The organism is Actinomycetospora sp. C-140, assembly GCF_054796175.1.
Window position 1 is genome coordinate 169198 of record NZ_JBTWNF010000010.1, and the last position, 56027, is coordinate 225224.

The following is a 56027-nucleotide window of genomic DNA, read 5'->3' on the forward strand; positions in this document are numbered from 1 at the left end:
GCCGTCTACCTCCGCAGCCTCGCCGAGTCCGCGAAGGACAACGCGGTCCGCAGCCTGGCCGACCGGCTCGAGCAGGCGCACAGCGCGACCATCGCGTGGCTGACCACCGTGCTCGCCGAGCACGCCCTCGGCGGCCCGCCCGCGATCCAGCCGACCCCGGTGCAGATGGTCATCGGCGGCGCCACGCGCGCCGTGCGGCTGCCGGTCAACTTCGCCCGGGAGCAGGTCAGCCGGTGGGCCGCCCGCCTGCAGCAGCGCGGTGACCAGGTCCGCGCGGTCGTGACCGACACGGCCGGTCGCGCCGCACGCCTCGGTGAGGACGCCCGCGACGTCGTCGTCACCGGGCGCGACGCCGCGCTCGACCGCGCCGAGCAGGTCAGCCGCCGCGAGGGCAACACCGCCGCGGCCGACGCCCTGCACGAGGCGCGGACCCGCCTCGGCGCGCTGCACTCCTCGGAGCTGCCGATCCGCGACTACGACGCCCTCGGCGTCAACGACGCGGTGTCGAAGATCAAGCAGCTGGACGAGGTCGAGGACCTGAACAAGGTCATCGTCTACGAGGAGGCGAACAAGAACCGCTCCGGTGTCGTCTCCGCCGCGCAGACGCGGCACGCCGCGCTGGCCCAGGAGGTCGCCGGCGTCCGCTGAGCGGACCCATCACACGTCCGGCCGGGCCCCCGCCGCGGGGCCCGGCCGTCCGTGTCTCCAGTCCCGGAGGTGACGGTGCTCCAGAACATCGCGAGCGTCGCGCAGACGCTCTCGCCGCTGCTCTACGCCGCGTTCATCGTGGTGATCTGGTTCCAGCTGCGCGCCGCCCGGGAGTCGGTCCGCGAGGTGCGCCAGGAGTTCCTGGCCGCCGGGCGTCCCGTCGTCGCGGTGCACGACGAGTTCGACCACGGCACGCGCGCGCTGAGCCTCGCTGTGGAGAACGTGGGCCAGGGTCCCGCGAAGAACATCAGCTTTGCGTTCTCCCGGCCCATCGAGAGCTCCGACGGCGTGGAGATCTCGGGCCTGCCGCTGTTCACGATCGGCCTCACCTCGCTCTCGCCCGGGGCCCGGATCACGTGCTTCTGGGACGACCTCGACGACCAGATGACGTTCCTGCGCAAGAACGGCCTCGACGGCGAGGACTTCGACGTCACCGTCGAGTACACCGACCTGCCGGGCGCCCGGTACTGGAACAGCTGGGACATCCAGCCCGCCGTCTACGAGGGCCTGCGCCCGCCGTCGCGTCCGGCGGACCACGCCATGGACCAGGCCGGCGAGATCACCGAGAGCGGCAGTGGCGGCGCGCAGGGCGGCCCGCCGGAGCCGACCGGCGAGCCGGCCCAGTCGGTCGCCGCGACCGCCGCCACCGAGGGCACCTGATCAGCCCGTCACCGCGCCCACGATCGCCGCGACGAGCAGCACCAGGGCGAGCACCAGCAGCGCCACCGGCGACAGCACCGCGACGAGGATCAGCAGCAGCGCCACGAGCACCTTGGTCGTCGTGCTCATGGCCCCGACCGCACCCTTGATGGCGGCCCACACCGGGTTCTGGCCCTGCAGCTTCGCGAGCCCGCCCGCCAGCAGGGCGTTCAGGCCGACGCCGCCGTTGGCCTTCAGCTCCTCCAGCCGGCCGGCGAAGTCCTCGACCTTGTCCGCGGCGACGGCGGCCAGCCGGTCGATCAGGACGACCGCGAGGCGCTGGAGACGTTCGCCCGCGGACGCTGTCGGGGTGGTGTCGGCGGGGTCGGGGGACGGCGCCGGCACGTCCGCCTGCTGATCGAACGCAGCCGCAGCCGTCATGGGCGTGCTCCTCGGTGAGGGTCGGGCACGGTTCAGCCGTGCTGGGTGACGTCGTGGGCGCGTCGGGCCAGGGCGAGCCCGTCGCGCATCCCCTCGGCGTAGGACCGGGTCTCGCGCTCCTCGACGGTCGGGTCCTCGACGGGCTCGCTCTCGATCAGCGTCGTGAGCACCGCCTCGACGTCGTCCACCCGACCGGCCTCGACCAGCTGGTGCAGACCCTGCACCACCTCGGCCGTCCGGTCCCGCTTGCTGCCCTTCGTGCTCGCCACGGCGGACTCCCTTCGTCGAGACCCCGCGTCGAGCGGGCCTCGGTTGCGCACACCTCATCAGCCGGGTGCCCGGGCGAGAAGGTCCCCCACCACCTTGGCGCCCGATGGCGGGGCGTGTTCGGCCGTTCGCGTTCGGTGATGACCCTGAGCGGGCCATCGCCCGGCGGGACCGTCAGAGGTTCTGCACGTGCTGGAACCCGAAGCGTCCCTTGATGCAGAGGTGCCCGTGGGTCACCGAGTGGTCGGACGGGCTCGTCACGTTGACGATGCGGTTCTGCTGGACGTGCAGCTCGAGGTTGCAGCCGACGCCGCAGAACGAGCAGATCGTCGTCGTGACGGTCTCCTCCTCGGGGTGCCAGTCGCCGGCCTCGCGCAGCTCGTACTCCTCGCGCGAGATCAGCGCACCCGTGGGACAGACCCCGATGCAGTTGCCGCAGTAGACGCAGGCCGAGTCGGGCAGCGGGGTGTCGAACTCGGTGGCGATCCGGGCGTCGAACCCGCGACCGGCCGCGGCGATCGCGAAGGTGAACTGGGCGTCGGTGCCGCAGGCGTTGACGCACTTGTAGCACATGATGCAGCGCGAGTAGTCGCGGACGTAGAGCTCGTTGTCGACCTTCACGGGCTGCGCGACGGTGGCGGCGGTGGCCCCGTCGGGCAGGTGGTGGTGGCCCGGGTGGCGGCGGTCGCGCTCGCCCGCGGCGGCCGGCGCGGCGGGCGGGCCGTAGCGGCTCGTGTCGACGCCGTACTCGCCGATCCAGCGCTGGACGTCGCCGCTCGCGCGGTCCATGTCCACCGACGAGGTCAGCAGCTCGAGCACCATGCGCCGGCTGTGCCGCACCTTCTCGGTGTCGGTGCGGACCTTCATGCCGTCCTCGCACGTCCGCGCGCACGACGGCACCAGGGTCCGCGAGCCCTCGACCTCGACGACGCACACCCGGCAGGCGTTGATGGGGTCCATGTTCGGCGCCCAGCACAACGTCGGGGTGTCGGCCTGCTCCGGGGTGCCCTCGTCGTGCAGCGCGCCGAGGATCGTCGTCCCCTCCGGCACCCGGACCTCGCGGCCGTCCAGTTCGACGCTGACCCGACGCTGGATCTGGCCGAGCATCACGGTGCCGGTGCGCAGGCGCTCCTCGGGCTTGTGGCCCGGCGCGGCCGGGTCGACGACCGTCGGGCCGACCGCCGTGTGGGGGTGGGTGTCGCCGTCGGTGCGCTCGCCCGGGGGCGGGCCGCTGCCGTCGCCGGCGACGGCAGCGCCCTCGACGGCCTCGTCCGCGCCGTCGATCGTCTCGCCCACGGGCGCGGAGGAGCCACTGCCGGCCGGGGCCGGTCCCTTGCCGCTGGTGGTGGTCATCAGTGGGGCACCTTGCCGTTGGGGGATCCGGTGACGGAACGAGGCTCGGGGCGATCGAGCAGCCCGAGCTGCAGAGCCGAGGTGATCGCGGCGGGCGCGGTCTGGCCGAGCCCGCAGATGGAGGCATCGCGCATGACGCGGGCCAGGTCGTCGAGCAGGGCCATCTCGGTCTCGCGCGAGCCGATCGGCGCATCCCGCTCGAGGCGGGCCAGCGCCTCCTCCTGGCGCACCGTGCCGACCCGGCACGGCACGCACTGGCCGCAGGACTCGTCGCGGAAGAACGCCGCGATCCGCCGCAGCGTGCCGGTGAGGTCGGCCTGCTGGTCGAACACGAGCACGACGCCGGAGCCGACGGTCGCCCCGATGTCGCGGGTGCCCTCGAGGGTCAGCGGGACGTCGAGGTTCTCCTCCATGACGAAGCCGCCCGCGGCGCCGCCGAGCAGCACGGTGCGCATCTCCCCGCGCACGCCCCCGGCGAGCTCGAGGAGCCCGCCGAGCGTCGTGCCGAAGTCGACCTCGTAGACCCCGGGCGTGCCGACCGCGCCCGAGACGCAGAACAGCTTGGTGCCCGTGGAGCGCCCGCCGCCGATCTCGGCGAACGCCTGGCCGCCGATGTCGAGGATGCCCAGCACGTTGTAGAGGGTCTCGACGTTGTTGATCGCGGTCGGCTTGCCGAACAGCCCGGAGACGCTCGGGAACGGCGGCTTGTTGCGCGGCTCGCCGCGGAAGCCCTCGATCGACTCGAGCAGCGCGGTCTCCTCGCCGCAGATGTAGGCGCCGGCGCCGCGGCGCAGCTCGATGTCGAAGGCGAAGCCCTCACCCATGACGTCGTCGCCGAGGAAGCCGCGGGCCCGCGCGGCCTCGATCGCCCCGAGCAGCCGTCGGGTGGCCAGGGGGTACTCGCCGCGGATGTAGAGGTAGCCCGTGCGCGCGCCGGTGACGTAGCCGGCGATCGTCATGGCCTCGACCAGCCCGAACGGGTCGCTCTCCATGAGCACCCGGTCCTTGAACGTGCCGGGCTCGGACTCGTCGGCGTTGCACACGAGGTAGTGCGGGCGTTCCGGGGCGCCGGCCACGCCCTTCCACTTCACGCCCGTCGGGAACGCGGCACCGCCGCGGCCGGTCAGCGACGAGTCCTCCAGCTCGGTGATCACCCGCGTCGGCCCGAGGTCGACCGCGCGGCGCAGCGCGGCGTAGCCCCCGTGGGCGCGGTAGTCGTCGAGGCTGGTCGGGTCGACGACGCCGACCCGGCGCAGCAGGCGCAGCGGCCCGCCCTCGGGCAGCGTGCCCCCGGGTCCGGCCTGCGGGGCGCTGACCCGGGTGTCGTCGAAGACCGCGTCCGCCTCATCCGCCGTTCCGGGGTCGTCGGTCCGCGCGGCCGCGAGCACGTCGTCCGGGGTCGCCGGCGCCTGGCTGAGGTCGGGCTCGCCCGCCCGCTGGTGCATCACCGCGGGCGCCCGCTCGCACAGGCCGAGGCACGGGCTGCGGACCCAGCAGGCGTCCGTGCCACTACCTTCGGCGCCCTCGGGACCCAGCGCGTCGGTGAGCACCGTGGCGATCTCCTCGCCGCCGTACGGCCCGCACGCGACGTCGTCGCAGACGTGCACGACCCGCGGCGCGCGGGGCTCGACGGCGAACATCGCGTAGAACGTCGCCACCCCGTAGATCTCCGCCGGCGGCACCGACAGCGTGCGGGCGACGTGGTTCAGCGCGCCCTCGGAGATCCAGCCGGCGGCGTCGTGCACCGCGTGCAGCACCGGCAGCAGCAGGTGACGGCGCGCGCGGGCGTCGTGGCCGGCGTGGGCGGTGCGGCGGGGCCGGTCCTCCGCGGTGCTCGCCGGGTCGGCGAGCACGCCGAACGCGACGTCGATCGCCTCGCGCTCGACGTCGGTGGGCTCGGCGGTGGAGAGGTGGAGATCCAAGGAATCAGCTTCCTGCCGCGGGCAGCGCCGCGGCTCGTTCGGCCCGGTCGGACAGCTTCTCGACACGGACGGCGGTGGCCTTGAACTCGGACGTGCCCGACTTCGGGTCCCAGGCGTCGTTGGTCAGGATGTTGACGTCGACCTCCTCGGTGAAGTGCGGCGTGAACGAGGCGAGACCGGGGCGCAGCGACGGGTCGACCGCCACGGGCGCCTCGACCGCCCCGCGCCGCGAGACGACCCGCACCCGCTCGCCGTCGGCGATCCCGAGGCGGGCGGCGTCCTCGGCGTCGATGCGCAGCGACTCCCGGCGGCGCAGCGGCGAGGCGTACCCGCCGGTCTGCACCCCGGAGTTGTAGGCGTCGAGCACCCGGACCGTCGTGAGGCGGATCGGGAACTCGGCGTCGAGGGCGTCGACCGGCGCCACGTGCTCGACCGGGGTGAACGGGGCCGGCTTCCCCCGCTCCTCTGGGGTGTCGGCCCACAGGCGAGCGTGCATCAGAGGCGTGCCGGGGTGGTCCTCCGACGGGCACGGCCACTGCAGTCCGCCGAGCTCGTCGAGGCGGGCGTAGCTCATGCCCGCGTGCCAGTTCAGCGACACCGAGCGCAGCTCGTCCCACACCTCCTCGGCGGTGGGCTGTCCCCAGTCGTGGCCCAGCGCCGTGGCCAGCCCGCAGATGATGTGGGTGTCGGGGCGGGCCTGGCCCGGCGGGTCGATCGCCTTGCGCACGCGCTGCACGCGGCGTTCGGAGTTGGTGACCGTGCCCTCGTACTCGCACCAGTCCGCCGTCGCCGGGAACACCACGTCGGCGAGCTCGGCGGTCGCCGTGCGGAAGATGTCCTGCACGATGAGGCAGTCGAGGCTCTCGAGCATGTGCCGCGCGTGGGCGGCGTTGGCCTCGGACTCCGCCGGGTTCTCCCCGATGCAGTAGAGCGCCTTGAGCTCGCCGCGCTCCATCGCCTCGAACATCTGCGAGAGGTGCATGCCGGGCTCGCGCGGGTAGTCGTCGCTGCCCCACACCGCGGCGAAGCGGGCGCGCGCGTCCTCGTCGAACACGTCGTAGCCGCCGGGCAGCTTGGCCGGGATCGAGCCCATGTCACCGCCGCCCTGCACGTTGTTCTGCCCGCGCAGCGGCACCAGGCCCGACCCGTAGCGCCCGACGTGCCCCGTGAGCAGCGCGAGGTTGATCAGGGCGAAGACGTAGTCCGCGGCGTTGTGGTGCTCGGTGATGCCCAGCGTCCAGCAGATCTGGGCGCGGTCGGCCCGGGCGTAGGCGTGCGCGAGCTCGCGGATCGTCGCCGCCGGCACGCCGGTGATCTCCTCGGTGCGCTCGAGCGTGTACGGCTCGACCGTGGCCGCGTAGTCGTCGAAGCCGGTGGTCGAGCGCTCCACGAAGGCGCGGTTCACCAGGCCCGCGTGGATGATCTCGCGCCCGATCGCGTTCGCCAGCGCGATGTCGGTGCCGACGTCCAGGCCCAGCCAGGCATCCGCCCAGTGCGCCGTGGACGTGTGGCGCGGGTCGACCGAGTACAGCCGCGCCCCGTTGCGCAGACCCTGCAGCACGTGGTGGAAGAAGATCGGGTGCGTCTCGCGCGCGTTCGATCCCCACAGCACGAGCAGGTCGGCGTGTTCCGCCTCGACATACGCGGAGGTGCCGCCGCCGGCACCGAACACCGTCGTCAGACCGACGACACTGGGAGCGTGTCAAGTGCGGTTGCAGCTGTCGACGTTGTTGCTGCCCATCACCACCCGCGCGAACTTCTCCGCGGCGTAGTTCATCTCGTTGGTGGCCTTCGAGCAGCTGAACATCCCGAACGCGTCGCCCGGCACCCCGCGCAGACCCGCCGCGGCGCGCTCGAGCGCCTCGTCCCAGCTCGCCGGTCGCAGGGCACCGTTCTCCCGCACGAGCGGTTCGGTGATCCGGACGTGGCGTGGCTTGCGCATGGCTGGACTTCCTCCCGAGGAACCTGGTGTCGCCGCGGTCACCACTGTAGGTGGCGTTGGGAGGTGCGTCACACGGATCATCCCGGCGTCCGGAACACCCGCTCGTCCGCGTCCGGAACATGTCGCCGGTGACCCGTTTGGGGCAGTGTGCGCTGGGGAAACGAGTCGCCACCGGTGTGCGGAGCCGCACGGACGAGGAGGAACGATGGCGGGCAACCCGAAGGTCGAGCAGGTGGTCGAGCAGGTCCGCGGTCTCAACGAGCAGATCGTGAGCCGCGCTCGTCAGGGCGGCGAGGAGTCGCTGCGCGCCTACAAGGACCTGCTCGAGAACCTGGCCGAGGCCGAGGAGGCGGCGGGTGACCGCACCGCCGAGTGGATCCAGGCGTTCGCCCGCGCCCAGGCCTCCTTCACCCGCGAGCTGGCGGAGGCCTTCCCGTCGCTGTTGCAGCGGATCTCCGGCGGTGTCGCCGGTGCCGCGGGCAGCGCCGCCGAGCAGGCCCGGAAGGTCCCGGGCGTCCAGGCCGCCGAGGGTGAGGCGAAGGGCGCGGTCTCGCGGGAGGAGGAGCTGCCGATCAAGAACTACGACGACCTCAACGCGGCCGACGCGGTCAAGAAGCTCGACGGGCTCTCCGCGACCGACCTCGGCAAGATCGACGCCTACGAGCGGCGCACGAAGAACCGCAAGACGGTGCTCGACAGGATCCAGAGCCTGCGCTGAGGTGGCTCCGCCTCGTGAGCACTTCCGCGTGCCGGAGCACGCGGAAGTGCTCACGTGCGCGGAGCGCACACGACGTTTCGGGCCCGGGCCGCGTCGTCAAGGCCTGCGGGCATGACGTCCGAGCAGCCCCCTCCGCAGGAGCAGACCTACCCCGGCAGCACCGGGGCGATGGATCCCGAGCCGAACGACGAGATGACCGGCTACGTCGGCCGTGACCTGCTCGCCGGGCGCCGGGCGCTGATCACCGGCGGCGACTCCGGCATCGGGCGCGCCGTCGCGGTGGCGTTCGCCGAGGAGGGCGCCGACGTCGCGATCAGCTACCTCTCCGAGGGCGACGACGCGAAGCACACCCAGTCGCTCGTCGAGGCCCGCGGCCGCCGCTGCGTGCGCCTGCCCGGCGACATCGCCGACCGGGACCACTGCTCGCGGATGGTGGCCCGTGCCGCCGACGAGCTCGGCGGGCTCGACCTGCTCGTCAACAACGCCGCCACCCAGACCCCGGTGACCGGACCGGAGGAGCTCTCCGACGAGCAGTGGGACCGCACGTTCGCGACGAACGTCTCCAGCTTCTTCTGGATCACGAAGGACGCCCTGCCCCACCTCGGCGAGGGGTCGGCGATCATCAACACCGGCTCGGTCAACGGGCTGCGCGGCAACAAGGCGCTGCTCGACTACTCCGCGGCCAAGGGCGCGGTGCACGCGCTGACCATGTCGCTGTCCCAGCAGCTGCTCCCGCGCGGCATCCGCGTCAACTGCGTGGCGCCCGGACCGGTCTGGACGCCCCTGATCCCGGCGACGATGCCCGAGGAGAAGGTCGACTCCTTCGGCGCGCAGGCGCCGATCGGACGCCCGGCGACGCCCGACGAGATCGCGCCGTCCTACGTGTTCTTCGCGGCCGACCGCCTGTCCTCGTACTACAGCGGCGAGGTGCTCGCCCCGACCGGCGGCGAGACCCACCCCGGGTGACGCGTCCGGTCGTGCACGACCGTGTCGGCGGCGCCGCGACCCGGGTAGCCGCGCCCATGAAGGTCGTCTACGTGTCCTATCCGCCGTCCGACGGCGCCTCCGTCCCGGCCGACGCGGACAACGCGCTCGGGCTCCGGTCGTTCCTCACCTCGCGGGGCCACGAGCTGGTCACCACCGCCGACACCGGCGACGGCCTGGACGCCGAGCTCGCCGACGCCGAGGTGCTGATCACGACCCCGTTCTGGCCGGTCTACCTCGACGAGGACCGGATCGCGAAGGCGGCGAACCTGAAGCTGGTCGTCACCGCGGGGATCGGGTCCGACCACACCGACCCGGAGGTCGCGCAGCAGCACGGCGTCACCGTCGCCGAGGTCACCGGCTCCAACGTCGTCAGCGTCGCCGAGCACAACGTGCTGCAGATCCTCGCGCTCGTCCGCAACTTCGTGCCCGCCCACACCGAGGCCCGCGACGGGGGCTGGGACGTCGCGAAGGTCGTGGCGCCGTCGCACGACCTCGAGGGCAAGACCGTCGGGATCGTCGGGCTCGGCGCCATCGGGGCCCGCACCGCGCTGCGGCTCAAGGGCTTCGACGTCGAGATGCTCTACTACGCCAACCACCGCCGGTCCGCGGGCGAGGAGGCCTCGCTGGGCGTGCGCTACGCCCGCCTCGACACCCTCGTCGCGACGTCGGACGTGATCTGCCTGGCGCTGCCGCTCATGGAGGGCAGCCAGGCACTGTTCGGTCCGGAGCGGCTGAAGGCCATGAAGCCGGGGGCGTGGCTCGTCAACACCGCGCGGGGCGCGATCGTCGACCGGGACGCCCTGGTGGAGGCCGTCGAGTCCGGGCACCTCGCGGGCTACGCCGGCGATACCTGGTACCCCCAGCCGGCGCCGGCCGACCACCCGTGGCGTGCGCTGCCCGAGGGCTCCGAGGCCATGACCATCCACTGCTCGGGCATGACGCTCGAGGCGCAGGACCGCATCGCCGAGGGTGTGCACGAGATGCTCGCCGCGCACCTCGACGGCCGCCCGCTCCCCGAGGACTTCCTCGTCGTGGACGCCGCGGCCTAGGTACGTGAGCAGTTGGCGCCCCCGTGGGGGAGCCAACTGCTCACGTACGGGTCAGGCGGCCACGGGCTCCTCGACGCGGGGCTCGTCGGCAGATGCCTCCGCGCGCGGGGCGGGGACGTCGACGGGCTCGGTCGGCTTCTCGCGGCCGACCAGACGGTCCACGAAACGCTTGAGCTCGCCGGCCACCGGCAGCGAGAGCTTCCAGATCGAGCGGGTCGACTGCCAGAACTGCCGCGGGAACGGCCCGGTCGTGTAGGGCAGGTCCCAGCGCGCGCAGATGTCGCGCACCTTCTCCGCGATCTCCGGGTAGCGGTTCGACGGCAGGTCGGGGAACAGGTGGTGCTCGATCTGGTAGCCGAGGTTGCCGCTCATGAGGTGCATGAGCTTCCCGCCGGTGAAGTTGGCCGAGCCGAGCAGCTGGCGCAGGTACCACTCGCCCCACGTCTCGCCCTCGAGCTCCTCCTCCGTGAACACCTCGGCGCCGTCCGGGAAGTGCCCGCAGAAGATGATCGCGTAGGACCACACGTTGCGGATGAGGTTCGCGGTGGCGTTCGCGGCGATCGTCGCCGGGAAGAACGGGCCCGAGAGCGCCGGGTAGGCCACGTAGTCCTTGAGCGCCTGCTTGCCGGCCTTGCGGCCGATCTGGCGCAGCTTGGCCTTCATCTCCTCGGGGTCGGCGTCGATCTTGGCCGCGCCCTCGATGTCGAGGTCGTGCAGCGCGACGCCCCACTGGAACAGGAACATCAGCAGCGCGTTGTAGAGCGGCTGGCCCAGGTAGTAGGGATGCCACGGCTGGTCGGACCGGACGCGCAGGATCTCGTACCCGACGTCCTTGTCCTTGCCGATCACGTTCGTATACGTGTGGTGCAGGTAGTTGTGGGAGTGCTTCCACTGCTCGGCCGGGCAGACGTTGTCCCACTCCCACTGCGCCGAGTGGATCTCCGGATCGTTCATCCAGTCCCACTGGCCGTGCATGACGTTGTGGCCGATCTCCATGTTCTCGATGATCTTGGAGGCGGCCAGGGCGGCGGTCCCGGCGATCCACAGCGGCGGCAGGATGCTGCCCACGAGCGCGACCCGCCCGCCGATCTCCAGCCGGCGCTGGAGCCTGATGACGCCACGGATGTAGGCGGCGTCGTCCTCGCCCCGGGACGCCTCGACGTCGCGGCGGATCTGGTCGAACTCACGCCCGATCGCCGCGACGTCGGCCTCGCTCAGGTGCGTGAACTCCTTGATGTCCGAGATGGCCATGACGGCGGTTCCTCCGCGTCGTTCGGGGGCATCGGATGGAAGTACGTGAAGTACTCGGTACTGACGGTACCTAGCAGCTGGTGCGGATGTCTCTGTGTCCCCGCGCACCACACGGCGCATGGCCCCGGTCACACACCGCGCGGGGCGGGTCGGTGCGACGCCGCCGGGGGAGTGGGCGAGGATGCGTGGGCGCCACTCGATCGGGGGGTAGGTTCCGAACCGGTCCGAATTCGGTAACGGATCGGTCACGGCCCGCGATAGGCGGTCACGGAGCAGAAGGGAGGGGCATGTCGACGCCGACCTCGGTGCCGAGCGCCTCGGCCACCATCGAGCCCGGCCGCCTGGTCGCGGGCCGGTACCTCCTGCTCGCCCCCGTGGGGCGCGGCGGGTCGGGCTCGGTCTGGCGCGCCCACGACGAGCTGCTGGACCGGGACGTCGCGATCAAGCGGCTGCACGGGGGCCGCGCGCTGGACGCGGACCGCGCGCGGCAGGTCCGCGAGCGCGCGCACCGCGAGGGCCGCGTCGCCGCCCGCCTGCACCACCCGCGTCTCGCGGCGATCTTCGACATGACCGAGCTCGACGGCGAGGTCTGCCTCGTCATGGAGTACGTCGCGGCGCCCTCGCTCGGCGACCTCCTGGAGCGCGAGGGCTCGCTGCCGCCGGCGCGGGTCGCGGCCATCGGGGCCCAGATCGCCGAGGGCCTCGCCGCGATGCACGAGCGCGGCATCGTCCACCGCGACGTCAAGCCCGCCAACATCATGATCGGCGCCGGCGACACGGTGACCGTCGCGGACTTCGGCATCGCCGTCGTCGACGCGGACCCGGGCACCGCCGACCAGCTCGTCGCCGGGACGCCCCACTACATGGCCCCGGAGCTCGCCCGCGGCGGGCCGGCCACCGCGGCCGCCGACGTCTTCTCCCTCGGCGCCACGCTCTACGCCGCCATGGAGGGCACCCCGCCGGCGGGCGACGGCGGCAACGCCCTCGAGGTGCTCTCCCGCGTGGCCACCGGCGTCGTGCAGCCGTCGCGCCACGCGGGCGAGCTGACGCCGGTCCTGCGCGCCCTCCTCGCCCACGACCCGGCCAGCCGCCCGGACGCCGCGCGCGCCGCCCGTCTGCTGCGCGGCGACGCGCCGGCCTCCATCTCCAGCGCGACGGGCACCGGTGCCACGGCGATCGTGTCCGGTGACCCGGCGACCGACGTGGGGGTCCCGCCCTCGACGGCTCCGGCCGACGGCTCGGACGGCCCCGACGGCGACGCCCTGACCGGGCCGATCGCCGTCCCCGCGGGTGCCGCCGCGCTCGCCGTGACGCGGGCGGAGACCCCCGTCGGCACGCGGTCGGCCCGTCGCAAGCGCTCGGAGCGGCTCCGCCCCGCCCGGCGCGCGGTCGCCGCGGGCGCGGGTCTCGTCGGCGTCCTGGGCGCCGCCGGCGGCCTCGTGGCCGCGAACACCTCCGACCCGGTGCCGGTCGCGGCGGCGCCGGACGCCGCCGGCTCCGCCCTGCCCGCGCCGCTGCCGGTGCCCGTCGCCGCGCCGCCGGTGATCCCGGCGGGGCCCACGACCACCACGACCACGGCGCGTCGCACCGCCGTCGAGGACGTCGACGAGGTCGCGTCCACCTCGGAGCCGACCACCCGTCGCTCCCGCGACCGGGACGCCGAGCGTGTGGCGGCGGCCTGGGAGCGCTGGTTCGAGCAGTACCGCGACGCCCAGGCCCGCTCCGACCGGGGCCACGGCGACGCCGGCAACGGGCACGGACACGGCCGCGGTCAGGGCCGGGGGCACGGCGGTCGCTGAGCCGGCCCTGGGCGCGTCATCACGTGAGCGGGGCGCTCACTCCTCCGGGCTCTCGTCCGCGACTCCACCGCGTGGCGCGGGGACGCGGGCCGGCTCGTCGCCCGTCGACGGTGCGGGAGCGGTCGGGCTCCGGCGCAGGATCCGGCGGATGCGCGGCTCCTGGATGAGGTGGTCGTCCCTGCGGTCGCCCATCGTCGCCTCCCGTGCGCCCGCGGTCGCGGAGCGTCGATCCCGAGGCTAGAGCGGCGGCGGTCCGTGGCGCTGTACGTCAATGTGCGTACATCGGGTCCACGGCGCTGCGCGCGTCGGGTGACGTCCTTGGTCGCGAGGGGACCGCCCGGTACGTTCCGGCTCGGGATCGCCGGTGCGGATCGAGGGGCCCGCACCGGCGCCGACCCTCCGGGCACCGCCCCCTCAGACCGGGGCGCGCAGGGCCTCGCAGAGGTCGAGAGGGTCGGCATCGACGTCCAGTGGCAGCGCCGACCAGCGCTGTCGTCCGCGACGCGGCGAATCGCCCGTCACGGCCCATCCCTGCTCGGCCGACCAGCGCAGCGCCCGGACGGCGCGCGGGGGGTCGGCGTCCACCCACAGCGTGAAGCCGGCGCCGGTCGCGTCCTCGACGGTCTCGACGTCGTCGTCGTCGAGGAGGTCGAGCGCGCTGGTCACGGCCTCGGCGCACGCGCCTGCGTGGGTGAGCAGCCAGGGGGCGGCGGGCGAGAGTGCGGTCGGGGCGGACATCGGACACCTCCACGCGGTCCTCGGGGCGGACCGCTCGGGTTACCGACGAGTATCCCGCCGGACGGCGGTGTCGTCACTCCGGGTCGTTGTGGGCGTCCCCACCCACGCGGTACGGCGTCGTCACGCCCTCGTACATGAGGTGCGCCATGAGGCCCTCGGCCGGGTGGGCGAGGTTGTGGCAGTGGTCCATCCAGAGCCCGGGGTTGTCCGCGACGAACGCGATGTCGTAGGTGTGGCCGGTCTCGGCGTCGAGGCTGTCCACCCACCACGGGCTGCCGGTGGCCGGGACACCGTCGCGGGCCAGGACCACGGCGTGGTGCCCGTGCAGGTGCATGGGGTGCAGTTCGCCGCTCTGGTTGTCGATGTGCATCCGCACGACGTCGCCCTCGCGCACCACGTACATCGGCACGTCGGGCCACAGGTGGCCGTTGACCGTCCACCACAGCCCGGGCGTGCCGTCGAGGAACCCGATGCGCCGCCCGATGTCGTAGTCGAAGCGGCGGTCCGCGGCGTCCGGGTCGAACGGCAGCGCGGCCGGCGTGCCGTAGCGCAGCGGGTCGAGCTCGCCGGCCGGCCGGGGCGTCGGGGGCAGCGGCCGCCCGAAGGTGACCGCCGACGCGCCGCCCAGCTCGACGCGCACCCCGGCGCCGTCGGCGGGCAGGTCGACCTCGAGGTCGGCACGCGCCCCGGCCGTGATCGACAGGGAGTCGGTCGTCGGGGCGGGACCGTTCACGTCGTGGCCGTCGATCGCGACGAGGCGGTACGGCGCGCCCCCGACCCACGCCTGCACGGGGCCGTTGTCGGTGTTGACCACGCGGACGCGCACGCGCGTCCCCGGGGCACCCGGGGCGGGCACGTCGCCCTCGCGCCCGTCGATCGTCCGCCGGCCCTGGTAGACGTGCGTCACGGCGAGGACGTCACCGGTCCCCCCGAGCCCGCCCGGCTGTGTGACGACCAGCGCGCCGAACAGACCGCCCTGCACCTGGGGGTCGGCGACCTGGTGCGAGTGGTACCAGAACGTCCCGGCCTGCCCGGCGCGGAAGCGGTAGACGAACGAGCCGCCGACCGGCACCGCGTCCTGCGTGACCCCGGCGACGCCGTCGTCGCCCGAGGGCACGTCGTAGCCGTGCCAGTGCAGGGTGACGCCCGCGGGGACGTTCTCGTTGACGAGCCGGACCTGGACCATCTGGCCCTGCACGGCCCGGATCTCCGGCCCGGGGGTGACGCCGTTGAGCGTGAACCCGTCGATCACGCGCCCGGACGGCAGCGTCACCCGCCCGGCGCGCGCCACCAGCGTGACGTCGACGTCGGCGGGTCCCGGCGGCTCGCGCAGCTGGTCGACCGACGTCCCGCCCATGCCGGCCATACCCCCGTGACCGGGCATCGCGGCGGGGCCGCCCCCGTAGTCCGGGGTCCCCATGTCCTCGACCGAGTAGCGGGCGGGCACGAGGCTGTCGGCCCACATCCAGACGACGGGGACGATCACCACGAGCGCGGCGACGACGGCCACCAGGGTCCGTCGGTGGACCCTGGTGCCCCAGCTCCGTCGCCGCGCCCGCAGCATCGTCGTGCTCCGCCCTAGACCATCGCCGCGGGGGCCTGCGGCGCCGCGCTCGGTGCGGCCGCGAGGCGGGCGGACATGACGGCGACCACGAGGATCGCCAGCGCCACCGCGCCGTGGAGCATCCCGAGGGCCGGCACGGCGTGGGCGACCATGCCGAGCAGCACCTGGACGACGACCAGGCCGAAGAGGGTGGCGGCGTAGGCCACCCCACGGGGCAGCTTGGCGAAGAACGAGACCACCAGCAGGATCAGCGCCACCGCGGGCACGATGATCTGCCCGTTCATGCCGTGGACCATGAAGCCCACGACGCCGTCGAACTGCACGTCGCTCTGGATCGCGGCGGCGTCGAGCACCCCGCCGCCCTCGATCCAGGTCGTGAGCCCGAACACCGCCCACGCGATGGCCGCCGCCTGGACGACCACCTCCAGGGCGAGGATCCAGGCCAGCACCCGATAGGTCGTCCGCACTTCTCGGCCCCTTCCCGCGGGTGGGCCGCACGCATCCCCGGCGCTCGCCCCCCGCACCTGACGGTGGTGGTCCGCCGACCTCGGCCGACGGTGTCGCTCACTGTAAGTCAGATCACAGCGAAAGAGCTAGGCTGAAGGAGTGAACAGGCGACCATCTAGCGTGAAATGACTACGCGGTGTCAGTAGTCGATGCGCCCTTCAGGGCGATCTCCTCGCATGTCCCCCTACCGACCCCGAGGAGCTCCCGGCGCGGAATCCGGGTCCGGCCGGGGTCGGACCCGGAGGGCGGGTGGCGTCCGGGGCGGCAGGCTCGACGCCATGACCACACCGCAGAACACCCCGGCCGCCCCGACCCCGTCCACGTTCGGGTTCCGCCGCAGCGTGCGTGACCGCTGGATCGCGGGCGTGTGCGGCGGCATCGCCGAGCGCACCGGCCTGGACCCGACCCTCGTCCGCGTCCTCGCGGTACTCCTCGCCGTTTTCGGGCACCTCATCGGTCTGATCGCCTACCTGGCCGCCTGGGCGCTGGTGCCGGAGGAGACCCCGGCGGCCCCGGCACCCCCGACCGCGCCGCCGGAGACCGCCGACACCGCGGTGTGACCGCCCCACGGCGACCGGGTGGCGATCTACGCTCGCCCGGTCGCCGTGTCACGCGGAGAACCAGCAGGAGGACCGCCCGCCGATGCCCACCCCGCCCTTCACCTCGGTGTACCACCAGGGCTTCGTGCGGGTCGCCGCCGCGACGCTGCGCACGACGATCGCGGACCCGGCGGCCAACGCCGCGTCGCTGCTGACGGTCGCCCGGGAGTGCCACGACGACGGGGTGGGCCTCGTCGTGTTCCCGGAGCTCACGCTCTCGGGCTACTCGATCGAGGACCTGCTGATGCAGGACACCCTGCTCGACGGCGTGGTCGACGCGCTGGCCGACGTGGTGGCCGCGTCCGCGGACCTGACGCCCGTGCTGGTGGTCGGCGCGCCCCTGCGCCACCGGCACCGGCTGTACAACTGCGCGGTCGTCGTGCACCGCGGGCGCGTGCTCGGGGTCGTCCCCAAGAGCTATCTGCCGAACTACCGCGAGTTCTACGAGCCCCGCCAGGCCGCCGCGGGTGTCGGCGAGACGGGCACGACCCGGCTGCTCGGCGCGGACGCGCCCTTCGGCGCCGACCTGCTGTTCGCGGCGGACGACGTCGACGGTCTCGTGCTGCACGTCGAGGTGTGCGAGGACATGTTCGTCCCGATCCCGCCGAGCGCCGAGGCCGCCCTCGCCGGGGCGACGGTGCTCGCCAACATCTCCGGCAGCCCGATCACCGTCGGGCGGGCCGACGACCGCCAGCTGCTGGCGCGCTCGGCCTCGGCCCGGTGCTCGGCCGCCTACGTCTACGCGGCCGCGGGGGAGGGGGAGTCGACGACCGAGGTCTCCTGGGACGGCCAGACGAGCATCCACGAGAACGGCCTCCTGCTCGCCGCGACCGAGCGCTTCCCGTCCGGGGAGCGCCACGCCGTCGCCGACGTCGACCTGCGCCTGATCCGCTCCGAGCGCCTGCGGATGGGCACGTTCGACGACAACCGCCGCCGTCACGACCGCGAGTTCCGCACGATCGGGTTCGCGCTCGAGCCGCCCGCCGACGACATCGGGTTCCGGCGCGAGGTCGAGCGCTTCCCGTTCGTGCCGTCGGACCCCGCCCGCCTCGAGCAGGACTGCTACGAGGCCTACAACATCCAGGTCGCGGGGCTCGAGCAGCGGCTGCGGGCGATCGGGCGGCCCAAGGTCGTCATCGGCGTCTCGGGCGGGCTCGACTCCACGCACGCGCTGATCGTCGCGGCGCGGGCGATGGACCGCGACGGCCGCCCGCGCTCGGACATCCTCGCGTTCACCCTGCCCGGCTTCGCCACCGGCGAGCGGACGAAGTCCAACGCGCAGCGCCTCGCCGAGGCCCTGGGCGTCACCTTCGAGACGATCGACATCACCGAGACCGCGCGGCTCATGCTCGCGAACCTCGGCCACCCCTTCTCCCGGGGCGAGCCGCAGTACGACGTCACGTTCGAGAACGTCCAGGCCGGCCTGCGCACCGACTACCTGTTCCGGGCGGCGAACCAGCGGGGCGGGATCGTGCTGGGCACCGGCGACCTGTCGGAGGCCGCGCTCGGGTGGTCCACGTACGGCGTCGGCGACCAGATGTCGCACTACACGGTGAACAGCGGCGTCCCGAAGACGCTGGTCCAGCACCTCATCCGCTGGGTGATCAGCTCGCGGCAGTTCGACGACGACGTGGCCACCGTGCTGCAGGACGTGCTCGACACCGAGATCAGCCCGGAGCTCGTGCCGGCGGACGCGGGCGAGGAGATCCAGTCGAGCCAGCAGAAGATCGGGCCCTACGACCTGCAGGACTTCACCCTCTACTGGGTGCTCCGCCACGGGTTCCGTCCCTCGCGCATCGCGTTCCTGTCCTGGCACGCGTGGCGCGATGTCGACGCCGGCGCGTGGCCCCCCGGCTACCCCGAGGGCGACCGCACGTCCTACGACCTCGCGGAGATCCGGCGCTGGCTTCAGATCTTCGCGCAGCGGTTCTTCGGGTTCGCCCAGTTCAAGCGCTCCGCGATGCCCAACGGGCCGAAGGTCGTCGCGGGCGGGTCGCTCTCGCCCCGCGGCGACTGGCGCGCGCCGTCGGACTCGTCGGCGCGGATCTGGCTCGACGAGATCGAGAAGTGCGTGCCCGAGAGCTAGCCGGCCGCCCGCTTGTAGGGGTCGGGTGGGAACCAGCCGTGCGCCACGACGGCGTCCGACCACCCGGCCAGGGTGTCGACCGTGCGGTCGAGACGATCCCCGAGGGCGTCGACGACCGGCTGCTGGGCCCGGTCGGTGGCCTCCTCGATCCCGTCGCGGAACCGGCGGCCGTCGGCGGAGAGCCCGTCGGAGTCGAGCAGGCCGCGCCCGCGCAGGCGGTCGATCGCGGCGTCCATCGCCTCCTGCGGCCAGCCGCGGGTGGCCGTGTACTCCAGCAGCGCGAAGCCCACCCGGAGCTCGGTGAGGATGTTGGCCTCGATGCTGTCGAGCCCGGCGGCGACGCACGCCGCGACGTGGGCGTCGCCCCGGTGCTCGCGCAGCAGGCTCGTCACGTGCCACAGGCGACCGTGGGCGTGCTGCGGCCAGGGCAGCGCCGTGGACCCGGCGAACAGCGGGCGGCCCATGAGGTCGGCGCCCGCGAGTCCCTCGCGCAGCAGGTCGACCACCGCGTCGATCCCGTCCTCGTCGACGTCGGCGAGGACGGTGCGCAGGGCCTCGGTGCCGGCGTCCTCCCGCAGCGCGCGCAGGTCGGCGACCGAGCACGTCGCGCGGGCCTGGTCCCACAGCCCGCCGACGAGGCCCGGCTCGAACACCGCGAACGCGGCGGCGACGACGCTGCCCTCGACGTCGCCCAGCGCGGAGCCGCGGCCGCCGACGTAGGCGCCGAGGAAGTCAAGGCCGGCCTTCCCGGCCCGCGCGGCCGTGGGCTCGCCCCACACCGTCACCATCGCGAGCGGCTCGAGCGCGTCGCGCAGGCGCCGCGCGGGGGAGGTGGCGGGCGGGTCGATCACCGATCCGGGCCGTGGCCGGCAGAAGGCGTCGCGGGCCTCGGCGAAGTCCATGGTGCACAATCGTTCCCCGTGACCGCGCTCACGTCCAGCCGGCCGGAACCGTCCTCGTGGTCGTGTCTTTCCGGATGGCGGGACGGGGTGGCCCGCTCGGACGCGGCCGGGCCGACGGTCGGGTCACTGGGGGAAGTCCCGACTCGACGCGGACCCGTTGGTCTGATCTTCTGATCCCCCCGGCACGGGCACCACTGGAGGACCCGCAATGACCATCACCCCCACCCGTTCCACGTCGATCTTCGGCAACTCGGTGAAGCGCACCGAGGACAAGGGTCTGATCCGGGGCGCCGAGGACTACACCGGCGATCTCCCGGTCGAGGGCTCGTACCACGCGGTGTTCGTCCGCTCGCCGATCGCGCACGGCACGATCACCAGCATCGACGCCGCCGAGGCGCGCGCGATGCCCGGTGTCGTCGCGGTGTACGTCGACGGTGAGCTGAACGTCAACGACCGTCCCGGCCTGCCCGGCGTCGTGCCCGACGCGATGAACCGCCCGGCCTTCGCCCGCGGCAAGGTGCGCTTCGTCGGCGACATCGTCGCGGTCGTCATCGCCGAGACCGCCGGCCAGGCGCTGGACGCCTCCGAGACGGTCTTCGCCGACATCGAGCCGCTGCCCGCGGTCACCGACATCGAGGCCGCGCTCGCCGACGACGCCCCGAAGCTGTTCGACGACCTCGGGTCCAACCTCGTCGCGGGCGACGGGACGGGCACCGTCGAGGGCATCTTCGACACCGCCGACACCGTCGTGAAGCACACCTTCTACAACCAGAAGCTCGCCGGCGTCCCGATGGAGCCGAACGCCTGTGTGGCGATCCCCGGCGAGGGCGACAAGATCAAGATGTACGTCTCCAGCCAGGGCCCGCACGGCGCGCGGGACGCCCTCGCCGGCGACCTCGGTGTCGACGGCGCGAACGTCCACGTCATCGCCCCGCGCGTCGGCGGCGGCTTCGGGCCGAAGATGCACGCCTACCAGGAGTGGGGGATCGTCGGCGCCGCGGCGCGCGCGCTCGGCAAGCCGGTCCGCTGGACCGAGACCCGTTCCGAGAACATGCTCTCGATGGTCCACGGCCGGGCCCAGGTGCAGTACGTCGAGATGGGCGTGCGCAAGGACGGCCAGATCGTCGGTCTGCGGGCCACCGCCATCGGCGACGCCGGCGCCTACCCGGTGCTCGGGACGATCCTGCCGAGCCTGACCCAGCTCATGGCCCAGGGCGTCTACGACATCCCGGCCATCGACTTCACGTGGAAGGCCGTCGCCACCAACACCACGCAGATCGGGGCCTACCGCGGGGCCGGGCGTCCCGAGGCCACGCAGATGCTCGAGCGGATCATCGACATGGCCGCCGACGAGATCGGCGTCGACCCGCTGGAGATGCGGCGCAAGAACTTCCTGACGCCGGACAAGTTCCCGATGACCAGCATCACCGGCGCGCAGTACGACAACGCCGAGCACGCCAAGGCGCTCGACGCGGCCAAGGCGGCGGCGGGCTACGACGACCTGCTCGCCGAGCAGCAGAAGAAGCGCGCGGACGGCTCGCGCGTGGCGATGGGCATCGGTATCGCGTCCTACGTCGAGGTCACCGCGCCGCTGGGTCTCGACGTCGAGTTCGGCTCGGCGCAGGCCCACCCGGACGGCACGTTCACCGTCAAGGCCGGTACCAGCGCGCACGGCCAGGGCCACGAGACCGCCTTCACCCACATCGCCTCGCAGATCCTGGGCGTGCCGATGGAGAAGGTGCGCCTCGTCCAGTCCGACACCGAGCTGGTCCGCAGCGGCGCGGGCACGGCCGGTTCGCGGTCGCTGCAGACCGGCGGCAGCGCGATCTGGACGGCCTCCGAGCAGCTCGTGTCGCGGGCCCGCGAGATCGCGGCGCACATGCTCGAGGCGTCGCCCGACGACATCGAGCAGGTCGACGGCGGTTTCGGGGTCAAGGGCATCGCCGACACCCAGATCACCTGGGCGCAGGTGGCGACGGCGTCCGAGGACGGCTCGGGCTACGACCCGGGTGTCGGCGGCAGGCAGCTGCTCGAGGAGCTCGACTTCACCCAGGGCCAGTCGAGCTTCCCGTTCGGCACGCACATCTCCGTGGTGGACGTCGACCTCGACACCGGCATGGTGAAGCTGCGCCGGCACGTCGCGGTCGACGACTGCGGCCGCATCCTCAACCCGATGCTCGTCACCGGCCAGCAGCACGGCGGGATCGCCCAGGGCATCTCCCAGGCCCTCTACGAGCGGGTGACCTACGACGAGGACGGCAACCCGACGTCGGGGAACCTCGCGTCCTACCTGATCCCCTCGGCCGCGGACCTGATCACCTACGAGGCCACGAACACCGAGACCCCCACGCCGCTGAACCCGCTCGGCGCCAAGGGCATCGGGGAGTCCGGCACGATCGGCTCGACGCCCGCGGTGCACAACGCCGTGGTCGACGCGGTCTCGCACCTCGGGGTGCGGCACATCGACATGCCGCTGACCCCGGAGACGGTGTGGCGGGCGATCCAGGGCGCGACCGGCGACGACCCGGCCAACCGCCGGTCGGCCGGCCCCGAGTACGCGGGCGAGCCGGGCGCCCAGCACTGACCGGCATGTGAGCGAACTTCGGTGCCATAGCACCGAAGTTCGCTCACATGGGGCTCAGCCGGGGAGGACCCAGCCCACGGGGTCGGCGAGGCGCAGGGCCGACTCGGGGCCCCACGAGCCGGGCGCGTAGGGCTCGGGCGGCCGGTGGTCGTCGAGCACCTCGGCAGCCGCGGTCCACACGTCCTCGAGCCCGTCGGGGCGGGTGAAGAGCGCGCGGTCGCCGGCGAGCACGTCGTGGATCAGGCGCACGTACGGCGGCAGCGGGTCGCCGCCCGAGAGGCTGTCGAGCGGGATCTGGGTCCACGCGGTGCCGAGCTCCGACGAGGCGCCCGGCGTCTTGACGTTCATCGACAGCGCCAGGGCGCCGTCGCCGGCGAGGTCGAAGCACAGCACGTTGCCGCGGGTGGGCAGGTCGCGCTCGTCGACCGGGCCGTTCTCGGGGTCGCGGAAGACGAGGTTGACCTTCTGGTGGCTCGCGGCCATCCGCTTGCCGGTGCGCATCAGGAACGGCACGCCGCGCCAGCGGTCGCTGTCGATCCACAGGCGGGCCGCGACGAAGGTCTCGGTGGTGGAGTCGTCGGCGACGTGGTCGAGGTCGCGGTAGCCCTCGAACTGCCCGCGGACCACCTCGTCGCGCTGCAGCGGGCGGAAGTGGCGCACGGCCTCGTCGCGGGCGGCGGCGACGTCGTCGGCGCGGAACGTGGGCGGCGGGTCCATCGCCACCTCGGCCGCCACCTGGAACAGGTGCGTCACGAGCATGTCGAGCACGGCGCCGGTGGCGTCGTAGAACTCGGCGCGGTCGGCGACGTCGAGGACCTCGGGCACGTCGATCTCCACGGCCGCCACGTGGTGGCGGTCCCAGGAGCTCCCGAACAGGCCGTTGGCGAACCGCAACGCGCGCAATTCCTGGGTGGCCTCCTTGCCCAGGAAGTGGTCGATCCGGAAGACCTGGGATTCGTCGAGGACGTCGTGCACGACCTCGTCGAGCTTCCGGAAGCTCTCCAGGGAGGTCCCGAACGGCTTCTCGTAGACGACACGGGCGCCCTCGGCGAGGCCGTGGGCGCCGATCGCACGGGTGTACTCGCCGAACGTGCTCGGCGGCAGGCCGAGGTAGTGCACGAGCTGGGCGTCCTCGCCGATCTCGCCGCGGGCCTCCGCGATGCGGTCGAGCAGCTCGCCCGGGTCGTCGGCGGTGAACCCGCCGCCGGCGAAGCGCAGTCCCGCGGCGAACTCGTCCCACGGCCCGTCGTCGGGCGTCAGGCCGCCGAACTGTTCCAGGGCCTCGTGGACCTCGTCGCGGAACTCGTCGTCGGTCTTGGTGCGGCGCCCGTTGCCGATGAGGCGCCAGTCGTCGGGCAGGAGCTTCTCCTGCACGAGACGGAAGAAGGACGGCAGGACCAGACGCTTGGCCAGGTCACCGGTCGCCCCGAACAGGACGAAGACGGTGGGGCCGGGGGAGTCGGGTGCGGACACGGGCTCATCGTGCCCGTGATCCCGCCGCCCGACACCCCCGGCAACCCACCGAGGTGAGCCCGGTGGTGGCTCAGTCGCGGGAGGCGACCAGTTCGCGGGCCTCCTGCTCGGTGGACACGGCCGGGTTGGAGCCCGGCAGCGGCTTGCCCGCCGTCTCGCGGAGCTTCACCAGCACCGCGACGCCCGCGAGCCCGGCCAGGATCAGGTAGACCGCGGGCCAGCCGCCCCACCCGGTGGTGGGCACCAGGGCCGTCATGATCAACGACGTCGTGCCGGCGAAGGCCGACACGAAGATGTTGAACGAGATCGCCAGGCCGCCGTACCGGATCTCCGTCGGGAACAGCGCCGGCAGCGTCGACGGGCAGGTCGACGAGAACAGGATGAGCAGCAGCGCCATCACGGCGAGACCGAGGGCGACCAGTGCCACCGACCCGCTGCTGAGCAGCACCATCATCGGGCCCGCGAGAACGATCGTCCCGATCGCGCCGACCCAGAGCATCGGTTTGCGGCCCACCCGGTCCGACAGCCGGCCCAGGAACGGGATGGCGAAGACCGCGGCCCACAGGATGATGATCTGGAGCCACTGGGACGTCGTGCTGTCGATGGCCGTCCCGCCGACGAGGGTGACGTTGTCCTCGAGGTACGTCGGCATGTAGCTGGTGAGCATGTAGTTCGGGACGTTCCAGGCCACGACGAGCCCGCCCGCGGCGAGCATCGCGGGCCAGTACTTTCCGAACAGCTCCTTCAGCCCGGCACTGGCTTGCTGGCCCTCGCGCTCCTCGGATTCCGAGAGCAATGTCTGGAAGGCCGGGGTCTCCTCGAGCTTCGTGCGGAGGTAGACACCGACGATGCCCAGCGGCAGCGCGATGAAGAACGGGATGCGCCACGCCCAGGTGGAGGCGAACTCCTCGGTCGAGACCAGCGGGATGACCGTCGCGACGGTCGCGCCGAGGGCGTAGCCGATGAACGTCCCGCACTCGAGGAAGCTGCCGAAGAAACCGCGGCGCCGGTCGGGGGAGTACTCGGCGATGAACGTCATCGCGCCCGCGTACTCACCGCCGGTGGAGAAGCCCTGCACGATGCGGCAGAGCACGAGCAGGATCGGCGCCCAGATGCCGATCGCCGAGTACGGCGGGATGAAGCCGAGCAGGAACGTGCCGATCGCCATCATGATGACGGTGATCGACAGGACCTTGGTGCGGCCGATCCGGTCGCCGAGCGGCCCGAAGAACAGCCCGCCGAGGGGGCGGACCAGGAACGACACCGCGAAGCCGGCGAAGACGCCGATCTGGGCGAGCGTCGGGTTGTCGGGCGGGAAGAACTGCTCCTCGATGGTCGTCGCCAGGTAGGCGTAGACCCCGAAGTCGAACCACTCGGTGATGTTCCCGACGGCGGCGGCGCCGACGGCGCGCTTCATCGTGCCGGTGTCGGTGACGGTGACGCCCTCGGGCACTCCTCCGGAGCCGCCGGACTCTGTCTGCGTCATGTCATCTCCCCTCACCCCGCTCGGGGACGCTGTTGTCCGAATTGCCGGAAACGTGCGCGATGTCGTTAACGCCCGTTTACTTCGCGTACTCGTCGGACACTACTGAACGGCTCGGCGGTACACACGGCGGAACGGTGACGTTGCTGTGAGTGGAGTCATGCCGCGCGGGGCGAACGCGATGGAACATCACCCGAGATCGACGCGTCTCTAGGGGTGGATGCAGACAGCATCCACGGTTCGCAAGTGTCGGCGGATCGGTCGGGTCATCCGGACCCGGTCACCGACCACGACGCGTGCACGTGGTGAGGAGGAGCCGTCATGGCGGCAGTGTTCATCGGCATGATCGTGAGTGCGGGAGCGGGCGTCGGGGTGGCTTCGGCCCTCGTGCGTCACGCGCAGCGCAACTGGAGCCGGCGCCCGGCGGTCGCGGCCGCCGTCCAGGCCTGAGCCCCGAGCGCAGCCCACGGTCCTGACGGGCCGTCCCGCATCTCGCGGGGCGGCCCGTTCTCGTGTGCGTGGGGGACCTCAGCCGTCGGGACGCAGATCGATCTGCATGAGCACGGTGTCGGCCCACTGGCCGTTCTTGTAGCCGACCGACGGCATCCGGCCGATCTCGACGAACCCGAGCCGCCGGTGCAGCACGATCGACGGCGTGTCGTGGCGCGACCCCGGCAGGGCGGCGATCACGGCGACGACCTGGCGCACCTCGGTGGGCCGCACCTCGTCGAGCAGCCCGGCGAGCAGGCGCGAGCCGAGGCCGCGGCCGGCGGCCTCCGGTGCGATGTAGATCGAGTCCTCGACCGTGTAGCGGTAGGCCGCGTGCGGGCGGAACGGCGCCGCGTAGGCGAAGCCCTCGACCTCGCCGTCGACCTCGGCGACGAGGAAGGGCAGCCCGGGGTGCGCATCCGCGATGCGCTCGCGCCAGTACTCGTCGGAGGGTGGTTCCTCGACGAACGTCGCGATCGACTGCAGGACGTAACCGGCGAAGATCGCCGCGACCCGCTCCGCGTCCTGCGCGGCCGCGGGACGCAGCACACCGGTGGCGGTGGCGGGATCCGTGGACACGGCCCCGATTCTGGACCCTCTCGCCGCGCCTACTCCACGCGGACCAGGGAGAACTCCCACTCGCCGCTCGGCTCGTTGTAGCGGGTGCGCTCGTAGATCGCGTGCTGACCGGCGCCCGCCATGTCCGAGACGGTGCGGCGGATACCGTGCTCGCCGGTCGGCAGCGGGATGCGCTGGAGCAGCGGCGGCTCCCCGCCGGCGTCGTCGGGCAGCGTGATCGACCCGGCTCCCTGCAGGGGACCGTTGACGTACCGCACCGCGAACTCCATGTGCCCTCCCAGACGCGTTCGGCACACCCTACGACTCCGGCCCGAGATCGTCACCGGCACCGGCGCGGCCGTGTTGCCCCGTTCGGCTGACTGCTGAGCGTTCAAGTACCACGTAGCGTGGCCTGGTGCGGTCCGCTCTCCTCCTGCTCGGCGGCCTGGTCCTCCTCGGGGCCGGCGTCGCCGTCATCGCGCTCGAGGTCCCCGGGCGGTGGGTGATCGGGCCGGCGCTCATCGTCGTCGGCGTCCTGGTGAAGATCGCCGGCTTCCTGCTCACCGGCGACGCCGCGCCGTCGCCGACCTCCGGCGCCCGGCGCACCGTGACCACGCTCGGCCCGCCCGCCTCCGAGCGGACGCGCGGCGGTGTCCCGATGACCCGGTCGACCCGGCGCGGCGAGCGCCCCCGGCCGGCCCGGGCCGCGGCGCGCACGGCCCGGTCCAGCGAGGTCGCGCGCGAGGCGGCGCTCGCGCGGACGCGCTCGCGGCACGGCACGGGCCGCCGTCGCGCGTCCTGACCTCCGGCGCCGGTCTAGGGTCCTCGCGTGGCCGCCGCCTGGGAGTACGCGACGCTGGAGATCTCGGCGGTGGGCCTGGCCGAGGACGCGCCGGCGGGCGGCGACCGGGGCGACGCGGCCGAGTGGCAGATCTACGCGATCGGCCCGGCCGGGGAGCTGATCCTCGAGGAGTTCCGGCCCTACCGCGTGGCGTGGGCGCGCGTCTACGCCGAGCAGCTCAACCGGCTGGGACAGCAGGGCTGGGAGCTCGTGGGCCTCGCCGGCCCGCAGCACGCGCCGGTGCCGACCGCGCCCGGCACGGCGCACCACGTCGTCGAGACCCGGTTCGTGCTGCGCCGTCCCGCTCCGTGAGTCACACCGGCCAGCTCTCCTGCCGCCAGGCCGCGTCCCAGAACATCCACTCGTAGCGGCACGTCGTCACGTAGTGCTCGCGCACCCGCGCGCGCTCCGCGTCGCCGAGGGTCGGCCCGACGCGGTCGGTGAGCGCGAGGACGGCGTCCACCACGGCCTGGAACTCCTCGCCGCCGTACATCGCGATCCAGCGGGCGTAGAGCGGATCGGGGGAGGAGTCCTCGAGCAGGGCCTCGCCGACCTTCGCGTAGATCCAGTAGCACGGCAGCACCGCGCCGAGGCCCTCGGCGAACGAGCCGCCGTGGCAGGTCGAGAGCAGGTAGCTGGTGTAGGCGGTGGTCGTCGGCGCGACCGGGACGGCCGCCGCGGCCTCCGCGGTCAGCCCCAGCGCGTCGGCGAGACCGGCGTGCATGTCCTGCTCGGCGGCGATGGCCCCGGCCGCGTGCTGGGTGAACATCACGGTGTCGTCCGCGGTGGGGGCGCGGGCGCCGAGCACGGCGAGCGCGCGGGCGTAGCCGCGCAGGTAGTGGGCGTCCTGCACGACGAAGTGCCGGAAGGCGGCGTGCGGCAGCGTCCCGTCGGACAGGCCGGTGAGGAACGGGTGCTCGCGGACCCGCGCGTACACGTCGGCGCCGGCGGTCCAGAGCTCGTCGCTGAAACCCACGGCGACCATCCCATCACGGAAGGTGTCCACTCGCGGCTGTAGCGGCGCTGTCACACACACGTCACAGAGGGGTTGCAGCGTTCGACGTGACCACACCGGCCGCTCACACGTCGGGAGCCTCCTTGACGACCGAACCCGCCACGTCCGGCGCCGCAGGCGCCCCTGCCGCGCCCCCGAAGGACACCGCCACCCGCGAGAGCCTCGAGGACTACACGCTCCGGTTCGCACCGCGCAGCTACCGGCGGTGGACGCCGTTCGTGGTCGGCGGCTCGGCGCTCGGCGGCATGGCCTACATGGCGGACTTCTCGATCGGGGCCGGCATCGGGCTGCAGCACGGCACCGGCAACGCCCTCTGGGCCATCGGCGTCGCGGCGCTCGTGATCTTCGTCAGCGCCTTCCCGCTCGCGTACTACGGCGCGCGCTACAACCTCGACCTCGACCTGGTCACCCGCGGCTCGGGTTTCGGCTACTACGGCTCGGTGATCACCGCGGTGATCTTCGCGAGCTTCACCTTCATCTTCTTCGCGCTCGAGGGCTCGATCATGGCGCAGGGCCTGCGCTACGCCCTGTCGATCCCGCTGTGGATCGGCTACCTGCTCTCGACGCTCGTCATCCTGCCGCTCGTGATCTACGGGATGAAGGCGCTGACCAAGCTGCAGACGTGGACCAACCCGCTGTGGGTCGTGCTCATCGTCGCGCCGCTGGTGTTCCTCGTCGTCGCCGACCCGGGCTCGGTGAGCCGCTTCCTGGCCCACCCGGGCACCGAGGGCTCCGGGGTGGACTTCGCCTCGATCATGCTCGGGGCGGGGGTCTCGTTGGCGCTCATGGCGCAGATCGGCGAGCAGATCGACTACCTGCGCTTCATGCCGCCCAAGACCGCGGAGAACAAGCGCCAGTGGTGGACCGCGGTGGTGCTCGGCGGGCCGGGCTGGGTGTTCTTCGGCGCGGTCAAGCAGATCATCGGGGTGTTCCTCGCCGTCCTGATCCTGGCCGAGGTCGGCGCGGACGCGGCCGTCGAGCCGATCGAGCAGTTCGACCGCGCGCTCTCGGCGATCTTCCCGACGTGGCTCGTGATCCCGCTCGCCCTGCTGCTCGTGGTGCTCTCGCAGGTGAAGATCAACGTCACCAACGCCTACTCCGGCTCGCTGGCGTGGACCAACGCCTTCACCCGCGTGTTCAGCCACTACCCGGGCCGCATCACGTTCCTGTTCGTCAACCTCGGGATCGCGCTGGTCCTCATGGAGGCGAACATGTTCAGCTTCCTCAACGGGCTGCTGGGCTTCTACTCGAACTGCGCGATCGCCTGGGTCGTCACCGTCGCCACCGACATCGCGGTGAACAAGTACCTGCTCAAGCTCTCGCCGAAGCGGCCCGAGTTCCGCCGCGGGATGCTGCACGGCTGGAACCCCGTCGGCGTCGTCTCGTTCCTCGCCGCCTCCCTGCTCTCGATCGCGGCGTACTTCGGCCTGCTCGGGGCGTTCCTGTCGTCGTACTCGACGATCGTGGCCATCGTCGTCGCGGTGGTGCTCACGCCGCTGATCGCCGTCGTGACGCGCGGCCGGTACTACCTGCGGCGCACCGACGACGGCATCGACGAGCCCTACCTCGACGCCGACGGCAACCCGTCCTCGACGCCCTACCTCGACCAGGTCTCGGGCCAGGAGTTCGAGCGTCCCGACATGCTCGCCAGCGCGAAGGGCGGCTACATCTCCTCGCTGTCGCTCTCGGCGGACAAGACCGGGGAGCACGTGCTGCCGGCGCAGCAATGAGATCGTCCCGCGTGTGACAGCGCGAGGGGCACGTTCCGCATGATCGACAGGCGCCGGCGCCTGCGGATGGTGCCTCTCGTCTCGGCGCGGGCCGCGGGGCTCGCGCTCGGGGTGCTCGCCGACGCCGTCCTCGGCGACCCGCGCCGCGGCCACCCGGTGGCGGCGTTCGGCGCGGTGGCGTCGTGGCTCGAGCGCCGGTGGTGGGCCGACCGCCGGGCGCCCGGCGTCGCGTACGCCGCGGTGCTCGTCGGCGGCGCGGTCGGCCTGGGTGCGCTGGCCGAGCGCGCGGCGGCCCGTCCGGTGCCCCGGGTCGTGGTGACGGCCGCGGCGACCTGGGCGGTCCTCGGCGGGACGTCGCTCGCCGGCGAGGGTGCGGCGATGGCGGCGTCGCTGTCGGCGGCGGACGTCGACGCGGCGCGGCGCCGGTTGCCGCACCTCTGCGGGCGGGACCCGTCCGCGCTCGACGCCGACGGGCTCGCGCGCGCCGCGCTGGAGTCGGTCGCCGAGAACACCGCCGACGCCGTCGTCGCACCGCTGGTGTGGGGCGCGGTCGCGGGCGTGCCGGGCCTGCTCGGGCACCGGGCGGTGAACACCCTCGACGCGATGGTGGGCCACCGCTCGGCGCGGTACGCGCGCTTCGGCTGGGCCTCGGCGCGCGCCGACGACGTGGCCGGCGTGGTGCCCGCCCGCGTGTCCGCCCTGGTGACGGCCGCCTGCGCGCCGCTGGTCGGCGGGCGCCCGGCCGACGCCGTGCGGGCGTGGCGCCGCGACGCCCCCGCGCACCCGAGCCCCAACGCCGGCCCCGTCGAGGCGTCGTTCGCGGGCGCGCTGGGCCTGCGCCTCGGCGGGCGGACGGTCTACCCCTACGGCCCGCAGGACCGCCCGGTGCTCGGCGACGGCCGCGCCCCCGTCGTCACCGACCTCCCGCGCGCCGTCCGCCTCTCCCGCGCCGTGGGTCTGGCGACGGCGGCGTTCGTGGTCGCCGTGGTGTCAGCCTGGCGTCCACGCTCGCGTTGAGCGTCAGAAAAGCCACCCGCTCGACTCAGCGTCGCCCGTAGCGGTCCGCGAGCTTCTCCTCCGTGCTCGGCGAGGGCCGCGCGTCCCACGGCGTGCCGTCGGCGGCGTCGCGGGGGTCCTGGCGATCGCGTTCGCGGTGCGGCTCGAGGCCGTGGGCGCGGCGCCACTCCAGGCGCGCGAAGTAGATCCACGCCCCGATGGCCATCAGCCCGAAGATCAGCCACTGCCAGGCGTAGGAGTACGACGGGTTCGGGTCGGGCGGGGGCAGCGGGACGGCGGTGAGCACCCCGGGCTGGCCGGGCAGCAGCTGCACGTAGCCCGGGCTGGTGGGCACGCCGCCCGCGGCGGCGACCGCGGGGGCGTCGGCGGCGTAGACCTGCCGGTGGCCGTCGGCGACGACGGCGGGCCTGCTGGGCGGGCCCTCGTCGAGGCGCTGGTAGCCGGTGAGCGTCACGGTCCCGGCCGGCGCTGGCGCGATCGGGGGCAGACCGCCCGCGTCGCTGCTGCGGACGTAACCGCGGTCGACGAGGACGGTCTCCCCGGTGGTGGTGACGAGCGGGGTCATCACCTCGGTGCCCGGCGACCCCTCGATGGTCCGGAGCCGGACGAGGACCTCGCCCTCGGGGCGGTACGTGCCGGCGACGGTGACCTGGCGCCACGCGACGTCGGCGGCGGGCTCCGCCCCGGGCGCGACGAGCTCCGAGCGCGGCACCGGCGCGGTCGCCACGGCACGCTCCAGCGCGGCGTTCGTGCCGTCGCGCTCGACGCTGCGGTGGAACTGCCACGGGGCGAGCAGGTAGGCGCACGCGAACGCGAAGGCGACCACGGCGAGCGTCAGCGCGATCCACCCGGGTCGCAGCAGGAACCGCACCGCGCCAGGCTACGTGAGCAGTTGGCGCCCCTATGGGGTCGCCAACTGCTCACAGACGTCGAGGGCGCGGGAGCCGTACCCGCCGCCGAACAGCACGGCGTGGACGAGCAGCGGGAAGAGCTGGTGCAGCCCGACGCGGTCGCGCCAGCCGTCCGCGAGCGGCGCGGCCTCGTCGTAGGCGGCCAGGACCGTGTCCAGCTGCGGGGCGCCGAAGAGCGCGAGCATGGCCAGGTCGGTCTCGCGGTGCCCGCCGTGCGCGGCGGGGTCGATGACCCAGCCCTGCCCGCCGGACCACAGCACGTTGCCGGTCCACAGGTCGCCGTGCAGCCGGGCCGGGGGCTCGTCCGCGCCGCCGACGCCCTCGAAGCGCGCACACGCCTGCTCGACGAGCGCGACGTCGTCGGCCGAGAACGTGCCCTGGTCGCGGGCCTGCCGCGCGTAGGGCAGGACGCGGTGCTCGGCGTACCAGGGCGCCCAGGCCGACCCGGTCTCGTTGACCATCCGTGCGTTCCCGATCCAGGCGTGGACGGGTCCGCCCGGGGGCGGGGACCCGAACGCCGGCGCCCCCGCGGCGTGCAGGGCGGCGAGGCCCCGGCCGAAGGCCGCTGCCGCAGCCTGCTCCGGGCGACCGGCCGGCACCCGCGTCGACACCATCCGGCCCTCGGCCTCCCCGAGGACCTCGGGGACGCCGACGACACCGGGCTCGGCGAGCCACCGCAGCCCCGCGGCCTCGGCCGCGATCGCCGAGGGCTCGCCACCCTTGACGACGACCTCGGTGCCGTCGTCGAGGGTCTCCATCCGCACGCCGTGGCCGGAACCCGCCAGCAGGTCGTCGACCGTCACGGGCGGACCTCCGCCACCAACCCGGGCATCGCCGCCTCGACCATGTCGATCACTTCGTCGAATCCGCCCGGGCCGCCGTAGTACGGATCGGGCACCTCGGCGCCGGCGGGGGCCTCGGGGTCGAACGACCGGAGCAGCACGACGCGCCCGGGGTCCGCGCCGGCGGCCACCAGGTCACGCACGTGACCGTCGGTCGCCGCGACCAGCAGGTCGGCGCCCAGCTGCCCGCGGTCGACCTGGCGGGCCGTGTGCGTCGTGTCGTAGCCCCGCTCGCGCAGGGTCGCGGCGGCGCGCCGGTCCATCGGCTCCCCGGCGTGCCAGGACCCGATGCCGGCGCTGCTCACCTCCACGGTGTCGCTGAGACCCGCCTCGGCGAGCCGGGCGCGGAACACCTTCTCGGCGACGGGGGAGCGGCAGATGTTGCCCGAACAGACGAAGACGACGTGCACGTCCGTCATGCTCCCGCGCGCCCCGGACGGCGACGCGAACGGGGACTTCGGGCGCAGAGAAGCAACGAACGCCACGTTCGCTGCACCACAGGCGAGCACCACAGCCGCGGTGGGCAGAATGGACGGCCATGCTCACCGTCGCCGAGGCCGCCGCCGCGCTCGAGGCCGCCTACCCCCCGGCGCTGGCGCAGGACTGGGACGCCGTCGGGCTCGGCGTGGGCGACCCCGACGAGCCGGTCCAGAAGGTCCTGATCGCCGTCGACCCCCTCCCGGCCGTGATCGACGAGGCGATCGCCATCGGTGCCGATCTCCTCGTCACCCACCACCCGCTGCTGCTGCGCGGCGTCCACGGGGTGGCGACGACGGGGCCGAAGGGGTCGGCGATCCACCGCCTGATCCGCGCCGGCACCGCGCTGTTCACCGCGCACACCAACGCCGACGCCGCGCGTCCCGGCGTCTCCGACGCGCTCGCGGACGCCCTCGGCGTCACCGTCGAGCGCCCACTGGAGCCCGCCGCGGACAGCACCGTGGGCATCGGGCGCCTCGGCACGCTGCGGCAGCCCGAGACCCTCGCCGCGTTCACCCGCCGGGTCGCCGACGCGCTCCCGCCGACCGCGTGGGGCGTGCGCGCCGCCGGGGACCCGGCGAGGACCGTCGAGAGGGTCGCCCTCTCCGGCGGGGCGGGGGACTCGATGCTGCACCTCGCGCGCGCCGCGGGCGTCGACGTCTACGTCACCGCGGACCTCCGCCACCACCCGGCGACCGACCACCTCGCCGAGCCCGGCGCGCCCGCGCTCGTCGACGTCGCCCACTGGGCGTCCGAGCACCCGTGGTGCGCCCAGGCCGCGAGCGTGCTCGCCGCGGCCGACCCGGGCCTGGACATCACCGTGTCGACCATCCGCACCGACGCGTGGACCGTCGGAGAGCCCTCAGGAGCCGTGATCGCATGAAGGCCGACCCGACCGCGCAGCGCCGCCTGCTGGACCTCGCCGCGCTGGACGCGGAGCTCGCCCGCGCCCAGCACCGCCGGCGCACGCTGCCCGAACAGACCGCCGTGGAGGAGGCCGAGACGACGGTGGCCGGCCACCGCGACGCCGTGGTGCGCGCGCGGACGTCGGTCAGCGACCTCGGCCGGGAGGTCGCGAAGCTCGAGCAGGAGGTCACCCAGGTCCGCACGCGCGAGGAGCGCGACCGCGGGCTCGTGGACTCCGGGAGCGTCTCGGCGAAGCAGGTGACCGACCTGTCCCACGAGCTCGACACGCTGGCCCGCCGGCGTGGCGTCCTCGAGGACGAGCAGCTCGAGCTCATGGAGCGCCTCGACGCGGCCGAGACCGACCTGGCCCACGAGCAGGGCGAGCTGGAGAAGGCCGAGACCACGCTGGCCGACGCGGCGGAGCGTCGCGACGGCGTGCTCGGCGACCTCGACGTCCTCGAGGAGCGCCGCGGCGCCGAGCGGACCGAGCTCGCGAAGGAGCTCCCCGCGGACCTCGTGGGCCTCTACGACCAGCTCCGGGCCCGCAGCGGCACCGGGGCCGGCGAGCTGACCGGCAACCGGTGCGGCGCCTGTCGGCTGGAGATGGACCGCAGCGAGCTGCGCGACGTCGCGGCGGCCGCGCCCGACGAGGTGGTGCGCTGCGAACAGTGCGGCGCGATCGTCGTGCGCACCGCGAAGACCGCGGGCACGAGCTGATGACGACCGCCGGGGCCTGGACGGGGCGCGGCAACACCGCGCCGACCCGCGTTCTGCTGCTCCGTCACGGGCAGAGCCCGCTGTCGGTCGAGCGCCGCTACTCCGGTCGCGGCGACCCCGAGCTGACCCGCGACGGGCTGGAACAGGCCGCGGCCGCCGCGACCGCCCTGGCGGCCCGGACCGTCGCCACCGACGGGCACATCCGGGCGGTGATCAGTTCGCCGTTGATGCGCGCCCGGCAGACCGCCGAGCCGGTCGCGGGCGTCCTCGGCCTCGGGGTCACCGTCGACGACCGGCTCACCGAGACCGACTTCGGCACCTGGGAAGGCCTGACGTTCGCCGAGGCGTCCGCCCGTGACCCCGAGGTGCACCGGGCCTGGCTCGCGGACAGCTCGGTCAGCCCACCGCAGGGCGAGAGCTTCGACCTCGTGGCCGGACGGGTGAACGCGGCGCTCGACGACCTGCTGCGGCGCTGGCCCGGGCAGACCGTGGTGCTGGTCAGCCACGTGACGCCGATCAAGCTGATCCTGCGCCGGGCGCTCGACGCGGGCCCGCAGATGCTCTACCGGCTGCACCTCGACCTGGCATGCCTGTCGATCGTGGAGTTCTGGCCGGACGGTGGCGCCTCCGTGCGCCTCGTGAACGACACCTCGTTCCTGGCCTGACCGTCAGCGGGGGACGCGCCCGTCCACCAGGTCCGTCGCCGAGACGACCAGGTCCGGGCTCTGCCACTGGATGTAGTGCGAGTCGCCGGTCGCGATGGTCTGCGGGGTGTTCGGGCGCAGCGCGACGATGTCGGCCTGCGCCCCCTCGTAGAACCGGTTGATGTCGTCCACGGTGAGGCCGGGCGGCGGCGGGAGCGTGATCTGGAAGGGCTCGGTCTTGGTCAGCACGGCGATCGGCACCGGCGGGAACGGCGGGGCGGCCGCCACCTGGGCGACGCTCGCGTCGATGTCGATCCGCTCTGACTCGGGGGCGGCGAGCACGGTGCCCGGCGGGACCGCGTTGAGGTAGGCGTCGCGGTAGAGCGGCCAGCCCGCCCCGAAGACAGCGGGCACCGTCGCGGAGAACGCGTCGACGAACACGACGCCCGCGACCTGCTCGGGATGGGTCTGGGCGTAGAGCCGGGCGAACAGCCCGCCGAGCGAGTGCGCCGTGAGGACGTACGGGCCAGGGACGCCCGCGGCCCCGAGGGCGGCGTGCAGCTCGGCGACGACGTCCGTCGCGGTGCGCGGCTGGGGCACCGGCGTCGTCCGCTCGGTCAGCGGGTTGCCGTCGAGGGTGACGCGCAGGGTCCCGGGGCGGTCGTAGACGCAGACCCGGTGGTCGCGGGCGAGCGCCACCGGCACCGCCGGACCCACCGCCGGAGGCTGGATGATCTAGTCGATGCTCCACGCGTCGCCCGAGTCGTGGTACCCGGAGATCAGGACGACGGTGTGGCGGCCCGGCGCGTTCGTCCCGTGGCACTCCACGTAGACGCTGCGGCCGCCGACGTCCACGGCCTGCGCGAAGTCGCCGGCCGCGCCGCTCGGGGGCGGGGGCGTCGCGGCCGCGCCGGTGCACGCGGTGAGCGCCGCGGTGAGCACCGTGGTGAGCACCGCGACCAGCACGGCTCCCCGGAGCCCGGTCCCTCTGCCGATCATGCGTCCTCCGCGTCCGATGCCCGACGGCGAACGCTAGGGACGCGGGGTGCCCTGCGCTGTCACCCGGCGGACAGTGCGGTGGCGCCGCGCTACCCGGCGGGCGCCTGCTTGGCGATCTCGGTCTCGATCCGGACCAGGACGTCGATCTGCGCGCCGTTGTAGAGCTCGCGCAGGGCGGCCCCCACCGTCTGCTGCGCACGGCGTCCGTCGATCGGGGCGTCCTCGCCGAGGACGAGGGGCGGGTGGGCGGCGCGCAGCGCGGCGAGAGGTCCGGCCATCCGCTCGGCCAGCGCCTGGCGCGCCGGCTCGTCGGCGTCGGCGCTCAGGTCGTCGAACTCGCCGAACGCCGGGTCGTCGGGGGTGTCCCGGACGAGGTCCGCGTAGGTCTGCAGCCCCTGCGAGCCCAGCACCCGGCTCAGCACCACCGAGAACGACCGGTCCGCCTCGGAGAACCGCGCAACCTGGCGGACGTCGCTCAGCTCGGCGGGCAGGTCGGCCGACGCGGACCGGTCGAGGATGGTGGCGAGCTCGAGGCGGGCGCGCTGCAGCCGGTCGATGGTCGCGGCGAGCTCGGCGTCGAGGGTGCGCAGGGCCTGCTCGGGGTGGTCCTCGGCGTCGCCCATCTCGGAGATCCGGGTGAGCGAGAACCCGAGGTCGACGAGGCGCTTGATCCGCAGGAGGCGCACCAGGTGCGCCACCCCGTACTGCTTGTAGCCGTTGGCACGACGCTCGGGCTCGTCGAGGAGGCCGACCTCGTGGTAGTGCCGCACCGCGCGCAGACTGGTGCCGGCGAGCTCGGCCAGCTGCTTGGTGCTCCAGGCCATGGGTCCGCTCCTCGGGCGATGTGTCCGTTTCCCACACACAGTGGAAACCGTGCCGCCACGGCATGGTCAAGCGTGCCGTGGATCACTCACACGTCCGCCAGCCACTCCAGCCACGCGCCGCCGGGATGGGCGAGCCCGAGGATCTCGCCGTCGGAGGTGCCGTCACGGCCGATCGACAGGTGCCCGACGACCCCGGTGACGCCGGCGCGCGTCGCCGCGAGCGCCCGCGGCGGCACCGGCAGGTACTGGGTGCTCTCCGTGCCCTCCCCGCCCAGCGGCACCAGGGGGTCCACCGAGATCCACTCGACGTCGCGGCCCAGCGCCGCGAGCTGCCGGCGGAACCGGGCGCGCTCGTCGCCGGTGAGGAAGACGTGGACGTAGGTGTCGACGAGGACGAGCCGGGCGTCGCCCGGCATCCCCGCGCACACGTCGAGCAGGCCGTCGACGACGTCGGCGCGCGCGGTGGTCGCCGGGTGCTCGCGGGCGACGGTGGACGCCGCGGCGAAGCGGTCGACGGCCGTCGTCTCGGGCGGGATGCACGCGGCGAGCCAGTCGAGCACGCGGTGGTCGTCGAGGTCGAGGGGCTCGACGTCGACGCCGACCCGCGCCGCGATGTCCGGCATGCGCGCGGGCAGGGGCGCCGGGCGGCCGCGCAGCTCGGGGGCGATCGTCAGGGCGGCGTCGTCGTCACCGAGCGTGCGACCGCCGAAGTCGTACCGGTAGCGGTCGAGGTGCAGCCCGAGCCCCGCGCCGGTGCCGAGGTCGACCAGCGCGATCGGCTCGGCGGGGTCGAGCCGGCTCAGGGCGGCGAGGACGTCGGCGCTGCGGGCGACCTCGTTCATCTGGTACCGGTGCTCGGCGCAGAGCTGGCCCAGCTCCCCGGCGTGCTCGCGGGCGAACGCCACGAGCGCGGGCCGGTAGCCGTCGTCGAGGGCGGGCTGGCCCGACCCCGGCGTCGGGTAGTAGCCGGCGAGCGGCACCGGTCCGTGCCGGGCCACGAGGAAGCGGATCGCGGCGCTGAGCAGCAGCGGCGGCAGCCGGTCGGCGGGGACGGCGGCCGCCAGCGCGAGCAGGTCGGACTCGGTGGCGATGGCGCGGAAGCTCTCCGCGGTCAGGGCCCACTCCGGCGGCGCGTCGGGCGGCGACCAGCCCGCCGCGATGCCGAGGGCCTGCTCACGGACACGGGCGCGGGCCTGCGCCTCGAGCGACGTCACGCGCCGTAGCCTGCCGAGCCCCGGGCCGGTCGTGCAACGCGACGCGGCCCGGGACGGCGGCGACTCAGCTGATCGCGTCCAGCTCGGCGACGGCGTCAGCGGGCAGGACGAGGTCGGCCGCGGCGAGGTTCTCGCGCAGGTGACCCCGTGACGACGTGCCCGGGATGAGCAGCATCGCGGGCGAGTGCTGCAGCAGCCACGCCAGCGCGGTCTGCTGCGGCGTCGCGCCGACGCGCTCGGCGACGGCGGCGAGCGTGTCCGACTGCAGCGGCGAGAAGCCGCCGAGCGGGAAGAACGAGGTGAACCCGATCCCCGCCGCCGCGCACTCGGTGAGGATGTCCTCGTCCTGGCGCGCGACGAGGTTGTAGAGGTTCTGCACGCACACCACCGGGGCGACGGACCGGGCCTCGGTGAACTGCGCGTGGGACACGTTGCTGACGCCGAGGTGCCGGATCAGGCCCTGCTGCTGGAGCTCGGCGAGCACCCCGAACGGCTCCGCGAGCGACGTGTAGGGGTCGTCGGAGACCCGCAGGTTGACGACGTCGAGGGCCTCGACTCCCAGGCGCTCGAGGTTCTCGTGCACCTCGCGGATCAGCTCCTCGCGCGACGTGTCGAGGTTCCACGCGCCGTCGTCGCCGCGGCGGCAGCCGACCTTGGTGACGATCCGCAGGTCGGCGGGGTAGGGGTGCAGCGCCTCGCGGATGATCTCGTTGACGACGAACGGGCCGTAGAAGTCGGCGGTGTCGAGGTGCGTCACGCCCCGGTCGACGGCCTCGCGGAGCACGGCGACCGCCTCGTCGCGGTCGCGCGGCGGCCCCATCACGTGGGGTCCGGCGAGCTGCATCGCGCCGTAGCCCATGCGCGTGAGGACGAGGTCGTCGGCGAGGGCGAGGCGGTCGGTCAGTTCCGAGGTGGTCATGGGTCCTACCTTCATCTCGACTCGCGGTGGCGGGGAGCGACGGATCGTCCTGGTACACCGCGTACCCCCCACGGGGGGTCGCTCAGGCGCATGATCGGGTGATGAGCACCGGCGAGCTCGCGGCCGCCCTCCGCGCCTGGCGGGACCGCACCGACCCGACCCAGCTCGGCATGGCCGTCAACGCCCCCCGTCGCGCACCGGGTCTGCGGCGCGAGGAGCTGGCGCTGCTCGCCGGCATCTCGATCGACTACGTCGTGCGCCTCGAGCAGGGCCGCACCCGCACCCCGTCGGCGCAGGTGTGCGCCGCCCTGGCCCGCGCGCTGCGCCTGTCGGACGCCGAGCAGGCCCACCTGTTCCGCCTGGCCGGGCACGCCCCCGACCGCGGACGGATCTCCCGGCGCATCCCGGCCGGCGTGCGCCGCATCCTCGAGGCCCTGCACGACCACCCCGTCGGCGTCCTCGACGCGACCTGGACGCTGATCTCCTGGAACCCGCTCTACGCCGCGCTCATGGGCGACCCGACCGCCGTGGAGGAGCGGCGGCGCAACACGCTCTGGCGCCTGTTCACCGAGGGCGAGGCCGGCGACCGCGTCCGCCACACCGCCGAGGAACGTGACGCCCTCGCCCGCTCCCTGGTCGCCGACCTGCGCGGCAGCACGAGCCGCTATCCGGGCGACCCCGATCTGCGCGCGCTCATCGACGACCTCCACGACGCCAGCGTGGAGTTCCGGGCGCTCTGGGACTCCGGCGCCATCGCCGGGCACCACCAGAGCCACAAGACCGTCGTGCACCCCGACGTCGGCGACGTGGAGCTGGACTGCGACACCCTGACCACCGCCGAGGACGACCTGCGCCTGCTGGTCTTCACGCCCGCCGACGCCGACGCCCGCGGCCGGCTGGACCTGCTCGGCGCGGTGGGCACGGAGGTGATGGGCGTCAGCCGGTGACGGCCAGGGTGAGCCACAGCGCCCCCGTCGCCGCGACGACGCCCAGCGGGACGGTCGCGAGGCCCGCCACCGTGAACGTGCGCAGCGGTGCCGGCGTGCCGCGGGCGGCGAGGACCTGACGCCACAGCAGGGTCGCCAGCGACCCGACCGGCGTGAGGTTCGGGCCGATGTTGACGCCGACGAGGACGGCGAGCACGGCGCCCGTGGCCGGCGCCGGCCCGAGCGCGGCGAGCAGGACCAGCGTCGCGGGCAGGTTGTTGACGACGTTCGCGAGCACCGCCGCGATGGCCGCCAGCCCGAGCAGGGCCGCGAACGAGGTGCCGGTCGGCAGCACCCCGGCGACGAGGTCGCCGAGCCCCCGGTCGGTCACCGCCGCGACCACGACCCCCAGCGCCAGGACGAACAGGCAGAACAGCGGCGACGCCGCGAGCACCACGTCGCGCGCCCGCGAGCGCCGCGTCGCGACGGTCTTCACCGCCAGCACCAGGGCGCCCGCGACCGCGACCCAGACCGGCTCGATGCCCAGCGGCGACGAGGCCGCGAACCCGAGCAGCGTCGCGGCGAGCACGGCGACGGCGAACCGGGGGAGGGGCGGCTCCTCGGTCCCCGGTGGCTCCTCGGTCGGCGCGGCGAGGTCGGCGCGGAACGTCAGCCGCAGCCCCACGTACTCGACGACCAGCACCGCGAGCTGCGGCAGCAGCATCAGCCCCGCGAAACCGAGGAACGACAGGCCGGTGGCCTGCAGGGCGAGCAGGTTGGTCAGGTTCGCGACGGGAAGCAGCAGCGACCCGCTGTTCGCGAGGTGCGCGCACGCGAAGGCGTGCGGCGCGGGCCGGGCGGCCAGGCGGCGGGCCGTGTCGAGCACGACCGGGGTCAGCAGCACCACCGTCGCGTCGAGGCTCAGCACCGCCGTGGTCAGGGCCGCCGCGATGACGACCAGCAGGAACAGGCGCTGGGTGCGTCCGTGAGAGCGCCGGGCGAGCACGCCGCCGGCCCAGCGGAAGACGCCCTCGGCGTCGGCGAGATGGGCGAGCACCAGCACCGCGGCGAGGAATCCGACCGTCGGCCCGAGCTCGCTGACCTCCTGCCACGCCCGCTCCGGGGTGAGGAGCCCGACCGCGAGGACGACGACGGCCGCCGGCACCGCCGCGCTCGCCTCGGGCAGGCCCCGGGGCCGGGTGACCGCGACGACGAGGACGGCCGCGAGCAGCCCGACGGCGAGGGCGGTCACTTCAGGACGAGATAGATCGCCACCGCGACGCCGAGCACCACGACGCTCCAGCGCAGCACGCCGTCGGGCATCTTCTTGGCCACCGCCATGCCGAGGTAGCCGCCCACCAGCGTGGTGGGCGCGAGCAGCAGCACCGCGAGCCAGTCGACCGGCGCGAAGAGGGCGAACAGCACCACGGTCACGGTGCTCGTCACGAGCGAGAGCGCCACCTTCAGCGCGTTGAGCCGCTGGAGGGTGTCGTGGGCGAACAGGGACAGCACCGCGATGAGCACGACCCCGAGCGCCCCGCCGAAGTACCCGCCGTAGACCGCGGCGAGGAAGATCGCCGGGAGCAGCACCCGCGGGCTGTCCGCCGCCCGCTCCTCGCGCCGGGTCCACCTCTTGATCCACGGCTGCGCGCCGAGCGTGAGGCTCGCGAGGAGCACGAGCACGGGCACGACCGCGTCGAACACCGACTGCGGCAGGATCAGCAGCAGCGTGCAGCCGATCGCCGCGCCGAGGGCGGCGGCGATCGAGGTGGTGACCAGTCGCCGGCGCTGCTCGCGCAGGTCGCCCCGGGCGTTGACCACTGATCCGGCGTACCCGGGCCACTGCGAGACCGAGTTGGTGACGTTGGCGGGCAGCGGCGGCATCCCCACCGCGAGCAGCGCCGGGAACACGATGAGCGACCCGCCGCCGGCGACGGCGTTGACCGCCCCGGCGAGCAGGCCGAGCACCCCCAGCAGGAGGATTTCCCACACCGACGCGTCCGCCACGAGCGGACACGCTAACCCGCCGGGCGACCGCCCGGCGGACGCCCGGAGGCCGGTGCCCGGGATGTCCGGACACCGGCCCCGCGCGCCTCAGCTCTCCCGGCGGGTCGTGGCGTCGTCGGTCGCCATCGCGGTCGGGCCGGACGGTGCCGTCGGCGCCGTCGGTGCGGCCTCGGGCGCCCCGGCGGTCGCGACCGCCGGTACCGGCACCGCTCCGCCGCCACGGGGGCGGCCCGGCTGGCGCAGGATCGCGGCCGAGCCCGCGGAGACGAAGGCGATGATGCCCGCGATCGTGTACGCGCCGGTGTAGCCCCAGACCTCCACCACGTGGGAGGCGACGCCGAGCCCGAACAGGCCCCCGACCAGCTTCGCGCTGTACACGAGGCCGTAGTTGGTCGCGTTGTTGTTCTCGCCGAAGTAGTCCGGCGTGAGCGCGGCGAACATCGGGAAGAACGCGCCGCCGCCGAACCCGGCGACGAAGGCGAAGAACATGAACCCGATCTCGTTGCCGGAGTTCCCGCTCCAGAGCAGCCCGAACTGGGCGACGCCCTCGATCACCAGCACCAGGACGAGGGCCTGCTTCCGGCCCATCAGGTCGGACATCCAGCCGACGATGCCGCGCCCGACGCCGTTGACGAGCGAGAGCAGGCCGGCCGACGAGGCCGCGATGAACGGGCCGAAGCCGACCTCCTCGGCGAAGTCCACCTGGTAGCCGATCCCGAACAGCGAGACCCCGCCGATGATCGCCAGCGAGAGCCACATCAGGGGCAGCTGGCCGGTCTTGATGGCCTCCATCGGCGTGTACTGGCGCACCGCAGGCGGGTTCTTGCGCAGGCTGCGTTCCTTCTTCGGGTCGGTGGTGGCGGTGGTCAACGGGTCGACGTCGGCAGGCCACCAGTTCTTCGGGGGGTCCTTGAACAGGATCGCGCAGACGGCGACGACGACCAGCATGTAGACGCCGACGAGCACCAGCACGAGCGTGAAGGTGTCCTTGTCGAACAGGTAGCTGAACACGAAGATGAACGGGAGCGCGCCGTAGGCGAACCCGCCGTTGACGAACCCGGTCTTGCCGCCGCGCTTCTCCGGATACCACTTGCCCACGGTGTTGATACAGGTGGCGTAGATGAGACCGGCGCCGGTGCCGCCGATCACGGAGTAGAAGAGGAAGTTCAGCACCAGGTTGCTGGTCACCCCGAGGACGGCGAAGGCGAAGAAGACGCACACGGCGCCGATGAACAGCGCCGTGCGGGCCGAGACCTTGCCCTGCTCCCGCAGCCGTCCGGCCGGGAAGGCGACGCCGGCCTGGAACACGGTCCAGACGGCCACGAGCCAGAAGGCCTGCGAGAGGCTCCAGCCGTGCACGTCCTCGAGGGTCGACTCGGCCGCGCCGTAGCCGTACTCGAAGACGCTGATGCCCATCATCGCCATCCAGGGCAGCAGGACCATCCACCGCCGGCGTACGCCGAGAATCTGTTCCGGTGTCTCACCGACGCGGTAGACGCGTCCTCGGGCGTCGGTGATCTCGCGATAGGGGGGATCCGTGACGGTCACGATGGCTCCTTCGACAAGGTGACGAGAAGGGCGACCTCCGTCGCTCATCAGGGGCGGGCCGGTCGACGTGGTGTCGTGCCGACGGTCGAGGCGCGGGAGTGCGCGTCGACGGACTGGCGGAAGGTCAGACGACCGGGAGGAGCCCCGCGGACCTCGCCCAGCGGTACTTGGCGCCGAGCACGGCCACGGGCTTCTCGGTGGTGTACGGGTGCGCGACCACCCCGTGGTCGAAGAGGTACTGACTGGCCTCCTCGACCTCGGTGTCGCCCGCGAGCGAGGCCACGACCGGCTTGTGGATCCCCTCGTCCCTGGCTTCGGCGACCACCCGGGCCGTGAGCTCGGCGAACACCATCGGCGGGGTGACGATGGTGTGCCAGTAGCCGAGGACGAGGGCGTGGATCCGGGGGTCGCGCAGGCCCAGGCGGATCGTCTGCTCGTAGGTGCTCGGCGGCTCCCCGCCGGTGATGTCGATGGGGTTGCCGGCCGCCCCGAACGGCGGGATGTAGGTGCGGAACGCCGCGTCCAGGTCCGGGGGGATGTCCATGAGCGTCAGCCCGTTGTCGACGCAGGCGTCCGAGAGCAGCACCCCCGAGCCGCCGGCACCCGTGATGATCACGACGTTCTCGCCGCGCGGCGTCGGCAGCACGGGCAGGCCCCGGGCGTACTCGAGCATGTCGTTGAGCCCGGGGGCCCGGATCACGCCCGCCTGCCGCAGGATGTCGTCGTAGACCTGGTCGTCGCCGGCCAGCGCGCCGGTGTGGGAGCCCGCGGCGCGCGCCCCCATCGCGGTGCGGCCCGCCTTGAGCACGACCACCGGCTTCTTCGCGGTCACACGCCGGGCGGTCTCGACGAAGGCCCGCCCGTCCTTGAGGTCCTCGAGGTGCATGGCGACGCAGGCGGTGTCCTCGTCGGCCTCGAAGTAGGTGAGCAGGTCGTCCTCGTCGACGTCGGACTTGTTGCCGAGGCCGACGATGGCCGAGACGCCCATCTTCGTGGTGCGGGCGAACCCCAGGATCGCCATCCCGATGCCGCCGCTCTGGGAGGTCAGCGCGACGCCGCCCTTGACGTCGTACGGGGTGCAGAACGTCGCGCAGAGGTCCTGGTGGGTCGAGTAGTAGCCGTAGATGTTCGGCCCGAGCAGGCGCACCCCGTGCTCGGCGGCGGTGGCCACCAGCTGCTGCTGCAGCTCCGCCTCGCCGATCTCGGCGAAGCCGGAGGGGATGAGCACCGCGACGGGGATGCCCTTGCGCCCGACCTGCTCGACCTGGGCGGCCACCAGCTTGGCCGGGACCGCGAAGACGGCCACGTCGACGTCACCGGGGATGTCGGTGACCGAGGCGTAGGCGCGCAGGCCGAGGATCTCGTCGGCCTTGGGGTTCACCGGGTGGATCTCGCCGGCGAAGCCGCCGTCGACGAGGTTCCGCATCACGGAGTTGCCGATCTTCCCGTGCTCCGCGGACGCCCCGATCACCGCGACCGAGCGGGGCCGCATGAGCCGGGTCATCGTCGCGAGCATCTCGTGCTGCTCGTACTGCACCGGCCGGGGCGGGATCGCGTCGTCGAGCACGACGCGCACGTCGGCGGCGACGGCGCCGTCGGGCGTGGCGAAGACCGGGTTGAGGTCGAACTCGCGGATCGCGGGGAAGTCGGCGACGAGGTCGGACAGCCGCCGGATGACGTCGGCGAGCGCGTCGGCGTCCACCGGGTCGGCGCCGCGGGTGCCGCGCAGCACGTCGGCGGCCGCGATGTCGTTGAGCATGCCCCGGGCGGTCGCGGTGTCCACCGGCGCCAGCCGGAAGGTGGCGTCGCGCAGGACCTCGACGAGGACGCCGCCGAGGCCGAACACGACGAGCTTGCCGAACGTCGGGTCGGTGGTGGCGCCGACGATGACCTCCTGGCCGCCGCCGACCATCTGCTGGACCTGGACCCCGTGGATGCGCGCCGTGGGGTCGTACGCGGACGCCGCGGCGAGGATCTCGCCGTGCACCCGGCGGACGTCGGCCTCACCCCGCACGTCGACGCGCACCCCGCCCGCCTCGGTCTTGTGCAGGATGTCCGGCGACACGATCTTGAGGACGACCGGGCCGCCCATGTCGGCGGCCAGCGCGACCGCCTCGTCGGCCGTCGTCGCCAGGCCCTCGCCGGGCGTGGGGATGCCGTAGGCCTCGCACACCCGCCGGCCCTCGGGCGCGGTGAGCGACCCACGGCCCTCGCGGCGGGCGGTGTCGAGGACCGCGCGCACGGTGTCGCGGTCGTGGACGGCCGCGGTGGTCGTCCCGATCTCGGTGGTGATGGCCATCAGATGACTCCGTCCGCCTGCAGCGCGGCGAACTGCTCGGCGTCGAGGCCGAGCCGCTCGCGGAAGATCCGCTCGTTGTCCTGGCCGAGCAGCGGGGAGGTCTCGACCTTCACCGGGGACTCGGAGAGCTTGATCGGGCACCCGACCGTGCGGAACGAGCCGCGCTGCGGGTGGTCGACCGTGACGATCATGTTGTTGTCGGCGAGGGACGAGTCCTCGATGAGCTCGCGGGTCGAGAGGATCGGACCGCACGGCACGTCGTGGGCGTTGAGGGCGGCGAGCACCTCCCACTTCCCGTGGTTGATCGACCACTCCTCGATCAACTGGAACATCTTGTCCAGCTTCGGGAGCCGCACCTCGGGCGTGGACCACTCGGGATCGTCGGCGAGCTCGGGCCGCCCGATCAGCTCGGCGATCGGTCGCCACCCCGGCGGCTGGACGATCACGTACACGTAGTCGTTCGGCCCGCCCGGCGCGCAGCGCACCGCCCACCCGGGCTGCCCGCCGCCGGAGGCGTTGCCGGAGCGCGGGACCTCGTCGCCGAACTCGTCGTTCGGGTACTCGGACAGCGGCCCGTGGGTGAGGCGCTGCTGGTCGCGCAGCTTGACCCGGCAGAGGTTGAGCACCGAGTGCTGCATGGCGACGGTGACCCGCTGCCCGCGCTCGGTCCGCTCGCGCTGGAACAGGGCGGCGAGGATGCCGGCCACGGTGTGGATCCCGGTGCCGGAGTCGCCGATCTGCGCGCCGGTGGCCGTGGGCGGGCCGTCCTCGGAGCCGGTCGTGCTCATCGAGCCGCCCATCGCCTGGGCGACGACCTCGTAGGCCTTGAAGTGGGTGTACGGACCGTCGCCGAAGCCCTTGATGGAGGCGTAGACGAGGCGCGGGTTGATCTCCCGCAGCCGGTCCCACGTGAACCCCATGCGGTCGACGGCGCCCGGTCCGAAGTTCTCGACCAGGACGTCGGCCGAGGCCACGAGCTCGGTGAACAGTTCCTTGCCGCGGTCGGACTTCATGTTCAGCGTGATGCTGTGCTTGTTGCAGTTCAGCATCGTGAAATAGAGGCTGTCCACGTCGGGCAGGTCGCGCAGTTGTCGTCGGGTGATGTCGCCACCCGGCGATTCGAGCTTCACGACCTCGGCGCCGAGCCAGGCCAGAATCTGCGTGGCCGACGGTCCGGACTGGACGTGGGTCATGTCGAGGACGCGGACGCCCTCCAGTGCCTTGTCCATGAATGTGTTCCCCGTCCGTGAGCAGGTCACTTGTACATCGTCTGGTTCATCGTTCCCGGGGCGTAGACCTCCGGATCGACCCAGACGTTGATGAGCGAGGGCTTGCCGGATTCGCGCGCCCGCTGGAGCGCGGGGGCGATGTCGGCGGGGTCGCGGACCTCTTCGCCGTACCCGCCGAGCATGCGGGCGAACTGGTCGTAGGGCACGTCGCCGAGGGAATTGCCGACGCGTCCGCGGTCGCGGCCGTACTTCTGTTCCTGGCCGTACCGGATCTGGTTCATCGAGGAGTTGTTGCCGACGATCCCGACGAACGGGAGATCGAAGCGCACCATGGTCTCGAAGTCCCAGCCGGTGAGGCTGAGCGCGCCGTCGCCGAACAGGCAGACGACCTCCTTGTCGGGACGGGCGTGCTTCGTGGCCATCGCGAACGGCACCCCCACGCCGAGCGTCCCGAGCGGGCCGGGGTCCATCCAGTGGCCGGGCGACTTCGGCTGCACGACCTGACCGGAGAAGGTGACGATGTCGCCGCCGTCGCCGATGTAGATCGAGTCCTCGGTGAGGAACTCGTTGATCTCGTGCACGAGCCGGTAGGGGTCGATGGGGGAGGCGTCCGAGTGCTGCCGCGGCAGCCGCTTGCGGTAGGCCTCGTCCTCCACGTTCCGCAGCTCGGCGATCCACTCCCGGCGGGCGGTCGTGGCGGCGTTCCGCCCGCCCGCGGCGTCGGCGACCGCCGAGAGCACGGTGCCGGCGTCGCCGACGATGCCGAGGTCGATGTCGCGGTTCTTGCCGACCGTGCGGTAGTCGAGGTCGATCTGGACCAGCGTCGCGTCCGGCGAGAGCCGCTTGCCGTAACCCATCCGGAAGTCGAACGGCGTGCCGACGATGATGATCAGGTCGGCGTTGTCGAAGGCGTAGCGCCGGGCGAGCTGGAAGTGCATCGGGTCGTCCGGCGGCAGGGTGCCCCGGCCGGCGCCGTTCATGAAGGCGGGCACCGCGAGCTCGCGGACGAAGCGGATCGCGTCGTCGGTGGCCCGGCACGTCCAGACCTGGTTGCCGAGCAGGACGCAGGGCTTCTCGGCCCGGCTGACGAGCTCGGCGAGGCGCTCGACGTCCGCGGGGTCCCCGAGCGAGCGGCGGGAGGCGCGGTAGGCGCCGGGTGACGGGACACGGGCCTTCTCGACCGGCACCCGGGCGTCGAGGACGTCGCGGGGGATCTCGAGGAAGCTCGGTCCCGGGGCGCCGTGGAAGCACTCGCGGAAGGCCATCGAGACCATGTCGGCCGCGCGTGCCGTGCCGGGCACCGTCGCGGCGAACTTCGTGATCGGCGACATCATGTCGACGTGGGGGAGGTCCTGCAGGGACCCCATCCGGTGCTGGCTCAGCGCCCCCTGACCGCCGATGAGCAGCATCGGGCTCTCGGCGCGGAAGGCGTTCGCGACGCCGGTGACGGCGTCGCTCGTGCCGGGGCCCGCGGTCACGACCGCACAGCCGGGCCGGCCGGTGATGCGGGCGTGGGCGTCCGCGGCGTGCGCCGCCACCTGCTCGTGACGGACGTCGACCACGTCGATGCCCTCGTCGACGCAGCCGTCGTAGATGTCGATGATGTGCCCGCCGCAGAGCGTGTAGATCGTGTCCACGCCCTCGGCCTTGAGCGCCTTCGCCACGAGGTGGCCGCCGGAGATCTGTTCCGGGGGCGCTGCGGCCTCCCGCGGTTCGCCGGCACCGTTCGTGGGGGGTGCGGCGGGGGACGTCTGTGTCATCGCGGGCTCACTCCTCGTCGGCGGGGTGTGACCGTTCCCTCGGTCGTTCAAGATCACATACTGCATACCGTATGGAGGTGGTACACCTCACTCCGTGCTCGTGTCCAGGGGTCCCGGTCGCCGACCGTGGTCCCGTGGTCGCTCGACGTAGGCGCTGACCTGCGAGGACGGGTGTACGGAAGAAAGACGACGAACGGGACGGAGAACCACGTGAAGGTTGCGATCCTGGGAGCCGGGGCGATCGGTGCCTACGTCGGCGCGTGCCTGTCGCGGGCCGGTGCGGACGTGCACCTGGTCGCCCGCGGGGCGAACCTCGAGGCGCTGCGGCGCGACGGCGTCCGGGTGCAGAGCGCCCGCGGCGACTTCGTGGCGCACCCGCCGGCCACCGACGACCCGGCCGAGATCGGTCCGGTCGACCACGTCGTGCTGGGGCTCAAGGCGAACGCCTACGCCGCCGCCGGGCCGATGGTGCGCCCGTTGCTGCACGCGACGACCTCGGTGGTCGCCGCCCAGAACGGCATCCCGTGGTGGTACTTCCACGGGCTGGGCGGCCCGTACGACGGGCGGCGGATCGAGGCCGTCGACCGCGACGGGGCGGTGAGTGCGGCGCTCCCGCCCGAGCGCGCGATCGGGTGCGTCGTCTACGCGGCCACCGAGCTCGCCGCGCCGGGCGTGGTCCGGCACGTCGAAGGGACCCGGTTCTCGGTCGGGGAGCCCGACGGCAGCGCTTCCGCCCGCTGCGCGGAGTTCGCGGAAGCGATGCAGGCCGGTGGCCTCCGCTGCCCGGTGGAGCCCGACATCCGCGACGACATCTGGGTCAAGCTGATGGGCAACATCTCGTTCAACCCGATCAGCGCCCTGACCCGCGCCACGATGGCCGGCATCTGCCGCCACGACGGCGCCCGCGAGCTGGTGCGCTCGATGATGGAGGAGACGCTGGTCGTCGCCCGCCGCCTCGGGGCCGATCCGTCGGTCTCCGTCGAGCGCCGTCTCGCCGGGGCCGAGCGCGTCGGCGAGCACAAGACCTCGACCCTCCAGGACCTCGAGCGCGGCCGGTCGCTCGAGCTCGACGTCCTGCTGCACGCGGTCGTCGAGCTCGCCGACCTCACCGAGACCGAGGTGCCGACGCTGCGCGCGGTCGCCGCCCTGACCGACCTGCTCGACCAGGGGCTTGCTCCCGGGGCCGTCCCGCCGGCGCCGTCCGCGGCCGACGCAGGGGTCGCCTGACGAGGGGTCTTGTGCTCCAGGTCACGCTTCCTCCACTCTGTGCATACAGTATGGAAGGAGCTCGCGATGATCGTCGACGACGGGCGGACCGTGCACGAGGTGCGTGACTGCGACGGCCGGCGCTACCGCACGGGCGAGGATCCCCGCGATCTCCTCGGCCGTCCCCGGGGGTCGGTCCTGGCGGCGTCAGCCGCGGCGATGGCGGCGGTGGGCGTCATGCAGTACGGCTTCGGGGCGGTGGCCCCCGCGCTGATCGCGGCGCGCGGCTGGGGTCTCGAGGGCACGTTCTGGCTGCTCGCGGGCTGGATCGTGTTCCAGGCCGGCGCCGGCTTCCCGGTCGCGACCCTGCACGGGCGGCGCGCCGTGCGGCCGCGCTCGCTGATGGTCGCGGCCGCCCTCCTGTGCGGGCTCGGTCTCGTCGGGCTCGGGGTGGGCGGTCCGCTCGGCGCCGTGGCGTACGCGGTCCTCGGCGGCAGCGGTGCCGGGATCGTGTACGCGACCTGCAGCTCCGTGGTCGCCGCCTGGTACCCGGAACGGGCTCCGCACCGGGTGAGCCTCGTGACCGGGGCGTTCGCCCTCGGCTCCCTGCCGGTGGTCGTGGCCGTCGTCGTCGCGCTCGATCCCGCCGCGCTGGGGCCGGTGCTCGTCGTCGCCGGCTTCGCGGTCCTGGTCGTCGTCGCCGCCGCGGGCGTGTTCCTCGCCGATCCGCCGCCGCACTGGTGGCCCGCCGACGTGGATCCGCGTCGCTGGGCGCTGCGTCGCGGCCCGTCACGGCTGCAGAACCCGGCCTCCGGGCGCTCGTACACCCCGCGGCAGGCCCTGCACACCCGTGCCCTGCCGCTCGTCGCGGTCGTCCTCGCCGCCGCGGTCGCGGTGTCGCTGCTCGACGCCGCCTTCCTCGTCGTCCTCGCCCTCGGGCTCGGCGCCGGTCCCGGGCCGGTCGTGCTCGCCGCCGCCCTGCTCGTCGGGTTCGCGGGCTGTGGGCGCTCGGTGGCCGTCACGGTCGCCGACCGTGTCGGGGCGGTCCGCACGATCAGCGCGGTGCTCCTGGTGCAGGCGGTCGCACAGGCCGTGCTCGCGACGGCGGCGGCCTCGGGATCGGTGGGCCTCGTCGTGGCCGGTGGTGCGCTCGCCGGCGCCGGGGGAGGAGCGTTCTATCCGTTGTTCGCCGGGCTGACCCGCGAGTTCTTCGGCCGGGACAGCGCCGTGGAGGTGCACGCGGTCGTCTACAGCGCGAAGGCCGTCGGCGGCGTGCTCGGCGTCGGGACGGCCGCGACCGTCGTGACCCAGTGGGGATTCGCCGCGGCGTTCGGTCTCGCCGTGGCGGTGTCCGCGGCGGCGGCGATGGGCGCCCGGGCCTTCACCCGCCCCGGTCTGCCGTGCACCCTGCCCGGCACCGTCGTGCGGGTCGTCGCGGGCGGGCCGGGTCAGCGCGCGTTCTCGAGCTCCTCCGCGCCCGAGGCGTCGACGCCGTCCTCCTCGGCCGCGGCCAGGTAGGACCGCCGGGTCTCCTCGGTGTGGGCGCGCATCACCGAGGAGGCCTCCTCGGTGTCACCGGCGGCGATCGCCTCGATGAGCGCGGCGTGCTCGTCCCAGGAGCGCGCCCCGCGGCGCTGCGCGACCGAGGCGTAGTACCAGCGGACCCGCCGGTCGACCTGCGCCGCGAGCTCGATGAGCACGTCGTTGCCCGACGCCCGCGTGACGGCCCGGTGGAACTCCGCGTTGGCCTCGACGATCCCGTCGCGGTCGTCGGCCTCCACCGTCGCGACGCCCCGTTGCCACAGCTCCCGCAGGTTCGCGACGTCGGCCTCGGCGGCGTTGGCCGCCGCGAGCCGGGCGGCCTCGGTCTCGAGCAGGGAGCGCACGCTCAGCAGCTGCTCGGCCTCCTGGGGGGTCGGGGCGTGCACGAACGCGCCGTAGCCGGGACGCAGCTCGACCCAGCCGTCGTTCTTCAGCCACTGCAGGGCCTCGCGCACCGGCTGCCGCGACACGCCGAGCGTCGCGGCCAGCTCGGCCTCGGCGAGGTGCTGGCCGGGCGCCAGGCTGCGGGACACGATCATCTCGAGGATCGCCTCGTACACGCTCTCGCGCAGCGGCACCGGGCGCGCAATCCGCCGCGAGGTGTCCGGTGGCGTCACGTCGGGCCCCCTCCCTCGGCCCCGAGGGGCCGGGCTTCGTACACGGACGACAGCATACGACGTACCGCGGAGCGGGGTCCGGGCGCGACCCCCGGATCGTGCGCGGAGAGTCACCGCCACCGCCGGCGCCCGGGTGTCGTAGCCTGGTCCGGCGGACGAGTCGGCCGGGCGACCGCGGCGGGCCCCACGAGGGCCCGTCGAGGAAAGTCCGGACTCCACAGGGCAGGGTGGTTGCCAACAGCAACCCGGGGTGACCCGCGGGACAGTGCCACAGAGAACAGACCGCCACCGGGTCCGCCCGGTGGTCAGGGTGAAACGGTGGTGTAAGAGACCACCAGCGTCCTGGGTGACCAGGACGGCTCGGTAAACCCCACCCGGAGCAAGGTCAAGAAGGCCGGTCCGCGAGGACCGGCCGCGCAGGTCGTCCGAGGGCTGCCCGCCCGAGACCTGCGGGTAGACCGCTGGAGCCCGCCGGCGACGGCGGGCCGAGATGGATGGTCGCCGCCCACGCTCCCGCGAGGGACGTGGGCACAGGATCCGGCTTACAGGCCGACTCGTCCGCCCCGCCCGACCTCACCCCGGTCCGTCGGGGTGGGCCAGGTCGTAGGCCCGCGAGAGCTTCTTCGGCACGACCATGCGCCAGGCGTCGACGACGAACTCCCGGGCCTCGGCCGGGTCGAGGGTCGCAAGGTCGGACTCCACCCAGTGGAAGCGCAGCTCCGAGGGCCGCGGCAGGTGGAAGCGGTGCGGCTCGGCCTCGACGAGCGCCGCCCGCTCGTCCTTCGGGAACGCGAAGCCCATCTCCGTCTCGTCCAGCGAGAACGCGACGTAGACGATCTGGCCGACGCGGAACCGCAGACGCCCGCGGACGTACACGAGGTACGAGCGCTCCAGGCTCGACCCCAGGGCCCGCACGTCCTCGACCTCGGCCACGGGACAGAGCATGTTCCCCGGAGACGACCGAAGGGGAGAGCATGCGCGTCACGACCTTCTACGCCGACCTGCGGGTGCCCGACATCGCCGCGGCCCGGGATTTCTACGCCGGCTATCTGGGGATGGACCACGAGGAGATCAACATGGACTGGGTGACCCGGTTCTCCTCCGACGCCGGCGCGAGCGTCCAGCTCGTCACCCGCGACAAGACGGCCCCGGAGGACCCGGTGGCGTCGGTGAAGGTCGACGACGTCGAGGCGGCGTACGGAGAGGCGCAGCAGCGCGGGTACGAGATCGTGCACCCTCTGACCACCGAACCGTGGGGCGTGCGCCGGTTCTTCGTGCGCGCGCCCGACGGCAACGTCCTCAACATCGTCCAGCACGTGGATTGAGCTTCTCCTCCGCTACACCCGATCGGCGGAGTGCCCTCCTGTGAGCGGTGTAACAGATGGCGGACGCCAGCCGATGGCCCTCCGGCACCGTCAAGATCGGCGGGCTCGGGTGAACGGTGGCGGGGGAGCGGGTGGCCGAGGCGGGGGCAGACGGGCAGGAGCACCCCCGGTGGCTCCAAGGGCTCGTGCTCGTGGTGCTGTTCCTCGCCGGAGTCGGCGGCATCCTCCTCGTCGCGCTGGCTCCGACCCCACCCGAGACCATCGGTGATTGGGGCCTCCTCGTCGCGGGCGCCGTCCTCTCGACCGCCGCAACGGCGGCATGGGCGAGGGGGGTGTTGCTCCGGATCGTCCCTCGGGTGACCGGGACGTTGCGCCGGATCCTGCTGGCGGCAGCTCGGCGACGGGTGCTCGTCCCCCTCGCGATCCTCGTGGCGCTCGGCATCCTGCTCGGTGCGCCGGGTCTCGACCTGTCGGGGCAGCTGAAGATCGCCCTCGCCGGCTGCTCCTCGCCGCAGGAGCTGCGCCTCGTCACCGGTCCTGACAACGACGTGACCGCTCGCGACCTCGCGCGCCGCTACGAGGCTTACACCGCTACCAGGAACCACGGGTGCCCGGAGGTCGAGCTCAGCGTCTTCACCGTGGATTCCCGCATCGTTGCGGCACATGCCGGCGCTCCCGACAGCTGGTGGGACCCGGCCACGGGACTGTCCGCGATCGGCCCGCAGCCCGATCTCTGGTTCACCTCGACACGGGCCGAGATGACACCGGTCGCCCACCCCGGGACCGCGCTCGCCGAAGATCCCCGGCCGATTGCCTCCACCCCGGTCGTCGTGGGCCTCTCGCCCTCGTCCGCGGTCGGAACCGAACAGGTGGAGGGTCGTCGGTGGTCCGAGATCTTCCGGTCACTGGTGTTCGGGGGCGAGCTCGTGGCTCGTCCCGACCCCGACGCCCCCGGCGCGGGAGCGGTCACGACGGCCGTGCTGTACGGGCAGGGCGCGCCAGGGGCGCTCGACCCCGGCCAGGTCGAGGGCGCGCTCGCTGCCGCGCGGGCGCAGGGTGGTTTCCCGACGGGTTCGTCGGCGGCTCAGCTCTGCGCGTATCGCCGGGCGACCCCCTCCGTCGGGGCGATGATGCCGGGCAGCGCCGTCGCGCGGACCGCCGTGATCACCACCGAGCAGGAACTCGCCCGCCTCGACCGCGGTGACCCTCTCGGCACCTCGTGTCCCGACGCTGTCCCCGACGGCATGTCACGGGAGGTCCGCCTCGACGCCGTCTACCCGAGCGACACCCACGGTCTCGACTTCCAGATCGCGCGGATGGCGTGGACGACAAGCTCCCGTCCGAGCGTGGCTACCTCGCCCACCACCGATGAGCAGGCCTCGCTGGCGCGCGAGTTCGAGGACTGGCTCGGCGCCGAGGACGGGAGGGCAGCGCTCCTCGCGGAGGGTCTGCGTCCCCCGGGCGACTTCTCCGCGCCCAGGGGAGGACTGCTCGACCCGCAGAACGGCGTGGATCTCAACGCCGAGGTCGACCTCTCGGGGGTGTCGGCGGACGTCTTGGCCGACATGCTCGCGCGCCATCGGGACGCGCAACCCCGCGGGCGCGTTCTTCTCGCGGTGGACACCTCGGGCTCCATGGACGCGGGGGCGCCCACTGGTACCCGGCTCGACGTGGTCCGCGGTGCGGTCGGAGGCGCGCTCCGGCTCGCAGGCCCCCGCGACGAGGTCGGCCTCTGGGTGTTCCCGGGCAGCCCGGCGAGCGCGCATCAGGAGCTGGTTCCCGTCGGCCCGGCCGCGTCGGATCGCCTCGACCAGGTCCGGCGCTCCCTCGGCACGGCACGAGCCTCCGGGAACACGCCGCTGTACCGAGCGATGGTCGACGGCGTCGGGGCAGTCGGCACGGGCGATCCGACCGTCACGTCGGGAGCCGTGGTGATCACCGACGGCGAGGACACGAACAGTGGGCTGACGCCACAGGCCGTCGCGACAGCGCTTCGGGCGGGGACTCGTCTGACCGTCATCACCCTCGGTGAGATCCGGTGCAACGGCCCGGGGCTCTCGACGTTGACGGCTGCGTCGAGCCAGGTCGAGTGCCGTGACGCCGACCCGGCGAACCTGGGGCCTGTCCTCGAGGACACCGTCGACGACATCTGGAGCGGCCGATGACCGCCGCCGACCGACCCCCACGCGATGGGCACCTACCCAGAGGGATGCCGTGGGGTGCGTTCGCGCTGACGGCGGGAATGTCGTTGCTCCTCGTCGCGCTGCTGATCGCGGCGAGCCTGCCGTTCATCGACCCCGACACCGGTCTCGAGCCTGGCCCGCTGGTCCTCGTGACCGGCCGTGATGACAGCGTCGGGCGGCAGCGGATCGAGCTCGTTCGGGAGTGGAACGCGATCCACAAGGACAACCAGGTCCAGGTCATCGAGCTCCCGCCTGTCGCGGACGCCCAGC

The 56027-nt window shown here is 73.4% G+C and carries 55 protein-coding genes and 1 other RNA gene (2 of these 56 only partly in view); 24 read left to right on the forward strand and 32 right to left on the reverse strand.

The features are described 5' to 3' along the window. Positions 1–648, forward strand: the 3' portion of a protein-coding gene (locus ACR9E3_RS18150) for a ferritin-like domain-containing protein (RefSeq protein WP_460381908.1). The gene continues 321 nt to the left of window position 1, outside the view; 648 of the gene's 969 nt are visible here — the last part of the coding sequence; the start codon falls outside the window, past its left edge; the stop codon is at positions 646–648. 69 nt (positions 649–717) lie between these two features. Continuing rightward, complete coding sequence (locus ACR9E3_RS18155) at positions 718–1368, forward strand: hypothetical protein (protein WP_460381909.1); 651 nt, start codon at positions 718–720, stop codon at positions 1366–1368. Here ACR9E3_RS18155 and ACR9E3_RS18160 read toward each other — a convergent pair whose 3' ends face one another. The 5 genes from ACR9E3_RS18160 to ACR9E3_RS18180 form a co-directional block, all read right to left on the reverse strand. Then, on the reverse strand, positions 1369–1788 hold the full coding sequence (locus ACR9E3_RS18160) for a hypothetical protein (RefSeq protein WP_460381910.1): 420 nt from the start codon (positions 1786–1788) through the stop codon (positions 1369–1371). Between the two features lie 32 nt (positions 1789–1820). Further along, complete coding sequence (locus ACR9E3_RS18165) at positions 1821–2057, reverse strand: hypothetical protein (RefSeq protein WP_460381911.1); 237 nt, start codon at positions 2055–2057, stop codon at positions 1821–1823. 172 nt (positions 2058–2229) lie between these two features. Beyond that, on the reverse strand, positions 2230–3408 hold the full coding sequence (locus ACR9E3_RS18170) for a 2Fe-2S iron-sulfur cluster-binding protein (protein WP_460381912.1): 1179 nt from the start codon (positions 3406–3408) through the stop codon (positions 2230–2232). Next, complete coding sequence (locus ACR9E3_RS18175) at positions 3408–5330, reverse strand: NAD(P)H-dependent oxidoreductase subunit E (RefSeq protein WP_460381913.1); 1923 nt, start codon at positions 5328–5330, stop codon at positions 3408–3410. Before ACR9E3_RS18175 ends, ACR9E3_RS18170 begins: the two co-directional genes overlap by 1 nt. A 4-nt stretch (positions 5331–5334) precedes the next feature. Beyond that, positions 5335–7272, reverse strand: a complete 1938-nt coding sequence (locus ACR9E3_RS18180) for a molybdopterin oxidoreductase family protein (RefSeq protein WP_460381914.1) — start codon at positions 7270–7272, stop codon at positions 5335–5337. A gap of 205 nt (positions 7273–7477) precedes the next feature. Between ACR9E3_RS18180 and ACR9E3_RS18185 the strand changes: the two genes are divergently transcribed. From ACR9E3_RS18185 to ACR9E3_RS18195, 3 genes are all read left to right on the forward strand, one after another. Continuing rightward, positions 7478–7990: a hypothetical protein gene (locus ACR9E3_RS18185; protein ID WP_460381915.1), complete on the forward strand. Its 513-nt coding sequence runs from the start codon at positions 7478–7480 to the stop codon at positions 7988–7990. Positions 7991–8101: 111 nt separating this feature from the next. Continuing rightward, positions 8102–8956: an SDR family oxidoreductase gene (locus ACR9E3_RS18190; protein WP_460381916.1), complete on the forward strand. Its 855-nt coding sequence runs from the start codon at positions 8102–8104 to the stop codon at positions 8954–8956. Then, entirely contained in the window at positions 8953–10026 is a 1074-nt protein-coding gene (locus tag ACR9E3_RS18195) for an NAD-dependent formate dehydrogenase (RefSeq protein WP_460381917.1), read from the forward strand. Before ACR9E3_RS18190 ends, ACR9E3_RS18195 begins: the two co-directional genes overlap by 4 nt. 51 nt (positions 10027–10077) lie before the next feature. On the opposite strand, the gene ACR9E3_RS18200 is transcribed toward ACR9E3_RS18195, so the two are convergent. Next, positions 10078–11277, reverse strand: coding sequence for a fatty acid desaturase family protein (locus ACR9E3_RS18200; protein ID WP_460381918.1), 1200 nt, complete (start codon positions 11275–11277; stop codon positions 10078–10080). 287 nt (positions 11278–11564) lie between these two features. Between ACR9E3_RS18200 and ACR9E3_RS18205 the strand changes: the two genes are divergently transcribed. Continuing rightward, positions 11565–13076 carry a serine/threonine-protein kinase gene (locus ACR9E3_RS18205; RefSeq protein WP_460381919.1) on the forward strand — a complete coding sequence of 504 codons (1512 nt, stop codon included), beginning with the start codon at positions 11565–11567 and terminating at the stop codon, positions 13074–13076. Between the two features lie 36 nt (positions 13077–13112). Here the strand turns inward: ACR9E3_RS18205 and ACR9E3_RS18210 are convergent, their stop codons facing one another. The 4 genes from ACR9E3_RS18210 to ACR9E3_RS18225 all read right to left on the reverse strand — a co-directional run bounded on the left by ACR9E3_RS18210 (position 13113) and on the right by ACR9E3_RS18225 (position 15845). Continuing rightward, positions 13113–13268 carry a hypothetical protein gene (locus tag ACR9E3_RS18210; RefSeq protein WP_460381920.1) on the reverse strand — a complete coding sequence of 52 codons (156 nt, stop codon included), beginning with the start codon at positions 13266–13268 and terminating at the stop codon, positions 13113–13115. 222 nt (positions 13269–13490) lie between these two features. Beyond that, entirely contained in the window at positions 13491–13814 is a 324-nt protein-coding gene (locus tag ACR9E3_RS18215) for a hypothetical protein (RefSeq protein WP_460381921.1), read from the reverse strand. A gap of 73 nt (positions 13815–13887) precedes the next feature. Next, positions 13888–15324, reverse strand: coding sequence for a multicopper oxidase family protein (locus tag ACR9E3_RS18220; RefSeq protein ID WP_460381922.1), 1437 nt, complete (start codon positions 15322–15324; stop codon positions 13888–13890). A 68-nt stretch (positions 15325–15392) separates the two neighbouring features. Continuing rightward, positions 15393–15845 (reverse strand): DUF6220 domain-containing protein, encoded by a 453-nt coding sequence (locus ACR9E3_RS18225; RefSeq protein ID WP_460381923.1) that lies wholly within the window; start codon positions 15843–15845, stop codon positions 15393–15395. A 318-nt stretch (positions 15846–16163) separates the two neighbouring features. On the opposite strand from ACR9E3_RS18225, the gene ACR9E3_RS18230 reads away from it, so the two are divergent. Together ACR9E3_RS18230 and ACR9E3_RS18235 are read left to right on the forward strand one after the other, a co-directional pair. Beyond that, the gene (locus ACR9E3_RS18230; protein WP_460381924.1) at positions 16164–16445 is read left to right on the forward strand and encodes a PspC domain-containing protein; all 282 of its coding nucleotides are present in this window, start codon (positions 16164–16166) and stop codon (positions 16443–16445) included. An 82-nt stretch (positions 16446–16527) separates the two neighbouring features. Next, positions 16528–18570 (forward strand): NAD(+) synthase, encoded by a 2043-nt coding sequence (locus ACR9E3_RS18235; RefSeq protein WP_460381925.1) that lies wholly within the window; start codon positions 16528–16530, stop codon positions 18568–18570. On the opposite strand, the gene ACR9E3_RS18240 is transcribed toward ACR9E3_RS18235, so the two are convergent. After that, positions 18567–19472 carry an SCO6745 family protein gene (locus tag ACR9E3_RS18240; protein ID WP_460381926.1) on the reverse strand — a complete coding sequence of 302 codons (906 nt, stop codon included), beginning with the start codon at positions 19470–19472 and terminating at the stop codon, positions 18567–18569. The two genes, ACR9E3_RS18235 and ACR9E3_RS18240, sit on opposite strands and share 4 nt — an antisense overlap. A 208-nt stretch (positions 19473–19680) precedes the next feature. On the opposite strand from ACR9E3_RS18240, the gene ACR9E3_RS18245 reads away from it, so the two are divergent. Further along, complete coding sequence (locus ACR9E3_RS18245; RefSeq protein WP_460381927.1) at positions 19681–22056, forward strand: xanthine dehydrogenase family protein molybdopterin-binding subunit; 2376 nt, start codon at positions 19681–19683, stop codon at positions 22054–22056. A 54-nt stretch (positions 22057–22110) separates the two neighbouring features. Here ACR9E3_RS18245 and ACR9E3_RS18250 read toward each other — a convergent pair whose 3' ends face one another. Together ACR9E3_RS18250 and ACR9E3_RS18255 are read right to left on the reverse strand one after the other, a co-directional pair. Next, complete coding sequence (locus tag ACR9E3_RS18250) at positions 22111–23529, reverse strand: glucose-6-phosphate dehydrogenase (protein ID WP_460381928.1); 1419 nt, start codon at positions 23527–23529, stop codon at positions 22111–22113. A 70-nt stretch (positions 23530–23599) separates the two neighbouring features. Further along, on the reverse strand, positions 23600–25015 hold the full coding sequence (locus ACR9E3_RS18255; protein ID WP_460381929.1) for an MFS transporter: 1416 nt from the start codon (positions 25013–25015) through the stop codon (positions 23600–23602). A 318-nt stretch (positions 25016–25333) separates the two neighbouring features. Here ACR9E3_RS18255 and ACR9E3_RS18260 point away from each other — a divergent pair, with 318 nt between their 5' ends. After that, positions 25334–25462 (forward strand): hypothetical protein, encoded by a 129-nt coding sequence (locus tag ACR9E3_RS18260; RefSeq protein ID WP_460381930.1) that lies wholly within the window; start codon positions 25334–25336, stop codon positions 25460–25462. Between the two features lie 78 nt (positions 25463–25540). On the opposite strand, the gene ACR9E3_RS18265 is transcribed toward ACR9E3_RS18260, so the two are convergent. Next, positions 25541–26080 (reverse strand): GNAT family N-acetyltransferase, encoded by a 540-nt coding sequence (locus ACR9E3_RS18265; RefSeq protein ID WP_460381931.1) that lies wholly within the window; start codon positions 26078–26080, stop codon positions 25541–25543. A 29-nt stretch (positions 26081–26109) separates the two neighbouring features. After that, positions 26110–26349, reverse strand: coding sequence for a hypothetical protein (locus ACR9E3_RS18270; RefSeq protein WP_285654849.1), 240 nt, complete (start codon positions 26347–26349; stop codon positions 26110–26112). Positions 26350–26474: 125 nt separating this feature from the next. Here ACR9E3_RS18270 and ACR9E3_RS18275 point away from each other — a divergent pair, with 125 nt between their 5' ends. Together ACR9E3_RS18275 and ACR9E3_RS18280 are read left to right on the forward strand one after the other, a co-directional pair. Beyond that, positions 26475–26861 carry a hypothetical protein gene (locus ACR9E3_RS18275; protein WP_460381932.1) on the forward strand — a complete coding sequence of 129 codons (387 nt, stop codon included), beginning with the start codon at positions 26475–26477 and terminating at the stop codon, positions 26859–26861. Positions 26862–26888: 27 nt separating this feature from the next. Beyond that, a complete protein-coding gene (locus tag ACR9E3_RS18280; protein WP_460381933.1) occupies positions 26889–27212 on the forward strand; it encodes a hypothetical protein in 324 nt (107 codons plus the stop codon). A 1-nt stretch (position 27213) separates the two neighbouring features. Here the strand turns inward: ACR9E3_RS18280 and tenA are convergent, their stop codons facing one another. Next, a complete protein-coding gene (gene tenA / locus ACR9E3_RS18285; RefSeq protein ID WP_460381934.1) occupies positions 27214–27885 on the reverse strand; it encodes a thiaminase II in 672 nt (223 codons plus the stop codon). A 113-nt stretch (positions 27886–27998) separates the two neighbouring features. Here tenA and ACR9E3_RS18290 point away from each other — a divergent pair, with 113 nt between their 5' ends. Both ACR9E3_RS18290 and ACR9E3_RS18295 read left to right on the forward strand, forming a co-directional pair. Then, on the forward strand, positions 27999–29645 hold the full coding sequence (locus ACR9E3_RS18290; protein WP_460381935.1) for a purine-cytosine permease family protein: 1647 nt from the start codon (positions 27999–28001) through the stop codon (positions 29643–29645). Between the two features lie 39 nt (positions 29646–29684). Further along, on the forward strand, positions 29685–30662 hold the full coding sequence (locus ACR9E3_RS18295; protein ID WP_460381936.1) for a cobalamin biosynthesis protein: 978 nt from the start codon (positions 29685–29687) through the stop codon (positions 30660–30662). Between the two features lie 25 nt (positions 30663–30687). On the opposite strand, the gene ACR9E3_RS18300 is transcribed toward ACR9E3_RS18295, so the two are convergent. From ACR9E3_RS18300 to ACR9E3_RS18310, 3 genes are read right to left on the reverse strand one after another with little or no spacing between them, the layout of a single operon-like run. Then, positions 30688–31533, reverse strand: a complete 846-nt coding sequence (locus tag ACR9E3_RS18300) for an SURF1 family cytochrome oxidase biogenesis protein (RefSeq protein WP_460381937.1) — start codon at positions 31531–31533, stop codon at positions 30688–30690. Positions 31534–31563: 30 nt separating this feature from the next. Next, entirely contained in the window at positions 31564–32331 is a 768-nt protein-coding gene (locus ACR9E3_RS18305; RefSeq protein WP_460381983.1) for a fructosamine kinase family protein, read from the reverse strand. 41 nt (positions 32332–32372) lie between these two features. After that, positions 32373–32834, reverse strand: coding sequence for a low molecular weight protein-tyrosine-phosphatase (locus ACR9E3_RS18310; RefSeq protein WP_460381938.1), 462 nt, complete (start codon positions 32832–32834; stop codon positions 32373–32375). 119 nt (positions 32835–32953) lie between these two features. Here ACR9E3_RS18310 and ACR9E3_RS18315 point away from each other — a divergent pair, with 119 nt between their 5' ends. Genes ACR9E3_RS18315 through ACR9E3_RS18325 form a run of 3 tightly spaced genes read left to right on the forward strand, consistent with a single transcriptional unit; the run spans position 32954 to position 35180 of the window. Beyond that, a complete protein-coding gene (locus ACR9E3_RS18315) occupies positions 32954–33775 on the forward strand; it encodes a Nif3-like dinuclear metal center hexameric protein (RefSeq protein ID WP_460381939.1) in 822 nt (273 codons plus the stop codon). Further along, positions 33772–34515 carry a zinc ribbon domain-containing protein gene (locus ACR9E3_RS18320; RefSeq protein WP_460381940.1) on the forward strand — a complete coding sequence of 248 codons (744 nt, stop codon included), beginning with the start codon at positions 33772–33774 and terminating at the stop codon, positions 34513–34515. The genes ACR9E3_RS18315 and ACR9E3_RS18320 overlap by 4 nt, the downstream gene beginning before the upstream one ends. Continuing rightward, on the forward strand, positions 34515–35180 hold the full coding sequence (locus ACR9E3_RS18325) for a histidine phosphatase family protein (RefSeq protein WP_460381941.1): 666 nt from the start codon (positions 34515–34517) through the stop codon (positions 35178–35180). The genes ACR9E3_RS18320 and ACR9E3_RS18325 overlap by 1 nt, the downstream gene beginning before the upstream one ends. A 3-nt stretch (positions 35181–35183) precedes the next feature. Here the strand turns inward: ACR9E3_RS18325 and ACR9E3_RS18330 are convergent, their stop codons facing one another. From ACR9E3_RS18330 to ACR9E3_RS18350, 5 genes are all read right to left on the reverse strand, one after another. Beyond that, positions 35184–35876 carry an alpha/beta hydrolase gene (locus tag ACR9E3_RS18330; protein WP_460381942.1) on the reverse strand — a complete coding sequence of 231 codons (693 nt, stop codon included), beginning with the start codon at positions 35874–35876 and terminating at the stop codon, positions 35184–35186. Between the two features lie 18 nt (positions 35877–35894). Continuing rightward, positions 35895–36158 (reverse strand): hypothetical protein, encoded by a 264-nt coding sequence (locus ACR9E3_RS18335; RefSeq protein WP_460381943.1) that lies wholly within the window; start codon positions 36156–36158, stop codon positions 35895–35897. Positions 36159–36247: 89 nt separating this feature from the next. Then, positions 36248–36982, reverse strand: coding sequence for a MerR family transcriptional regulator (locus ACR9E3_RS18340; RefSeq protein WP_460381944.1), 735 nt, complete (start codon positions 36980–36982; stop codon positions 36248–36250). Between the two features lie 86 nt (positions 36983–37068). Continuing rightward, the gene (locus ACR9E3_RS18345) at positions 37069–38196 is read right to left on the reverse strand and encodes a DUF2332 domain-containing protein (RefSeq protein ID WP_460381945.1); all 1128 of its coding nucleotides are present in this window, start codon (positions 38194–38196) and stop codon (positions 37069–37071) included. Positions 38197–38260: 64 nt separating this feature from the next. Next, a complete protein-coding gene (locus ACR9E3_RS18350; RefSeq protein WP_460381946.1) occupies positions 38261–39115 on the reverse strand; it encodes an oxidoreductase in 855 nt (284 codons plus the stop codon). 101 nt (positions 39116–39216) lie between these two features. Between ACR9E3_RS18350 and ACR9E3_RS18355 the strand changes: the two genes are divergently transcribed. Next, positions 39217–40062: a helix-turn-helix domain-containing protein gene (locus ACR9E3_RS18355; protein ID WP_460381947.1), complete on the forward strand. Its 846-nt coding sequence runs from the start codon at positions 39217–39219 to the stop codon at positions 40060–40062. Here ACR9E3_RS18355 and ACR9E3_RS18360 read toward each other — a convergent pair. From ACR9E3_RS18360 to ACR9E3_RS18385, 6 genes are all read right to left on the reverse strand, one after another. After that, a complete protein-coding gene (locus ACR9E3_RS18360) occupies positions 40052–41293 on the reverse strand; it encodes an SLC13 family permease (protein WP_460381948.1) in 1242 nt (413 codons plus the stop codon). The genes ACR9E3_RS18355 and ACR9E3_RS18360 overlap by 11 nt on opposite strands. Continuing rightward, on the reverse strand, positions 41290–42048 hold the full coding sequence (locus tag ACR9E3_RS18365; RefSeq protein WP_460381949.1) for a sulfite exporter TauE/SafE family protein: 759 nt from the start codon (positions 42046–42048) through the stop codon (positions 41290–41292). Before ACR9E3_RS18365 ends, ACR9E3_RS18360 begins: the two co-directional genes overlap by 4 nt. An 87-nt stretch (positions 42049–42135) precedes the next feature. Continuing rightward, positions 42136–43596: an OFA family MFS transporter gene (locus tag ACR9E3_RS18370; RefSeq protein ID WP_460381950.1), complete on the reverse strand. Its 1461-nt coding sequence runs from the start codon at positions 43594–43596 to the stop codon at positions 42136–42138. A gap of 124 nt (positions 43597–43720) precedes the next feature. Beyond that, positions 43721–45895: an acetate--CoA ligase family protein gene (locus ACR9E3_RS18375; RefSeq protein ID WP_460381951.1), complete on the reverse strand. Its 2175-nt coding sequence runs from the start codon at positions 45893–45895 to the stop codon at positions 43721–43723. After that, entirely contained in the window at positions 45895–47124 is a 1230-nt protein-coding gene (gene frc, locus ACR9E3_RS18380) for a formyl-CoA transferase (RefSeq protein WP_460381952.1), read from the reverse strand. Before frc ends, ACR9E3_RS18375 begins: the two co-directional genes overlap by 1 nt. 26 nt (positions 47125–47150) lie before the next feature. Then, the gene (locus ACR9E3_RS18385) at positions 47151–48884 is read right to left on the reverse strand and encodes a thiamine pyrophosphate-binding protein (protein ID WP_460381953.1); all 1734 of its coding nucleotides are present in this window, start codon (positions 48882–48884) and stop codon (positions 47151–47153) included. 210 nt (positions 48885–49094) lie between these two features. On the opposite strand from ACR9E3_RS18385, the gene ACR9E3_RS18390 reads away from it, so the two are divergent. Together ACR9E3_RS18390 and ACR9E3_RS18395 are read left to right on the forward strand one after the other, a co-directional pair. Next, positions 49095–50111, forward strand: coding sequence for a 2-dehydropantoate 2-reductase (locus ACR9E3_RS18390; RefSeq protein WP_460381954.1), 1017 nt, complete (start codon positions 49095–49097; stop codon positions 50109–50111). A gap of 66 nt (positions 50112–50177) precedes the next feature. After that, the gene (locus ACR9E3_RS18395) at positions 50178–51608 is read left to right on the forward strand and encodes an MFS transporter (RefSeq protein WP_460381955.1); all 1431 of its coding nucleotides are present in this window, start codon (positions 50178–50180) and stop codon (positions 51606–51608) included. Here the strand turns inward: ACR9E3_RS18395 and ACR9E3_RS18400 are convergent. Continuing rightward, a complete protein-coding gene (locus ACR9E3_RS18400; protein ID WP_460381956.1) occupies positions 51539–52249 on the reverse strand; it encodes a GntR family transcriptional regulator in 711 nt (236 codons plus the stop codon). The genes ACR9E3_RS18395 and ACR9E3_RS18400 overlap by 70 nt on opposite strands. Positions 52250–52405: 156 nt before the next feature. On the opposite strand from ACR9E3_RS18400, the gene rnpB reads away from it, so the two are divergent. After that, an RNA gene (rnpB, locus tag ACR9E3_RS18405) (RNase P RNA component class A) lies at positions 52406–52810 on the forward strand. A gap of 12 nt (positions 52811–52822) precedes the next feature. Here rnpB and ACR9E3_RS18410 read toward each other — a convergent pair. Beyond that, on the reverse strand, positions 52823–53182 hold the full coding sequence (locus ACR9E3_RS18410; RefSeq protein ID WP_460381957.1) for an MmcQ/YjbR family DNA-binding protein: 360 nt from the start codon (positions 53180–53182) through the stop codon (positions 52823–52825). Between the two features lie 41 nt (positions 53183–53223). On the opposite strand from ACR9E3_RS18410, the gene ACR9E3_RS18415 reads away from it, so the two are divergent. The 3 genes from ACR9E3_RS18415 to ACR9E3_RS18425 form a co-directional block, all read left to right on the forward strand. After that, entirely contained in the window at positions 53224–53574 is a 351-nt protein-coding gene (locus ACR9E3_RS18415; RefSeq protein ID WP_460381958.1) for a VOC family protein, read from the forward strand. Between the two features lie 356 nt (positions 53575–53930). Continuing rightward, positions 53931–55739, forward strand: coding sequence for a vWA domain-containing protein (locus ACR9E3_RS18420; RefSeq protein WP_460381959.1), 1809 nt, complete (start codon positions 53931–53933; stop codon positions 55737–55739). A gap of 44 nt (positions 55740–55783) precedes the next feature. Beyond that, a protein-coding gene (locus tag ACR9E3_RS18425) for an extracellular solute-binding protein (protein WP_460381960.1) crosses the window boundary here: on the forward strand, positions 55784–56027 show its 5' portion. It continues 1034 nt past the right edge of the window; the window shows 244 of its 1278 coding nt (coding positions 1–244); its start codon is at positions 55784–55786; the stop codon falls past the right edge of the window.

Excerpts from the sequence above, each read along its gene's own strand:
- ACR9E3_RS18160 (WP_460381910.1), bottom strand. The coding sequence starts at position 1,788 with ATGACGGCTGCGGCTGCGTTCGATCAGCAGGCGGACGTGCCGGCGCCG.
- ACR9E3_RS18230 (WP_460381924.1), top strand. The coding sequence starts at position 16,164 with ATGACCACACCGCAGAACACCCCGGCCGCCCCGACCCCGTCCACGTTC.
- ACR9E3_RS18245 (WP_460381927.1), top strand. The coding sequence starts at position 19,681 with ATGACCATCACCCCCACCCGTTCCACGTCGATCTTCGGCAACTCGGTG.
- ACR9E3_RS18270 (WP_285654849.1), bottom strand. The coding sequence starts at position 26,349 with ATGGAGTTCGCGGTGCGGTACGTCAACGGTCCCCTGCAGGGAGCCGGG.
- ACR9E3_RS18315 (WP_460381939.1), top strand. The coding sequence starts at position 32,954 with ATGCTCACCGTCGCCGAGGCCGCCGCCGCGCTCGAGGCCGCCTACCCC.
- ACR9E3_RS18355 (WP_460381947.1), top strand. The coding sequence starts at position 39,217 with ATGAGCACCGGCGAGCTCGCGGCCGCCCTCCGCGCCTGGCGGGACCGC.
- ACR9E3_RS18205 (WP_460381919.1), top strand. The coding sequence starts at position 11,565 with ATGTCGACGCCGACCTCGGTGCCGAGCGCCTCGGCCACCATCGAGCCC.
- ACR9E3_RS18190 (WP_460381916.1), top strand. The coding sequence starts at position 8,102 with ATGACGTCCGAGCAGCCCCCTCCGCAGGAGCAGACCTACCCCGGCAGC.
- ACR9E3_RS18325 (WP_460381941.1), top strand. The coding sequence starts at position 34,515 with ATGACGACCGCCGGGGCCTGGACGGGGCGCGGCAACACCGCGCCGACC.
- ACR9E3_RS18385 (WP_460381953.1), bottom strand. The coding sequence starts at position 48,884 with ATGACACAGACGTCCCCCGCCGCACCCCCCACGAACGGTGCCGGCGAA.
- ACR9E3_RS18170 (WP_460381912.1), bottom strand. The coding sequence starts at position 3,408 with ATGACCACCACCAGCGGCAAGGGACCGGCCCCGGCCGGCAGTGGCTCC.
- ACR9E3_RS18210 (WP_460381920.1), bottom strand. The coding sequence starts at position 13,268 with ATGGGCGACCGCAGGGACGACCACCTCATCCAGGAGCCGCGCATCCGC.
- ACR9E3_RS18215 (WP_460381921.1), bottom strand. The coding sequence starts at position 13,814 with ATGTCCGCCCCGACCGCACTCTCGCCCGCCGCCCCCTGGCTGCTCACC.
- frc (WP_460381952.1), bottom strand. The coding sequence starts at position 47,124 with ATGGACAAGGCACTGGAGGGCGTCCGCGTCCTCGACATGACCCACGTC.
- tenA (WP_460381934.1), bottom strand. The coding sequence starts at position 27,885 with ATGGTCGCCGTGGGTTTCAGCGACGAGCTCTGGACCGCCGGCGCCGAC.
- ACR9E3_RS18260 (WP_460381930.1), top strand. The coding sequence starts at position 25,334 with ATGGCGGCAGTGTTCATCGGCATGATCGTGAGTGCGGGAGCGGGCGTC.
- ACR9E3_RS18395 (WP_460381955.1), top strand. The coding sequence starts at position 50,178 with ATGATCGTCGACGACGGGCGGACCGTGCACGAGGTGCGTGACTGCGAC.
- ACR9E3_RS18200 (WP_460381918.1), bottom strand. The coding sequence starts at position 11,277 with ATGGCCATCTCGGACATCAAGGAGTTCACGCACCTGAGCGAGGCCGAC.
- ACR9E3_RS18185 (WP_460381915.1), top strand. The coding sequence starts at position 7,478 with ATGGCGGGCAACCCGAAGGTCGAGCAGGTGGTCGAGCAGGTCCGCGGT.
- ACR9E3_RS18240 (WP_460381926.1), bottom strand. The coding sequence starts at position 19,472 with ATGGACTTCGCCGAGGCCCGCGACGCCTTCTGCCGGCCACGGCCCGGA.
- ACR9E3_RS18305 (WP_460381983.1), bottom strand. The coding sequence starts at position 32,331 with ATGGAGACCCTCGACGACGGCACCGAGGTCGTCGTCAAGGGTGGCGAG.
- ACR9E3_RS18415 (WP_460381958.1), top strand. The coding sequence starts at position 53,224 with ATGCGCGTCACGACCTTCTACGCCGACCTGCGGGTGCCCGACATCGCC.
- ACR9E3_RS18235 (WP_460381925.1), top strand. The coding sequence starts at position 16,528 with ATGCCCACCCCGCCCTTCACCTCGGTGTACCACCAGGGCTTCGTGCGG.
- ACR9E3_RS18335 (WP_460381943.1), bottom strand. The coding sequence starts at position 36,158 with ATGATCGGCAGAGGGACCGGGCTCCGGGGAGCCGTGCTGGTCGCGGTG.
- ACR9E3_RS18320 (WP_460381940.1), top strand. The coding sequence starts at position 33,772 with ATGAAGGCCGACCCGACCGCGCAGCGCCGCCTGCTGGACCTCGCCGCG.
- ACR9E3_RS18310 (WP_460381938.1), bottom strand. The coding sequence starts at position 32,834 with ATGACGGACGTGCACGTCGTCTTCGTCTGTTCGGGCAACATCTGCCGC.
- ACR9E3_RS18350 (WP_460381946.1), bottom strand. The coding sequence starts at position 39,115 with ATGACCACCTCGGAACTGACCGACCGCCTCGCCCTCGCCGACGACCTC.
- ACR9E3_RS18295 (WP_460381936.1), top strand. The coding sequence starts at position 29,685 with ATGATCGACAGGCGCCGGCGCCTGCGGATGGTGCCTCTCGTCTCGGCG.
- ACR9E3_RS18340 (WP_460381944.1), bottom strand. The coding sequence starts at position 36,982 with ATGGCCTGGAGCACCAAGCAGCTGGCCGAGCTCGCCGGCACCAGTCTG.
- ACR9E3_RS18255 (WP_460381929.1), bottom strand. The coding sequence starts at position 25,015 with ATGACGCAGACAGAGTCCGGCGGCTCCGGAGGAGTGCCCGAGGGCGTC.
- ACR9E3_RS18375 (WP_460381951.1), bottom strand. The coding sequence starts at position 45,895 with ATGGCCATCACCACCGAGATCGGGACGACCACCGCGGCCGTCCACGAC.